Here is a 57,116-nt window from a genome sequence, read left to right on the forward strand (position 1 = left end):
TTCACCTTCCTGGCCGTGCTCGCGGCGCTCATGAGCACCTTCCTCACGGTTCGGCACAGCCGGGGTGACGAGGAGCAGGGCCGCACGGAACTCGTCGGCGGAACGCCGGTGAGCCGGTCGACCGCCCTCGGAGCCACGCTCGGCCTGGGGGCGCTCGCCAACCTCGCCGTCGCGATCGTCGTGACCGCCGGCTTCGCCGCGACCGGCCTGCCGCTCGGCGGATCCGTTCTCACCGGGCTCGCGACCGGCGGCACCGGTCTCGCGTTCTGCGGTATCGCGGCCGTCGCGGCCCAGGTCTGCCGCACCTCGCGCGCCGCCAATTCGCTGGCCGGGGCGCTCGTGGGCCTCGCCTTCGTGCTGCGGGCCTTCGGCGACGCGACCGGCACCGTCTCGGAGGGCGGGCTGCGGGTGACGAGCGCGTGGCCATCCTGGCTGTCCCCCGTCGGCTGGGGCCAGCAGGTGCACGCCTTCGGCCACGAGTCCGCCGCTCCACTGCTTCTCCAACTCGCCCTCTTCGTGGTCGCCGGCGCGGTGGCGCTCGCCTCGGTGCGCCGCCGCGACCTCGGTGCCGGCCTCGTCGGTGACCGGTCGGGCCGCGCCACGGCCGGCCCCGCGCTCACCGGCACGCTCGGGCTGGCCTGGCGCCTCCAGTTCAGTGCCGTCATCGGCTGGGCGGCGGGGGGCGCCCTCCTGGGTCTCTTCGCCGGAGGCCTCGCGGATGCCGCGGTGAAGGCAGTGCAGGAGGACCAGGCCCTCGCCGCCACGGTGCGCGGCCTCCTCAGCGGCAGCACGTCCAGCCTGCTCGACACCTTCGTCGCGGCGATCATGGCCTTTCTGGGCGTGCTCGCGGCCGGCGCGGCACTCCAGGCGGTGCTGCGCGTGCGCATCGAGGAGGCAGAGGGACGTGCCGAACTCCTGCTCTCCGGTGCGGTCTCGAAGGCCAGGCTCCTCGTCGACTGCCTGGCCGTGGCGGTCGTCTCGATCATCGTGGTGCTGCTCGCCGGCGGCGTGGTCGCCGGGCTCGCGTTCGTCGGTGCCGGGCATCCTGACCGCTTCGGCTCCTCGGTCGTCGCCGCGTTCGTGCAGCTGCCGGCTGCTCTCGTCTTCGTCTCGGTGGCCGCCCTCGTCTTCGCACTCCTGCCGCGGCTGACCATCGGCCTCGGCTGGGGCCTGCTCGCCGTCGGCTTCGTGCTCGGCCAGTTCGGTGGGGTCTTCAAGCTCCCGGAGTGGCTGCGCAACCTGAGCCCGTTCAGCCACACGCCGATCGTGCCCGGCGACTCCGTGGACCTCGCACCACTCGCGGCGATGGTGGTCTTGTCGATCGTGCTCGCCGCGGCAAGCGTGCTGCTCGCGCGGCGCAGGGACCTGGTCGCCTGATGCCGACGGACGAGGTCGAGGAGTTCGCCGAGCAGATGGCGGCGACGCTCGCCGCCGCCGGCTTCCCCCGGATGGCGGCCCGCGTGATGATGGCCCTCATGACGGCGGAGTCCGGGCGTGCCACCGCGGAGGAACTCTCTCGGCAACTGGGGGCGAGCGCCGCGGCAATCTCGGGCGCGACCCGCTACCTGCAGTCGATGGCGATCATCCGCCGTCTCTCCATCCCGGGAACCCGCCGGCATCGCTACGAGTTGCCCGATCACGCCTGGTACGACGCGACGAGCTCGCAGGGGCAGCTCTACACCCACCTGATCGACCTCGCCGAGCGCGGCCTCTCCGCCATGCGGCCCGACTCGAAGACGGCGCAGCGCACCGCGGAGATGGCGGACTACTTCCGCTTCATGCGCGAGCGCCTCCCACTGCTGCTCGAGGAGTGGAAGGCGACCCGCGGCTGACGCCTCGGATCAGGTGACGCGCACTCCGCGGTCGACGTAGATGCTGGTGCCGGAGATGCCGCGGTTGCGCAGCAGGAACTGGGTGGCATCCACGACATCGACCATGGTGGCGAGCTGGTGTCCGGGAGTGCGCGAGCGGTGTCCGTCGAGGACTGCCGCGGGCTTGCCTGCCCAAAACGGGCTGTCGCCGATGATCCCGGGGTGCAGGGCGTTGACCCGGATCGGGGCGAGTTCGAGGGCGAGAGTGGTCGTCATGCCCTCGACGCCGCCGTTGATCGTCGAGACGGTGGTGGACCCCGGGTACGGGATGTCCTTGGCGCGGCCGCCGAAGAGAACGATTCCCGTCTCGCCGCTCGGCTCGAGCCTGTCGATGAGGGTGTGGATCACCTCGGTGTAGCCCACGAGCTTGAGCACCACGAGCTGGGTTGCCCGCGCGATGTCGTAGTCACGCACCGTGTTGGCGTCGCGTTCGATCGCGACGAGCACCAGCCCGTTCACCGTCCCCACCGTGGCGAGGCCCGCGCGGATGCCCTCTGGCCGGGAGAGATCGATCGCGACGCCCGTCGCGCGCTCACCGAGGGAGGATGCGACCTCCTGCGCCCGGGCCAGGTCGCGCCCCGAGAGCACCACCCGGTCGCCACGCGCGACCACGTCCCTGGCGATCTCGAGGCCGATGCCGGAGGTGCCCCCGATGACGACGATCGTCCTGTCGCTCACAGGGCACGCGTCCCGAGAAGCAGATCGACGTTGGAGGGGTCGGCCGCGAGCGTGCCGGCCTCGATACGACGGGCGAGCATCACCGTGCGCTCGTTGGCCGGCGCCGATCCACCCTGTTTCTTCTGCAGTTCGACCACGAGTCCGTTGACTTCATCCACTTCGGCGCGCCTTCCTTTCATCCAGTCTTGTAGCACGGTCGTTCGGGTGTCCGGCAAGGAGAAATGGTTCCTCACCATGCCGAGCAGATCCTCGGCGTATTGGTCGGGCCCAGTGACGTCGTCCTGGGTCATCCCGAAGATGGGGACGAGGGTGATCCCGTTGGCGACGGCCACCCTGGCCGCCTCGCGGCCACACTCGATCATGAAGTCGAGAACCCCCGGCAGGTTCATCGCGTCCTCGAGCGGAAGGTTCAGGATGGCGGACGGCACGAGTTCGCCGGCATTGGCGATCAGCTTCATCCATTTGGCCGAACGGATGTCGTCCGAGACCTCGACGGTGCCCGCATGGCTGAGCACGCGCTGCACCTCCACGGCCCGACCCGCGTTGCTCGGATCGAAAGACCCGACGGCGAACCACGCCTTCGAGGGCGGAGTCTGGCGGTTGACGATCCCGGGCTCGAACATGTTGGAGGCCATCTCGATCACGCCGCCGATGGTGCGCTCCGGTCCGATGATCGAGGCCATGTCGTCGATGCTCATGCCGTTCTGCAGCCCGACGACGAGCCCGTCCGGCTTGACGAGAGGCTTGATGAGTTCACAGGCCCAACGCGTGTCGTATGCCTTCGTGAGGAGAAACACGATGTCGAACTGGTCGCGCAGGGTGGCGACCTCGCACAGGTGGTACACGGTGACGGGCGTGATCACCGTCTCGTCCGGCATCCGCACCTCGATGCCGCGTTCCCGCATCGCCTTGACGTGGGCCGGCCACTGCTCGATGAACGTGACGTCGAGTCCGGCCCGGATGAGATCTGCGCCGATGCCCGCGCCCTGCGCTCCGGTTCCGACGACCGCGATCTTCTGTGTCGGCATGAGGCCTCCTCGCCCATATGTGCAGTTATCCTACACGTTTCGTACAGTGACACAACACAAGCTAGGCCCTGTCCCGCTCGGAAATCAACTCCAGCAGAACGACGAGGTTGTCGAGTCCCGGCGCGAGTTCGCCTCGCTCGATCCGGTGGGCCACCTCTACCACGGAGCTGTTGACGGGGGTGGGTACACCCGTTCTGGACCCGGCGGCGACGATGTGGCCGTTCAGGTCGTCGACCTCGCTGTGCCGCCCCTTCGTCCAGTCCTGCAGAACGGTGGTGGTCGCCCCGGGAAGCACGAACCCCGCGTAGAGCCTGTCGAGTAGTGTCTCGACGACCGTCTCCGGTCGGCTGATCTCGGATGGCTGGAGACCGAAGATGGGCAGGATGGGGTGGCCGAGCGCCAGGCCGGTGGCGAGGGCCTCCTGGCCGGCGCGGATCATCAGTTCGCGCATGCCATCGACCGCGAGGGCATCGAGCATCGGCGCCCCCAGAATCGCCGTCGTGACCAGCACGGTCGAGTTACTCACGAGCTTCATCCATTTGGTGGCGAGGATGTCGTCGACGCGGGCGACGGTGCCGGAGTGGCCGAGGATGTCGGCGACACGCTCCTCGTGATGCGCGGCCTCGTCGGTGAGGGCGCCGACCGCGAACCACGACCTCGCCGGACCCGAGTGGCGGTGCACGAGGCCGGGCTCGTACATGGTGGAGGAGATCTCGATGACCGTTCCCATCGTGCGGTGCGCCCCGACCACCTCCGCGATGGTGTCGGTGGTCATGCCGTTCTGGACCCCGGCCACCACTCCGTCCGCGGCCAGGTACGGCTCGATCAGCTGGGTCGCCCACCGCGTGTCGTAGGCCTTCATCAGAAGCAGCACAACATCGAATGGGCGTTTGAGGGTGGCCACCTCGCACAGGTGCATGGTGCGCGGCTTCACGTGCAGCGTGGTCTCGGGCATCTCGATCGTGAGGCCGCCGGCACGCATCGCCTCGACGTGTGCCGGCCACTGCTCGATGAGGGTGACGTCGAGTCCGTCGCGGATCAGGTCCGCCCCGATGGAGGCCCCATTGGCCCCCGATCCGAGTATGGCGATCTTCGGTTCGGACACTGTCGTACCTCGTCTTCGTGGTCGGGAGCTGTGTGTCCACGCTAGAACTTGAACGGCGAGAAATACAGCTCGGATGAACGATTGGTGTCGCAATCCCGAACATCGACGGCTCCGCTGGCGAAGTCGGCGTCTATTCAGATCCCGGGTCGCGGTCGAAGAAATGCTGGACAGAGCCGCATTGACCGGCAGAACGATTCGCGTCGACTGAAAAGATCTGCGGGGGTGAACAGTTTTCGGACTGGACAAACCTCCCGGTGGACAATGTAAAGTGAGGCTGAAATTCTCAACGAGGAGGATCCATGGTCACCAGCCCCAACACAGTCCGTCCGGACGACTTCACCCCCGGTCGGCCCGTCGTGTTCCGAAACGCGACGGTCATCACGGTCGACGCGCAGGGAATCATCCCCGGCGGCGATGTCCTGATCGCCGACGACACGATCGTCGCCGTCGGCAAGTCCCTCCCGGTGCCCGAAGGCACGGTCGAGATCGATGCCTCCGGCGGAATCCTCATGCCGGGCATGGTCGACACGCACCGCCACATGTGGCAGACCGCCCTGCGCGGCTACGGCGGCGACTGGGCGCTCAGCCAGTACTTCGTCTTCTACTACCTTCAGCACGGACAGGTCTTCCGGCCGGAGGACATCTATGCCGGCAACCTGCTCTCCGCCCTCGAGTCCGTCGACACGGGAGTCACGACCACGCTCGACTGGTCGCACGCGCTGCGCACCCCCGAGTATGCGGATGCCGCCCTGCAGGCCTTCGAGGAGATCCCCGGTCGATTCGTGCTCGGCTACGGTAACTACCTCGGCGCCCCCTGGGAGTGGACTGCTGACCCGATCTTCCGCTCCTGGGTGAAGAAGTTCTCGGGCAGCGACATGCTCGGGCTCCAGATCGCGTTCGACGTGCCGGACTCCGAGGACTTCCCGGAGAAGGCCGCGTTCGACTTCGCCCGGGACAACGGCCTGCGCGCCACGACCCATGCCGGGGTGTGGGGGGCGACCACCGACGTCGGCCTCGACCACATGTACAAGGCCGGAGTCATGACCGACCAGATCACCTATGTGCACGCCGCGACACTCTCCTCCGACAGCTATCACAAGATCGCGGCGACCGGCGGGACCGTCTCCGTCTCCACCGAGAGCGAGCAGAGCGCCGGACAGGGCTACCCGTCGACGTGGGAACTGCGCAAGTACGGCATCCCCGCCTCGCTCTCCATGGACACGAGCGTGTGGTGGAGCGCTGACTACTTCTCGGCGATGCGCGCCACGCTCAGCGCCGACCGCTCACGCGACCACCTCGAGGCCCACGCCAAGGGGGAGACCGTCAACGTCAATCAGCTTCGCGCGGAGGATGTGATCTGGATGGCCACCATGGGGGGCGCCAAGTCGCTCGGCATGGAGGACAAGATCGGCTCGATCACCCCGGGCAAGAAGGCCGACCTGCTGCTGATCAAGAACGACCAGTCGCCGGCCATGACCCCCATCCTCAACCCCACGGTGCACGTCGTCTACCAGGCGGGCACCGCCGACATCCACACCGTGGTCGTCAACGGTCGAGTGCTCAAGTTCGACGGCAAGCGCATCGGACTCGACATCGCTCCGGCCCGCGACGCCGTGGCGAAGTCGGTGGAGTACGTGCGCTCCCAGCTTGGCGAGCAGGCGTGGGAAGAGGGCATGCATCCAGAGCTCACCCCCACCGAGCGCATCCCGAACCCCTACGGATACCAGGACGCCGAGTGACGGCGTCGCAATCGAGCACGGGGAGCGCACGATGATCGCCCATGTGGCAGTCTTCACCTTCGATTCGGAGATGACCGAGGAGCGAGCGGGCGCGCTCGCCGAGGAGTTGCGCGCCATGGCCGCGAGCCTTCCGTCGATCAAGCGCTACGCTGCCGGGCCGAACCTGCGGATGCGGCCGGGCGGCGCGGACTTCGCGGTGATCGCGCTCGTCGAGGACCAGGCGGGCATCGATGCCTACCTCGACTCGCCTGATCACGTCGATCTCGTGGCGAAGAGCATCGCACCGTTTCTGGTGCAACGTCAGGCCGTCCAGCTCGAGGTGCCGGAAGACTGGGCACCGCTCTGGGCCGAGGGTCAGCCATGAAGGCGGCGGTCTACCGCGGCATGCGCGACGTGCAGATCCAGGACTGGCCGGCGCCGGCCCCCGCGCCGGGAGAGGTGCTCATCCGCATCGGTGCCGCCGGCATCTGCGGATCCGACGCCGCCGAGTTCTCCCTGGGGCCGCAGCTCATCACGCAGGACGAATCGGGTCACGTCGACCCCGTCGTCCTGGGGCATGAGTTCGCGGGCACCATCGAGGCCATCGGCGAGGGAGTCACCGGCTTCGAGATCGGCGCCCGGGTCGTCTGCGGTGCCGGAATCTCGTGCGGCGAGTGCCTCATGTGCCGTCGTGGGCGCACCAACCTCTGCAGCAAGTACCACACCGTCGGTCTGCACAGGGATGGCGGCCTCGCGGGCTTCGTGGCGGTACCCGCCTCGATCGTGTACGACGCGACGGCCTCCGGGCTGCCGCTCGACACGCTTGCCCTCGCCCAGCCCATGGCCGTCGCCGTGCACGCCGTGGGCCGCAGCGGGCTGACCGCCGGACGGGATGCCGTGGTGGTCGGAGTGGGGGGCATCGGGGCCTTCATCACCTATGCCGCCGTCGCGACAGGCGCGCGGGTGCTCGTCGTCGACCTCGATCCGGCGCGACTGGAACTGGCCACGACCCTCGGCGCCTTCGCAACGCTCACGGCGGGGGAGGCGACGCTCTCGGATCGACTCGCCGAACTCGGCATGCACGCGGAGGTCTTCTTCGAGGTGAGCGGTTCGGCGCCCGGGCTCGACTCCGTGCTCGCCGCGGCCCAGCCCGGGGCGGTGATCGTGCCGGTGGGTATCCAGAAGCGGCCGCCCACCGAGCCGCTCGGCAAGTGGACCCTCCGGGAGTACACGATCGTGGGCACCGTGGCCCTCACCTTCGCGACCGACCTGCCGGAGGCCGTGCGCCTGCTCGGCCTGCGACCGGACTGGACGGATTTCACGCGCGAGGTCATCCCGCTGGAGTCCCTCGTCGACGACGGTCTAGAGCCGCTGGTCGCCGGGCACTCCCGGCAGATCAAGACGCTCGTCGATCCCTGGATCTCGGCCCCACGGCCGCCGGTACACCACAGCTAGGCAGAGGCGAAGGAGCGACGACATGCGCACCCTGATCAAGAACGCGGCCGTCGTCACGATGGACAAGACGCTCGGCGACTTCGAGCGGGCGGACATCCTGATCGACGAGGGCACCATCGTGAGGGTGGCGCCGGGCATCGAGGCGGACGCGGAGATCATCGACGCGTCCACGATGATCGCCATGCCCGGAATGGTCGACACGCACCGCCACACCTGGCAGACCGCCCTGCGCGGGATCCTCGCCGACGGCAACATCCCGGACTACCTCCGCGGCATCCGGCTGCAGATGGCGCCCCGCTACCGCCCGCAGGACATGTATGTGGGCAACTACCTGGGTGCCCTGGACGCCCTCAACAGCGGCGTGACGACCCTCGTGGACTACTGCCACAACATCCTCGACCCTGACTGCGCCCACGCGGCGGTGACCGGGCTCAAGGATGCGGGAATCCGCGGTCTCTACGGGCACGGTCTGACCCCGGTGACCGAGAACACCTGGTCCCAGGCCAGGGGCGGAATCGCCGGCTCGGCCGATCCGGCGAACTTCTCGACTCGCGAGAAGCTCGCCCGCGAGATTCGCGACCAGCACTTCTCGGACAACTCGATCCTGCGGTTCGGCATCGCGCCGCAGGAGCTGACGATCACCCCCGTCGCCGACGTCGCGATGGAGTTCCGCTTCGCCCGCGAACTCGGCGCCAGGATCACCACGCACGCCAACCAGGTGATGGTGCGCCAGCTCTTCCAGGATGTCGAGGTGTTCGCGGCGAACGACCTGCTCGGCGACGACCTCCTGCTCGTGCACTGCACGTTCAACACCGAGCACGAGTGGGAGCTGCTCCGAGACTCCGGCGTCATGGTCTCGGTGTGTGCCGAGACCGAGATGCAGATGGGCATGGGCTTCCCGGTGATCCGCGAGGTCACAGACAACACGCCGGGACCGAGCCTCGGGATCGACTGCGTGAGCGGATGCAGCGGAGACATGATCTCGCACAGCCGCTTCGTGCTGCAGGCGAGCCGCTGGCGCGCGGATGAACCGGGCTACCAGCGCATGGTCGCGCCGCAGGAGATGGCGTGGACGACTCACGACGCCCTCAGCTGGCTCACGGTCAACGGAGCGCGGGCGGCCGGCGTCTCGGACGTGGTCGGTTCCCTCACCCCGGGGAAGCGCGCCGACATCGTGCTTCTCGAGATGGGCGGAGTGAGCCAGGCGGGCTGGAACCGGCGCGAGCCGGGCGGAGCGATCATCGCGCAGGCGAACGCGGGAAACGTCGACACCGTGCTCGTCGACGGCCGCGTCGTCAAGCGTGGAGGCGCCCTCGTGCACGTGGATGTGCGGGCGGCGCTCGCCCAGCTTGAGGAGTCTCACAACTTCCTCTACGAGCAGATGGATGTTAACGGTGGCTTCATCCCCCAGCCTCCGATCGACATCCCGCTCTATCGAGAACGTGCTTAGTTCACTGTTACTAAACAGTAATGTAATCTGTACTTGACACTGTGCAGTGCCACTTCTAGCATGGCAAGAGCACGCCACCCACTGCAACGAGGCACTCTCGGGGCTGCTGATTCACTGAGGAGTCGACGACGACCATGACCGCGAAAACCCTGCTGCGTAACGGAACGGTCATCACCGCGGCGACCGCTGGTGAGTGTCTGGTCGGGGTCGACATCCTCATCGCCGATGGCAAGATCGCGGCGATCGGACACTCACTGGAGGCCGGCGACGCCGAGGTCATCGACGTCACGGGTCGCATCGTGCTCCCCGGATTCGTGGACACCCACCGCCACACCTGGCAGTCGGTCATCCGGGAGATCGCCTCGGACTGGTCGCTCACCGAGTACCTCGCCGGACTGCACACCGGGCTGAGCAAGCACTTCCGTCCAGAGGACACCTACGCGGGCAACTACCTCGGCGCCCTGGAGGCGCTGGACAGCGGAATCACGACCCTCGTCGACTGGTCCCACAATCTGGCCACGCCGGCCCATGCCGATGCCGCCATCCAGGCGCTCACCGACACCGGCATGCGCGCGGTCTTCGCGCACGGAGGCGGCTCAAAGCAGTGGGGGGCCCCATTGCCCTCCCCCAACAACCACCCGGAAGACGCGCGTCGCATTCGCGAGCAGTACTTCTCGGACAACACCGGCCTCGTCACGATGGCGATGGCCCTGCGCGGACCGCAGTTCACCACCCCCGAGGTCAACGTGCACGACTTCGCGCTGGCCAGGGACCTCGACCTGCGAGTGACGGTCCACGTCGGCGACGGGTACTGGGGCAAGTCGGGTCCGATCCTCAAACTCCAGCGGGACGGACTTCTCTTCGACACGACGACCTACGTGCACTGCAACACCCTCTCGGACGAGGAACTCACCCTCATCGCCGAGTCCGGGGGATCCGCTTCGGTGGCTCCGGACGTGGAGATGCAGATGGGCCACGGGTTCCCGGCCACCGGCCGCCTGCTCAAGGCGGGCATCCGTCCCAGCTTCTCGATCGATGTCTGCAGTTCGAACGGCGGCGACATGTTCGGCACCATGCGCACCGCGGTCGGCATGCAGCGAGCGCTCGACAACGCGCCGGCGGTCGAGACCGGAGAGGTGATCGAGCGCATCGGGCTGAGTTGCGCCGAGGTGATCCGCTTCGCCACGATAGACGGCGCCAACGCCGCGGGCCTCGGCCACGTCACGGGCTCCATCGAGATCGGCAAGGCGGCGGACATCGTCGTGCTCGACGACCGTTCGCTCGCCATCACTCCGATGAACAACCCGTTCGGGGCCGTTGTCTACGGCGCCCATCCCGGGCTCGTGCGGGATGTCTTCGTCGCTGGGCGAAGGGTCAAACGAGACGGCCGACTCGTCGGCGTCGACTACGACAAGGTGAAGGCGATGGCCATCGACGCCCGCGACCATCTCCTGAGCGAGATGCCCGAGGCACAGCTCGGTGGCACCTGGCACCCGGAACTGGGTTGACCATGACCACGACTCCCGCCGCGAAGCCCGAAGCGGCCGGGCGAGTTGCGCCGGCCAACCGGGGACCGCTGCCCTCGATGGTGCTCTCCTGGCCGGGCACGCGTGCCCTGATCGCCGTCGTTCTGCTCTTCGCCGTGAGCCCGCTGATCGCCCCGGCGAGCGTGGGCGGAACGGCCATCATCTCGATGCTGCCGTTCGCGGCACTCATCGCGATCGTGGCGATCGGCCAGACCTTCGTCATCCAGCAGGGCGGTCTCGACCTGTCGCTTCCGGGCGCGGTCACGCTCGGTGCGCTTCTGGTCTCGACCCTCGGATCCGACCCCCGGGTCGGGCTGACGATGGCCATCATCATCGCCATCGTCGCCACCTCCCTCTTCGGACTGCTCAGTGGCGTCGTCATCGCGTTCTTCGGACTTCCCCCGCTCGTCGTGACCATCGCCACCAATGCCCTCATGGTCGGGGCGGTGCAGTCCATCTCCGGCGGGTTCAGCGGGCAGAGCGATCCCGAACTGAGCGCCTTCGCCATCAGCAAGTTCCTCGGCATCCCGGTGCTCGCCGTCTTCGCCATAGTGATCGTGGTCGTGGTGCAGGCCGTGCTCAAGTTCACGCGGTTGGGCCGCCGATTCGAGCTCGTCGGCGAGAATCAGCGGAGCGCCGAAATCATCGGCATCCCCGTGCGGCGCTACGTGATCTCCGCCTACTGGCTCGCCGGCGCGCTCGCCGCCGGTGCCGGCGTGCTTCTGGCCGGTCTGCTTCGCACCCCCACGCTCACCGCCGGCAATGCCTACCTGCTGCCCTCCATCGCGGCCGTCGTGCTCGGCGGCACCGCCCTCACCGGCGGAAGGGGAAGCCTCGCCGGCACCGCGTTCGGTGCACTCTTCCTGGCCCAGCTGACCCAGCTGGTCCAGACCTTCACGACCCTCACGGCCGTGCAGAACATCGTCCAGGCGCTCATCATCGGCGTCGGGATTGTCGCCCAGCTCCAGCTGGGCGGGTCTTCGGCCAGGCTCAAACGTCTCGCTCGGAGAAGTACATCCACCCAACCCACCAAGAAGACTCAAAAAAGAGGAGTGTGAAATGAATCGCATCCCATCTGCGCGCGGTACGCGCGCAGCATTCGCGGTCCTGGCAATCGCCGGACTCGCTCTCACCGGCTGTTCATCGACGAACAGCACAGGCGTGAAGAGCAGTGGCAGCGCCACCGCGGATATCGCAGTAGGAAGCGTCGGTGACATCAGCAAGTTCAGCAACATCGCCGACATCTGCAATTCGAAGGGCAAGCCGGTGAGCGTCGGCTTCGTCGACGGCTACGGCACAAACACCTGGTCGAAGACGGTCAAGGCGGAGGCGCAGAGCGAGGCCGCCAAGTGCAAGCAGATCAAGAGCTTCGAGTACGCCGCCGGACGCGGTGACCTCGCCGCGACGACCTCGGCCATCACCAGCATGGCGGCCAAGGGCACGAACATCATCCTGGTCATCCCGGATGCCGGCCCGGGCGAGGCGCACCTTCCCGCGATGAAGACGGCGACCGATGCCGGATCGCTCGTCGTGGCGGTGGCATCCGATCCGGGTGCCAAGGCCGGGAGCGGATTCCTCGACTACACGGACCAGTCCCCCCAGTTCTCGGGTTCGTCCTGGGCGCAGTGGGTGGTCGACCGGCTCGGCAAGGGGGGCGGAAACGTCGTCTTCCTCGGCGGCCCGGCCGGCGCGGCCGTGTCCACCGGTGAGTTCGAGGGCGTGCAGTCGGTCATCAGCAAGAACCCGCAGATCAAGCTGCTGACCCCGCAGCCGGTCGCCACCAACTGGGACCCCGCCCAGGCGCAGACCGCGATGGCCGGACTGCTCGCGCAGTTCCCGAAGATCGACGCCGTGGTCACCGACTACGGTGCAACGGCCGCTGGCGCCATCCGTGCCTACCAGGCCGCGGGAATCTCGCTGCCGATCATGACGTCCACCGACGACAACTCGCTGAGCTGTGGCTACGCGGCGCTCAAGGCCGCCAACCCGGGCTATGAACTGGCAACCCACTCCTCGCGCACCTGGATCGGTCGCGTCGCGCTGCGCAAGGCCCTCGCGGCCTTCAACGGAAAGTCGGACACCGAGCCGTCGATCTACAACCTCGCGATCTACGAGGACTCGACGGGCTCGGCCAAGGGCTCCATCCTTCCGCAGGACGCGTGCCTCAAGGACGCCCCGGCAGACGCGACTCCGTCCACCCTGCTGACCACCGCCGAGATCAAGAAACTGTTCAGCTAACCATGAATGAATCGACCACTGTCGAGCCCGTGCTCGTCCTCTCCGACATCTCGAAGACCTACCCGGGCGTGCGCGCGCTCAGCAGTGTGAGCGTCAGCGCCGCCCCGGGAAAGGTTCACGCGATCCTCGGGGAGAACGGGGCGGGGAAGTCGACGCTGGTCGGAATCGCCGCGGGGTCGGTCGTGCCTGATTCGGGCACGATCGGCCTCGCCGGCGAGAGCGTGACCAGGATGCAGCCCCGGATGGCCCGCGAGCGCGGGCTGGCGATCGTCTACCAGGTGCCGGCCCTCGCCCCGTCCCTGACCGTGCTGGACGCCGTGCTGCTCCTGCTGCCCGACTCGAAGCGACCACCTCGCTCCGGTGCGGCCGCCTGGCTGACGGCGCACTTCGCCTCCCTGGGACTCACGATCGATCCCACCGCCACGATCTCCGCCCTCTCCCTGCGCGAGGCCCACCTCATCGAGATCGCGGCGGCCCTCGCCTCGGATCCCCGGGTGCTCGTGCTCGACGAACCCACCGAGGCGCTCGGCCCGGAGGAGACGACCTGGCTCTTCGCTCGGATCGCCGAGCTCCTCGCCAAGAACGTGGCCATCGTCTACATCACCCACCGCATCCCCGAGGTCGTTGAGATCGCCCACGACCTCACGGTGCTCCGCGACGGTCAGGTCGTCGGCCGCGGCAAGGTCGCCGACTTCTCGGCCGACCAGATCGTCGAGCTCATCGTCGGGCGATCTCTCGAGACCACCTTCCCCGACAAGCAGCAGGCGCCGGGGACCGCCCTCGAACCCGTGCTCCTCGTTTCCGACGCCTCGGGGGCGAGATTCTCCGACTGCTCGATGAGCGTGCTTCCCGGACAGATCGTCGGCCTCGCCGGAGTCGAGGGCAACGGGCAACGGGAGTTCCTGCGCGCGCTCTCCGGCAAGGGACTGGTGTCTGGCACTGTCTCCGTCGCGGGCACGGTCGTTCGCATGCGCTCGCACGGCTCTGCCACCCGCGCCGGGATCGCCTTCCTGCCCGGCGACCGGCTGGGCGAGGCGATGTTCGGCAAGATGTCGGTGCGCGAGAACGTCGTCGCCCCCTCGCTCGACAGCGCCATGCCCCGGGGGCTGGCCAACCGCTCGCTGGAGTATTCGCTCAGCCAGCAGGCGATCGCCGGACTCGCGGTCAAGACCCCGACCCTCGAGACTCCGGTCAGTTCGCTCTCCGGGGGAAGCCAGCAGAAGGTGCTTCTCGCCCGCGCCCGGTTGGGCGACCCCAGGGTGCTGCTGGTGGAGGACCCGACCCAGGGGGTGGATGCCGGCGCCCGCGTCGAGATCTACGCCTTCCTGCGGGCGATGGCCGACTCCGGAATCGCCGTCGTGGTGCTCTCGACGGATGCGGTCGAGCTCGAGGGGCTCTGCGACCAGGTTCTCGTCTTCTCCCGCGGCCGGGTGCAGGCCGTGCTGGACGGTTCGGATGTCACCGAGCGTTCCATCACGGGCGCCGCTGTAATGTCGACTGGGCACTCGGCGACCACCGTCTCGGCCCTGCCGACCCGGCGTCGGCGCGCATTCAGCCTCGGCAGGGAGGGGCAGGCCGGCGTCCTGGCGGCGCTCACCGTGCTCCTGGGCCTCGCGACGACGATCGTCTCTTCCGCCTTCGTCAGCTCGCTGAACATGAGTCAGCTGCTCGCCGCATCGGCCACCCTCATCCTCGTGGGACTGGCGCAGCTCATGGTGGTGATGACCGGGGGAATCGACCTGAGCATCGGGTCGGTCGTCGCCCTGTCCGGAGTCGTGATCTCCTACTTCGGCACCTCGGGACCGGCCTTCGCGCTCGGCGTCGTGCTCGCTCTCGGCGCCGGCCTGCTGGTCGGCCTGGTGAACGGCCTCCTCGTGACCCGACTGTCCATACCGCCCGTCATCGCCACCCTCGTGACGTCTATCGCCGTGGTGGGTGTGGCGCAGGTACTCCGGCCGAACCCCGGGGGGTCAGCGACCCCCGAGATCATGACGGCCCTCGGCACCACCGTCGGCGGGATTCCACTCGTGCTGGTGCTTGCGATCGTCATCACGATCGCGCTGTGGTTCCTCATCACTCGAACGGGCCTGGGGCGCGGCCTGCGGGCGGCGGGCTCCGATCCGGTGAAGGCCAATCGCATGGGCGTGAACGTGCCTTCGATGCGGCTGTTCGCCACCGTCTCCGCCGGCTTCCTGGCGGCGGTCGCGGGCTTCGTGCTCTACTCCAAGACGGGGATCGGGGACGCGAACACCGGCCAGTCCCTCACCCTGACGTCGGTCACCGCGATCGTGATCGCGGGGGCGAGCATCTTCGGAGGGTCCGGTTCCGCCATCGCGGTGGCCGTGGCGGGCATCCTGCTGCAGACGATCACCAACTCGCTGACGTTCCTGTCGCTCTCGCTGTCCTGGCAGTACTGGCTTCAGGGCGTGTTCGTGCTCTTCGCGGCCGTGTTGCCGATGATCGTGCGCCTGCGGCGGTCGCGTGCGGATCGGCGCTGATCGCCCATGCGCACCGGGGTGGAGCGATCAGGGACGGAGGTTGTCCATCGCCTGCAACACGTCCACGGCCGAGGTCAGGGGCGAGTCGCCGCCTCGAGAGAGCGACGGATCGGCGCCCATGGCGCTCGGCATGGCCTGGTTCTGCTGGCGGCGACCGACCACGAACCAGATGCCTCGGGCCACGACGTCGCCGTTGTTCGAGTACAGGTGCGGCCGAACGGAGTCGAACTGGAGCGAGTCTCCCTTGCGCAGCAGGTGCGTGTCGAACTCGAGCTGCAGCGTGATCTCGCCCTCGAGGATGTAGGCGTACTCCACGCCGGAGTGACGCATGAGGCGACCCTCGATGGAGCTGGAGGCCCCGGGGTCGTAGCTGACCAGGAGGGCATCGGCCGGGCCGCCCTCCCCGACGGCCAGGCGCTCCCAGTGCACGCCGTTCTCCATCTCGAGCACCGGATTCTCGGAGCCGCGCTGGACCGCGGGCTCGACGGCCCCGGAGCGGCCGAACGGGGCGGAGACCGGCGCGTCGGCGGCCGCGTGCGGGGTCGACACCCCCATCAGATCGTCCATCGAGACACCGAGGTGATTCACGAGGGCGTAGAGCGTGGATACCGACGGCTGCGTCTTGCCGGTCTCGACCTGGGAGATCAGGCTCGCCGACACCCCGACGGACTGGGCGACGCTGCGAAGGCTCATGCCGCGCTGCAGTCTGGCCTCTCGCAGGCGAACTCCGATTTCGGCGGTCATGCGGCGCTCCTTCACGGTGTGAGGCGAATGGCCTCTGGCGACAGCCTATCAAGCCAGAGCGCACACTGCGGGTCTTCGAAGCAAAACTTTCGTAGAGCCAGAGTGTACGGGGAGCGGGGCTCAGAGCCCCCAAATTCCGCTGAATTTGACGAGTTCTGGGGCCTCGAGGTCCTCGGGATGGCGCCCCGGGTCGCTCGGGGGCTGGACGACGATGTTAACCTATGCTAAACACTAATTCTATAAAACTGAACGCCAACGAAGTCGTTTTGGGAGGACTCCATGCGTAACACAGACACTACTGGCATCACGGCTGTCGACTGGGAGCAGCGGATCAACTTTGATCGCCTGCGCTCCGAGAGACTCGCCAAGCTGAAGGCCGAGCTGAACCGGTCAGAGCTCGGCGCTGTACTCGCCTTCGACTTCGCCAACATCCGCTACATGACCGCGACCCACATCGGCACCTGGGCCATGGACAAGCTGATCCGCTTCAGCCTGCTGACTCGGGAAACCGACCCCATCTCCTGGGACTTCGGCTCGGCCGCCAAGCACCACGCCCTGTACAACCCATGGTTGGACGTCACGACCGCCGAGGCCGACGCCGACCCGCACGCCCCGCACCACGGTGCCACCCGACCGCGACTCGAGTCTGGTGCCCGAGCCGGGATCTCCACCCTCCGCGGCGCCTTCACCCCGGACGCGGAGATCGCCCAGAAGCTCGCCGCAAAGATCAAGCGCGAGCTCGACAAGTTCGGCGTCGCCGACCAGCCGCTCGGGGTAGACGTGATCGAGCTGCCCGTCCTGTTCGCACTGCAGCAGCTGGGCATCCAGGTCGTGGACGGCCAGCAATTGTTCATGGAGGCCCGCCGAATCAAGACGGCCGACGAGATCGGACTGCTCACCCAGGCGGCGTCGATGGTGGATGCCGCCTACGACGAGCTCTATCGCTTCCTGCGCCCGGGAGTGCGGGAGAACGAGGCCGTGGGCCTCGTCGCCAAGACGCTCTACGACCTCGGCTCCGAGTACGTGGAGGGGGTCAACGCCATCTCGGGCGAGCGTTGCTCGCCGCATCCGCACGTGTTCTCCGACCGACTCATCCGACCGGGCGACCCGGCCTTCTTCGACATCCTGCACAGCTTCAACGGATACCGCACCTGCTACTACCGCACCTTCGCCGTGGGTTCGGCGAGTTCCGCCCAGAGGGATGCCTACAAGCGAGCACGCGAATACATGGACTGGGCGATCGCGCTCGTGAAGCCGGGCGCCACCACCGCAGACATCGTGAGCGTCTGGCCGACCGCGCAGGAGTTCGGCTTCGAGGACGAGGAGGCCGCGTTCGCCCTGCAATACGGTCACGGGGTCGGTCTTTCCATCTGGGAGAAGCCGATCTTCTCGCGCCTCGTCTCGCTCGACCACCCGGAGGTCCTCGAGGAGGGAATGGTCTTCGCCCTGGAGACGTACTGGCCCTCCGCCGACGGCTGGGGCGCCGCGCGCATCGAGGAGGAGGTGGTGGTGACGGCCGACGGATGCCAGGTCATCACCAAGTTCCCGGCGGAGGAGCTGCTCGTGGCCGGACAGCGCTACTTCACCGTGGGCGGAACGCTCAACTCGATCCGCGACTCGCAGTCGCACCTCAACACCACCGAGGGGCGTGGCGAGAACACGGCACCCGCGGCGCACTGAGCTTCGTGCTCAGTGGCCTCGGGTGACTTCGGCCATGGCTGACCAGTCGAGTCCGGCGAGGGACTCGGTGGCCAGGGCGGTCTCGAATCGGTCACGCAGGAGCGGGGCGCTCGGCAGCGTCACCCCGCCTTCTGCCGCGACCTCCTCGGCCAGTCCGAGATCCTTCAGGCCGAGGGCCATGGTGAAGCCGGGCGGGCTGTAGCGGCGCTCGGCGATGATCGAGCCATAGCCGGTGAACACCACGCCTCCGAAGAGGGTGCCGCCCAGCAGCTCGACGAAATCACTGGCGTCGATCTCGTGGGCCTCGACGAGGCTGATCGCCTCGCCCAGGGCCTGCATGGCGTGGATGATGGTGAAGTTCACGGCGATCTTGACGACGTTGGCGCGGCGGGGCCGGTCGCCGAAGCGCCAGATCCGCGTGCTGAGCACCTCCAGGAACGGCTCGACGGCCCCGATCGCCTCCTCCGGCCCGGCAACCAGGATGTTGAGCGCGCCGGCGGCCGCGACGGTGGGCCGACCGAGCACGGGCGACGCCACATAACGCAGGCCGGCGTCGAGGTGGATTCGCTCCAGCCGATCGGCGGCCGCGGCGCTGATCGACGCCATGTTGACATGGATCCGATTCTCCGTCCCGCGAAGATTGTCGGCCGTGAGCAGGGCCTCGGCGGCCTCGTCATTGGCGAGCATGGAGAAGGACACCGGAGCGGCCAGCGCCTCGGCCGGCGACGACGCCCGCGTGGCTCCGGCGGCGACGAGGGCCTCGATCGCCTCCTCTGACCTGTTCCAGACCGTGACGGTGTGTCCGGCATCCACGAGTCGCCTCGCTATCGCCGATCCCATTGTTCCCAGGCCGATGAATCCCAGTCGTGCCATCTCACGCCTCCCAGACGGTCTTGAGGTTGCAGAATTCGCGGATGCCCTCCGCGGCGAGTTCGCGCCCGAAGCCCGAGTTCTTGATGCCGCCGAACGGGAGCTCCGGGTAAGAGATCGTCATCCCGTTGAGGAAGACCGCCCCGGCCTCGATCTCCGACACGAACCGGGCCTTCTCCCGCTGGTCGGTGGTCCAGACGCTCGAACTGAGACCGAAGTCGGTGACGTTCGCCAGGGCGATCGCGGAGTCGACGTCGTCGACGCGGTAGAGCGTCGCGACGGGGCCGAATGCCTCCTCGCGGTGAAGCCGCATCGACGCGGTGACTCCCGAGATCACGGTCGGTGGGTAGTACCAACCCACGCCCTCCGGCACGGCTCCGCCGGTGAGCGCGGTGGCGCCCCCGGTCAGCGCATCGTCGACCAGTTGGGCGAGCTCGTCCCGGCCGGCCGCCGTGGCGAGGGGCCCCACCTGGGTCTCCTCCCGCAGCGGATCGCCGACCCGGAGCGCACCCATGGCGGCGGTGAACAGCTCGGCGAACCGGTCATAGACGTCCGTGTGCACGATGAAACGCTTGGCGCTGATGCAGGACTGGCCGTTGTTGATTGTTCGGGCGGTCACCGCGGTGGCGACAGCGGCGGAGAGGTCAGCGCTCGGCATCACGATGAACGGATCGGACCCGCCCAACTCGAGCACGGACTTCTTCACCTGGGCGCCCGCGATGGAGGCCACCGACCGCCCTGCCGGCTCCGAGCCGGTGAGGGTCACGGCCTTGACCCGCGGGTCCTCGAGCACCGCCCGCACCTCGCCCGAGCCGATGAGCAGCGTGGAAAACGATCCGGCGGGGAAGCCTCCGCGGGCGAAGAGCGTGTCGAGGTAGAGCGCCGACTGCGGCACGTTCGAGGCGTGCTTGAGCACCCCGACGTTGCCGGCCATGAGAGCCGGGGCGGCGAACCGGATCACCTGCCAGAGCGGATAGTTCCACGGCATGACGGCGAGCACGATGCCGAGCGGCTCGTAACGGGAGAATGCGCGACTCGCGCCGAGGCTGCCCGGGTCGCCGAACACCTCGTCGCGCAGGAATTCCTCGGCGTGGTCGGCGTAGAAGCGCATGCCCTTGGCGCACTTGGCCGCCTCCGCGCGCGCGGCGCCGATCGGCTTGCCCATCTCGCGGGTCATGATGGTCGCGATCCGCTCGTTGTCATCGTCCAGCAGGTCCGCGGCGGCTCGCATCCAGCCGGCGCGATCGGCGAACGAGGTCCCGCGCAGCGCGAAGACGGCGGACTGGGCTCGAGCGAGTCGATTCTCGATCTCCTGGGGTCCGTGGGGCTCGAAGGTCATTTCGACCTCACCGGTGGCGGGGTTGAGGGTGGCGATGGCCATGGGTCGTCCTTCTCGGTGCGTCGGGGATGTCGGGGTCAGTTGGTCACGGGATCGAGGAACACGTCGGGATGCCGGGCAAGCTCCAGTCGCGTTCGACGGATGTGGCCGTACAGCACTCGTTCGGCCTCGTCCAGGTCGGAGCGGCGAATCGCGTGCACGAGCAGTTGGTGATCGTGGTGCACGCTGCGGTCGCCCTCCGAGCGGAACACCCGGGTGAAGGCCCGACGGTAGTGCTGGGTGCGATTCCAGAGCTGTTCGACCATGTCGCCCAGCACGCTCGTGCGCGCCGCGGCGTAGCTGCCGAGGTGGAATTCCCGGTCCAGCGTGAGGAACTCCTCGATGTCGTCCGACCGCTCCATGGCATCCGCGAGGTACTGCAGGTGATCGATCTCCGGCTGCCCGAGGTCCGGAATCGAGTAGCGCAGAAGGAGGGGCTCGATTCTCTCCCGAATCTGATACATCTCCTCGCACTCCTCGAGGCCCAGCCGCGACACCCACGCTCCCGTGTTCGCCACGAGGGTGACGAGTCCCTCCGCCTCGAGGATGCGGAGCGCCTCGCGCACGGGGACGCGGCTCGCCCCGTGGCGGTCGGCGGCATCCTCTTGCCGGATGCGGGCGCCCGGCGCGTATTGGCCGGAGAGGATCGCCGTGCGCAGCTCGTTGGCGACCCGTTCACCGGCGCTGCCGGTGCGGGGGATGATGTCGGTCACGGTCCCCATCATTCCGCAGGACGCGCGGGGTGCCAGAGCTTCACGGGCGCGGTCGCCTCGTAGGCCTTGCCCTGCGGGTAGCTCACGAGTTCGAACTGCATTCCCCACGGGCTGCGAAAGTAGATCCAGCGTTGGCCGGTGCTGTGACTCGAACTGGCCGTGGGCTCCCCCATGACCTCCACGCCGCGACTCAGCAGGTAGGCCAGTGCCTCGTCGAAGTCGTCAACGTAGAAGGCGAGGTGGTGGCCGCCGATGTCGCTGTTGCGCGGCTCCGGCCGCTGGCCATCCGCCGCCTCGTACTGGAAGATCTCGAAGTTGGGTCCGAACCCGCAGCGGAAGAAGCGCAGTTCGCGCATCACGGTGCGGGGATGCACGCCCAGGTTGGTCTGCATCCAGTCGTCTGCGCGCTCGAACGGGCCGAGGGAGTAGACCAGTTCGCAGCCGATGACATCGACGAAGAAGCGCTCGGCCTCGTCGAGGTCGGGAACGGTGAACCCGATGTGCTCGGTTCCGCGCAGTCCTGGCAGACCCACCATCTCGACCTCCTCGCCGTTGATTGGATCCAGTATTGCCGAATACTGGCCAAAAAGCCACCCTTTCGACCAGTAATGCTTGTGATTGGATTCAATCGGCGCTAACGTACCCCCATGCCGAAACAACGACGTTTAGAGACCGGTGCGCCATGGGTTGAGTTGGCCACCACCGCGCAGGACTGGAAAGAGGCCGATCCCGCGCTGCTGGCGACCATGCTCGGCCAGCTCCACCTGATCCGCGCGTTCGAAGAGACGGTTCTCGACCTCGCCGCGGAATCCCTCGTCCACGGACCCGCCCATTCGAGCATCGGCCAGGAGGGCGGCGCGGTCGGATCCATCGTCGGGCTGAGTTCATCGGATGCCGTGAACGGTTCGCACCGTGGCCACCACCAGTTCCTCGCCAAGGCGATCAACCACGTCAGCGGCGGTTCCCTCGAGCTCGGCACTCTCGTCACCCCGGCCATCCAGACGGTGTTGCAGCGCACGCTGGCCGAGATTCTCGGCCTCGCGCAGGGCTACTGCCGGGGCCGAGGCGGCTCGATGCACCTGCAGTGGTTCGAGGCCGGCGCCCTGGGGACCAACGCGATCGTCGGCGGCGGCGCCCCGATGGCGGCCGGCAACGCCTGGGCCCAGAAGCACTCGGACACGCGTGATATCACCATCAACTACTTCGGCGATGGCGCGAGCCAGATCGGGTCGGTGCTCGAGTCGATGAACCTCGCGGCGGCCTGGAAGCTCCCGGTCTGTTTCTTCATCGAGAACAACATGTACGCCGTGGCCACCGAGATCAGCGAGAGCGTTGCCGACACCCGGCTGTCGGTGCGCGGGCAGGGCTTCGGGATTCCGAGTTGGCGGGTCGACGGCATGGACCCGCTCGCCGTGCACCTGGCCATGACCCAGGCCGGGGAGATCATGCGCAATGGTGGCGGTCCCGCCATCGTCGAGGCCGAGGTCTATCGCTTCTTCCACCAGAACGGCCCATACCCGGGAAGCGCCTTCGGCTATCGCAGCAAGGAGGAGGAGGCGCAGTGGCGTGCACGTGACCCGCTGCTGAAGATGGCCACCGAGATGACGAGACTCGGTCTGGCCGACGAGGCGCTCATCACCACCGTGCGCGAGCAGTCGCAGGCCGCCATGGCCGCCGCGGTCGCTCAGCTCATCGAGGCCGACCCGGAGAACACCGGAAAGCGTCGCATCCGTCCCGAGCTCTGGCCGGACACCTCCTTCGTGAACGTGGGTGTGCGTGGCGACGCCAGCGAGCTCGCCGCACTCGCCGTGCTCGAGCCGACCGGCTACGAGGGCGAATGGCGCGACGTGAAGTTCGTGGATGCCGTTGCCGCCGTCATGGATCGCCGCATGGAACAGGACCAGCGCATCGTCGTGCTCGGCGAAGACGTGCACCGGCTCAACGGCGGAACGAATGGCGCGACCAAGGGCCTCGCCAAGAAATACGGTCCCGACCGGGTGCTCGGCACTCCGATCAGCGAGAACGCCTTCACGGGCCTCGGCGGCGGACTCGCTCTCGACGGGCGATTCCGGCCGGTCATCGAGTTCATGTATCCGGACTTCATGTGGGTCGCCGCCGATCAGGTCTTCAACCAGATCGGCAAGGCCCGTCACATGTTCGGCGGCGACAACCCCGTTCCCCTCGTCTTGCGCACCAAGGTCGCGATGGGGTCCGGCTACGGTTCGCAGCACCTCATGGACCCAGCGGGCATCTTCGCGACGAGCCCCGGCTGGCGCATCGTCGCCCCGTCGACGGCCGCCGACTACGTCGGCCTGATGAATGCCGCCCTCGCGCTGCAGGACCCCGTTCTCGTGATCGAGCACGTCGATCTGTACGGCATGGCCGACCGGGTTCCGGTCGGCGATCTCGACTATCAGCTGCCGTTCGGCAAGGCCGCCCTGCGCCGGGTGGGCGCCGAGGCAACGATCATCAGCTACCTCTCGATGGTGGCTCACTGCCTCGAGGCCGTCGAACAGACCGGAATCGACGCGGATGTCATCGACCTGCGCTGGCTCGATCGCGCATCGATCGACTGGGACACGATCGGTGAGAGCGTCAAGAAGACCAACATCGTGCTCATCGTGGAGCAGGGCGCGCGCGGCACGTCCTACGGCGGCTGGCTCGCCGACGAGATCCAGCGCCGCTTCTTCGACTGGCTCGACCAGCCCGTCGAGAGAGTCACCGGCGGTGAGGCGAGCCCCAGCATCTCGAGGGTGCTCGAGCGAGCCGCGATCGCCGGCACCGAAGAGGTCGTCGCCGGCATCCAGACCATTCGCCGCGGAATGGGCGGTCGCTGATGGCCACCGTCGTGCGGATGCCGGAGGTGCTCGCGGGCAGCGCCGAGGCGGCCATCCAGACCTGGCTGATCGCCGTCGGCCAGGAGGTCGCCGTCGGAATGCCTCTCGCGGAGGTGGAGACCGAGAAGGCGATCGTGGAATACGCCGCGGAGATGGCCGGAACGGTGCTCCAACTTCTGGTACCAGAGGGCGTGTCGGTCAAGGTTGGAGACCCGATCGCCGTTCTGGGGGAGAAGGGGGAGATCGTCGAGGTGCCCGGTCCCGAGTCCGTCGCGGGCGGTGCCGCCCCCGCTCCAGCCCCGACGACCACTGCACCGACAGCCGCCGAACCCGTGCCGTCGGCCGCCCGAGCGTTCATCAGCCCGCTCGTGCGCCGGCTCGCGAAGGAGCGTTCCCTCGACCTCTCGGCCGTCACGGGAACCGGCCCCGGTGGCCGGATCGTGCGTCGCGACATCGAGGGCATGACGGCCTCCGCGGCCCCCGCGGCAGAGCAGGTGTCCGCCGTTTCCGCGCCGCGGACGACGGAAGCCACCCTGGAATCGCCCACCGTGGTACCGCCCGTCGCGGTGCCGCACACCGCGATGCGGCGGGCGATCGCGCGTCGTCTCACCGAGAGCAAGTCGACGGTGCCGCACTTCTATCTCGTCGCGGATTGCCGGGTCGACCGGCTGGTGGCACTGCGCCGGGAGGTCAACGAGACCGCCACCACGAAGGTGTCCATCAACGACTTCGTGATCAAGGCGGCGGCCGCCGCCTTCATCGATGTGCCAGAGGCCAATGCCACCTGGGACGAGAGCGCCATCATGCGCTATTCGACAGTTGACATGTCGGTCGCGGTGGCGATCGATGGCGGACTGGTGACCCCCGTGCTTCGCTCGGTCGAACGGATGACGCTCAGCACCGTTGCCCGCACCGTCGTCGACCTTGCCGAGCGTGCGCGGTCGGGTCGGCTCAGGCAGCACGAGCTCGAGGGCGGCAGCTTCGCCGTCTCGAACCTCGGCATGTACGGCGTGACGGAGTTCTCCGCCATCATCAACCCTCCCCAATCGGCGATCCTCGCGGTGGGTCTGGCCCGCCAGGAGGCGGTGGTCGTCGATGGGCAGATCGAGGTCGGCACCATCATGACCGTCACGCTCTCGGCGGACCACAGGGTGCTCGATGGGGCGCTCGCCGCGCGTTGGCTGGCCGCGTTCGTGCGACACGTCGAAAACCCGCTCGGCATGCTCGTGTAGTCCCGCCTCCCGCCCGGCTCGTCCACGGCGCCACCCTCAACCGGAGGTCATCTGCACGGCTTAAGCTGGTGCGCATGACCGTCGACTCCTCGTTCCCCTCCGGCATCCATCTCGACGAGCTGGACCCGACCGTGCGTCCCCAGGACGACCTCTTCCGGCACGTCAACGGCAAGTGGATCGAGCGCACGGAGATCCCCTCGGACAAGGCGCGCTTCGGCTCGTTCTACCTCCTCGCCGAGGAGGCCGAGAAGGCAGTGCGCGACATCATCGAGGAGGCCCAGTCGGCCGAGCCCGGTACCGAGGAGCGCAAGTTCGGCGACCTCTATGCGAGCTACATGGACGAGGCGCGCATCCAGGAGCTCGGCGCGACTCCCCTGCACGCGGCGCTGGCCGATGTCGACGCGATCGTGGACATCCCGTCGTTCCTCGTCGCCCTCGGTGTGCTCGAACGTCAGGGCGTGAGCGGATTCTTCCAGCTGTACGTCGACAACGACCCGGGCAACCCCGAGCGGTACATCGCCCTCTTCGAGCAGGGAGGCCTCGGCCTGCCGGACGAGAGCTACTACCGCGAGGAGAAGTTCGCGGACATCCGCACGGCCTACCGCGCCTACCTGGAGAAGATGTTCGGCCTGGCCGGGGTGCCGGATGCCGCGGCGCGCGCCGCCCGCGTCTTCGAGCTCGAGACGACCATCGCCGCCGCGCACTGGGACAACGTCGCCACGCGCGACAGCGAGAAGACCTACAACCTCACCACCTGGCACGACGTCGTGACCAGGGCCTCCTCCGTGGCCAACGGCCCGGACCTGGGCCGCTGGCTCGACGCCCTGGACGCGCCGACCGGTGTGTTCGACGAGCTCGTTCTGCGCCAGCCGTCGTTCCTCGACGGCATCGCGGCGGCGCTGACGGCCAGCAACCTCGAGCGCTGGACGGACTGGCTGCGCTGGCAGGTGATCCGCTCATCCGCGGCCTACCTCTCCGACGAGTTCGTCGAGGCGAACTTCGACTTCTACGGCCGTACCCTCACCGGCACTCCGGAGCTGCGCGCCCGCTGGAAGCGCGGCGTCTCGCTCGTCGAGGGCGCGATGGGTGAGGCGGTCGGCCGCATCTACGTCGACCGTCACTTCCCGGAGGCCGCGAAGACGAGCATGGACGTGCTCGTGGCGAACCTGGTCGAGGCCTACCGGCAGTCCATCGCGGCGCTCGGCTGGATGACGGACGACACCCGCGCGCGAGCCCTCGACAAGCTCGAGAAGTTCACGCCCAAGATCGGCTACCCGGTGAAGTGGCGCGACTACTCGACGCTCGAGATCAGGGCGGACGACCTCATCGCCAATGTGCGGGCGACGAGCGAGTTCGAATTCCAGCGCGAACTCGGCAAGATCGGCAAGCCGCTCGACCGCGACGAGTGGTTCATGACCCCGCAGACCATCAATGCCTACTACAACCCGGGTTTCAACGAGATCGTCTTTCCCGCGGCCATCCTGCAATTCCCGTTCTTCGACGAGGGTCGGGATGCCGCGGCCAACTACGGCGCGATCGGTGCCGTGATCGGGCACGAGATCGGCCACGGGTTCGACGACCAGGGCTCCAAGTACGACGGCGACGGTCGGCTCACCGACTGGTGGACCGCGGGCGACCGCGCGGCGTTCGAGAAGCTCACCGCGTCGCTCATCGAGCAATACAACGCCCTCGCCCCGCGCCAGGTGCCCGATCACCGCGTGAACGGCGCCCTCACGATCGGCGAGAACATCGGCGACCTCGGCGGGCTCTCCATCGCCTGGAAGGCCTACCTGATCAGCCTCGACGGCGCGGAGCCGCCCGTGGTCGACGGGCTGAGTGGCGCCGAGCGCTTCTTCCTGTCCTGGGCGCAGGCCTGGCAGCTCAAGTCGCGGGACGAGGAGGCGGTGCGGCTCATCGCGATCGACCCGCATTCACCCAATGAGTTCCGATGCAACCAGATAGTGCGCAACATCGACGCGTTCTATGAGACCTTTGGAGTGACAGAAGCCGATCGACTGTGGCTCGATCCAGAAGAGCGCGTGACTATTTGGTAGTTGGGACGAGCGACAACGTACGTCGAGAGCGAATCCGCACCCCCCGTGTCGGTCGCCATCGCGGAGCCGCGGGAGCCGAAAGCTTCTCCGGCAGCTTCACCGCGCTCGGACAGCTCGCCTACGCGGGCGCCCGCGTCTCCGCGCACGTCGTCGACCTGCGCAGCGGCGCCACTCTCGTGTCGATCGACGACCGGATCGTGCTGCCGGCGGCGGGCATCGGCCAGGTCCTGCTGCTGATCGAGGTCTCGGCGCGCATCACCTCCCGTGAGCTGGGCGGCTACGGGATCCTCGACAAGACGCCGGCGGATGCGATCGGTGCCCCCGGCATCTGGCACCGGCTTCAGGCGCCGGTCCTGCCCGTCGCCGACCTCGCCGCGCTGGTCGGTGCCACGAGCGACAGCCTCGCCACCAACGTGCTGTTGCGGCACATCGGGCTGGAGGCGGTGCGCACGCGCACCGAGTCGCTCGGGCTCGCCCGCACCGCGCTGCTCGACCTGGCCCGCACGACCCGGGGACCGGATGACGCCCCGCAACTGTCCGTGGCGTCCACCGCCGAACTCGCCTGGCTCTTCGGCGCCCTCTCCCGCGGAGAGATCGTCGACCATGTCACGAGCGACCGCGTGCTCGGCTGGCTCGCCCTCAACGCCGACCTCTCGCTCGTGGCGAGCGCGTTCGGCCTCGCTCCGCTCGCCCACCTCTCGACCGATCACGGCATCCGCGTGGTCAACAAGACCGGCGTCGACTTCGGCGTGCGCGCGGAGGCCGGGCTGCTGAGCGGATCGAGGACCGGGGTGGCGTACGCCGTCACCGTGCAGTTCGCAGATGCGGATCTCGCGACGAGGCTGCGCGTGATCGAGGCCATCCGCACTGTCGGTTACGACCTGCTCGAGTACGTGTACTGACCCCCACTTCGGGGTACACCGCCCCGCCCAGTCGGGGCAGATAGCCGGTTATTCCCATGACTGGCGGCGATTTTCGTCGCTTCGACGCCGTGAACCGACGGATTCCGTCGAGATTCGTTCGGCGAAGGTGGACAGAAACCATTGTCCGCCAAAGGGGGGACCCACTAGGCTCGCCCCAGGCACTTGAGCCAGTGGTAACCCGAGCCACCGACCGACCCGACTGTGCCTGCCAATTAAATAGGACGACCCATCCATGTCGCTTACCCGGCGGCCACGGCGATCCCCCGACGCCAGGCCTCATTCTGTTCTGCTCTTTTCCCCGAACACGAGCCCCCTTCGTCAGCGTCTGAGACGCGCGCTCGCCGCCTTCACCACGGCTGTGCTCGCCGTTGGATTGGTCGCCGTGGGCGTCGCCGCGCCGGCGTCGGCACAGCTGAACCAGCCATCCGACTGGGTTACCCTGCCGGGTGAGGCGTGCGTCAACGTGGGCTACTCGACGAATGATTCGGCGAGCAACCCCTACGTTCTCCCGGCAGCCATGCCGGTCGGCCTGCCCGCCGGTGGCACCTACTCCAAGGTCATCGTGAAGGCGGGGAATACCGGCACGAGCGTGGTGCACGAGAACACGGTCTACGCGCCCATCGAGGTCACCGGAACGACCGTGAAGTGGATCTACCGGGCCGCGCTGGCCGCCGGCGACACCTTCGTGCACGACGAGAAGCCGAGCATCAGCCATGTGATCGTCTGCGCGGTCCCCGCTCCGGTCCCGGTCGCGAAGTGCATCCCCGATTCCGCCATCAGCTACACCTACAACCCCGCCGACAACTCGGGCGTCGTGACGGTGGCCAACCCCAAGGGCTCGACGGGCGTGCTGTGCGCGCCGCTCTACATCACCGCCACGAGCTGGAAGTACAAGCAGAACGCGGTGTGGGGTCAGACCCTCGACGTGGTGAACAAGGTGGCCATCACCACCCCGGGAACCTACCCGTACTCGGCCGCGGTGTCCTGCGGCCAGGGCGACATCTATGCCTCCCGCTACGCCTTCATCGAGCCGACTCCCGAGCTGACCGGCCCCCAGCCCTGGGAGAAGTTCCTGAGTGGACTCGGATTCGCCACCAGCACCCCCGGAAATACCTACACGCAGCAGCCGACCAACTGCTACGGACTGGTCGTGCCGGTCGCACCGACACTCACCCTGGCCTCGGCCTGTGGAGTGTACGGAACCGTGACGCCCGCCGTGACGGATGGCGTGCTCTACACGACGGTGTTCACGAAGGCGACCGGCGACTACACGGTCACCGCCACCCCCACCGCGGGGCACCATTTCGCCGGCTGGGTGGGGTCGAAGGTGTGGTCGGGCAATGTCGGCGTCTATGTGGACTGCGTGCTCAAGCCCACGGTGACGATCACGACCGGCGAGTGCTACGCCGACGCCGGGTACTCGAGCAAAATGGTTTCTGCTGTTTTCAACAACGTCGGGTCTAACGTCGCTGTCACGTTCACCGGCGCTGGCGTCTCGGAGACTGTTCCGGCCGGTCAGAGCACGACGGTGCAGTTGAGCCCGGTCGGCAACGCCGGTGCGTCGCTCGTCTTCACCGCCGCCGGTCAGACCTTCACGCTTGCGGTGCCGGCGTTCGCCGACTGTGGCGCCGAGACCGACCCGAGCGCGAGCGTCGCCGTGGGTGCGTGTGTCTACGACGAGAACGGCACCGCCGGAGCACGGAGCGTCGAGTTCACCTTCGACAACTCCAAGAGCAACCGTGCGGTCGACTTCGTCGTCGCCTCTCTGCCGCAGCTCAACCGCACGGTCGCTGCGGGCGCCACGGTGAAGGTCAGCGCGGACGACGTGTCGGCCGCGGGTGGCAGTTACACGGTCACCGCGGACGGCCTGACGTTCACGTTGTCGGTGCCGGCCTGCCCGGAGCCGACCAGGCCGGAGCCGGTCACGACCCACAAGGTCGTCGAGAGCGCTCCGGACTGCTCCACCAGCTCGGTGACCATCACGACCACCGACACGACTACCTCCTGGGTGTTCGACGGCGCGAAAGCGGAGTGGGTGCGTGGTGACGACATCGTCACCGTCGCGACCTCCACTCGTGACCTGACCAAGGGCGAGGCGGCACACTGCATCACCATCCCGACCGACCCGACGTCTCACGACCAGGTCTGCCTCTCGAATGACGAGTCGGCGACCCTCGTGAGCGGCTACATCTCGGTCGTGCTTCAGGCCGGCGTCAGGTACACCATCCACAACACGGCGGACGCGGACGCGACGAACGATATCGTCGCGACGAAGGCAGACACCTCGCTCGAACCCGGCACGTACCGGGTGACCGCCGAGGCCCTGCCCGGATACACGCTCGCGCCATTCGACCCGTTCCCGCTCTTCACGATCGCGAGCGCCGGCGCCTGTGAGCAACTGCCGTCGCACGCCCTCGCCGACGGTTCGGCCACGGGCACGGACCAGGTCTGCAGCGCGAACACCCTGAAGAGCGGCTACATCACGGTGGCTCTCGACCAGGGCCTGTCGTACTTCATCGATGGCGTGGAGCTCACGTCGGCGGTGACCAACGAGAAGCCGGGAACGTACGTCGTGACCGGAGTCGCCCAGGACGGCTTCCAGTGGAACGGGGACCCGTGGACGATCGTGATCGCCGCGGCAAGCTCATCCTGCCTCACGGTGGTCACCGAACTGAAGACGCTGGCCTTCACCGGGTTCACCGGCGGGGCAGGGTACCTGGGCCTCGCGGGCCTGATGCTTCTGCTCGGTGGGGCACTGACCCTCTGGTCACGTCGCCGCAATGCGCGTCCGTAGCGTCTAACAGGTAGTGGGACGGAGGGTCCCGTTCCCGGTCGAGAGACCGGGGCGGGGCCCTCTTCCGTCTACCGGGTGCGGCGGACGCCCTCCGCCGCATGCCGGTCGCCGCGACGATGTTCGCCGGAGGCTGGACCATCTCGGCCCTCTGGTTGTGCCGCCTAGTTGTGCCGCCCGCGTCGGTCAGGCCGTGTTCTGCAGGACGGGCCCTGAGGCGTGGGTGCCTACCCCACAGACTCTGGTTATGCAGGACAGCTTGTGCAGGACACGGCAGGGGTATGGCGACTCGAACGGTTCCGGTCTGCAGGACGCTTCCGTCGGTTCTGCCCCGATCGTCCTCGCTGTCCGCCCGAGGCGTCCTGCACAACCCGTCCTGCCGTCCTTCACAACGCGTCCTGCACAACTGGAGTTTGTGGGGCGGGCACCCGTGGACGGCGGCGCCGTCCTGCACAACGCGTGCCAGGGCAAGGGAGTGCCGCACTGTGGCGGGGACACAGGCTCCACACCGCGATCGGAGCCCGCCCACCCATCAGCCGGTTAACCCAACATCCTGGGCAGTACAGCTAGGCGAGCTGGTCCAGCTGACCGTCGGAATTCGGCCGTTCGGCCGGGGTGGGAAGCTCGATGCCGAACAGGGCCACCACGGCCTCGTTGAACGACGCCGCCTCGCCGGCGCGGGCGAGCTCTCGAGCCCGGACGGATGGGGTGTGCAGCAGCACTCCGGCGAGATGACGCAGCGCCGCCTCGGTGCGGCCGTCACTGTCGCCGCGGGCGCGAGCCCGATCGATCTCGGCGTCGAGGACCCCGAAGACATGGGCACGCAGGGCGACGATGGCCGGGGTGAGCTGCTGCTCGGCGGTCTTCGCCGCATGCTCGGACACGGCCTCGCTCACGAGAGCGCGGGCGTCGCTCGCGGCAGTGAGCTCCTCGAGCGGGGCGTGCAGGCTCACGGTCTCGAGGTCGAGGAGCTCGATGCCCGGGATGGCGGCGATCGCCGGATCGACGTTGCGGGGGAGGCCGAGATCGATCACGATTCTGCGGCGCCCCTGAGCGACGATCGCCGTCGTGATGACCGGCGTGCTCGTGCTGGTGCAGGTGATGACGACGTCGGCATCGGCGATGGCGGACCGCAGATCGTCAGTGGCGGCCATCCCGTGACGCAGCGCGAAACGCGCGGCGCGCCCGGAGGCCGAGAACACGGTCAGATCGGCTGCACCTCGGTCTCGAAGCGCGGCGATCGTGGTGCCGGCGTACTGGCCGGTGCCCACGATGAGAACTCGAGTGGCGGCCCAGTCGGCGATGCGGCTGGAGGTGAGCTCGAGCGCGAGGCGAACGAGCGAGCGTCCGGCGCCGCCGAGCGCCGTGCGGTTCTTCACGCCTCGGGAGGTGTGGGCGGCCCGCTGGAAGAGGCGTTCGAGGCCGGACGAAGTGGTGCCCGCCACGCGAGCCTCCTCGAGGGCCCGGCGCACCTGGCCGGAGATCTCGTCTTCGCCGAGGATCACGGATTCGAGACCCGCGGACACGGCGAAGAGATGGCTGGCCACATCGTCTCCCTGCAGCACGCGTACCGAGGCGGTGAGTTCGTCCGCCTCGATCCCGCTCGCTTCGCTGATCACCCGAACGGTCCTCGCCACCGAATCGCTTGAGGTGGTCAGCGGTTCCGCGATCTCGAGGTACGCCTCGAAGCGGTTGCAGGTGGCGAGCACGACCGCGCCCGTGACGAAGTCCCCGTTCTGCACCAGGATGCCGGCCGCCCGCGGCGCACCGATCGAGAGCTTCTCGAGAAGGTCGAAGCTCGCGTTTTGGTGGTTGGCGGTGAGGCAGAGAAGCACGTCGATAGCATACGCCCGCTCGCCGTCGAGCAGGCTGGGCGACGGCCCGGCGCCGCTCGCCCATACTTAAGGACGTGAACCTGCCTGCACACCACCCCCTCGTCGACGGCGGAACGGCCGCCTCCCCCCTGATCAGGGCCTACCGCGGCGACCGCCCGGAGACCACGCCCGTCTGGTTCATGCGCCAGGCCGGCCGGTCGCTTCCCGAGTACCGCGCACTGCGGGTGGGCATGGCCATGCTCGACGCCTGCCTCGATCCCGAGCTCTCGAGCGAGATCACGCTCCAGCCCGTGCGCCGCCACGGCGTCGATGCGGCGATCTTCTTCAGCGACATCGTCGTTCCGCTCCGGCTCGCCGGCGTCGACGTGGACATCGTGCCGGGGCGCGGCCCGGTGCTCGGCACGACCATCCGCACGGCGCGGGATGTCGCCGCCCTCCGCCCCCTGGATCCGGCCGCCCTCTCCCCGATCGCTGAGGGCGTGGCCCGCACCGTGGCCGAACTCGGGTCCACCCCCCTCATCGGGTTCGCCGGCGCACCGTTCACCCTCGCCGCTTACCTCGTCGAGGGCGGCCCGTCCAAGGATCACCTTCGCGCGCGCACCCTCATGCACTCCGACCCCGCGGCCTGGGATGCCCTGCTCGGCTGGGCGGCGGACGTCACCGGTGCCTTCCTGCGCGCCCAGGTGCTCGCCGGGGCCAGCGCCGTGCAACTCTTCGACTCGTGGGTCGGATCGCTCTCCGTCGTCGACTACGAGTCGCGCGTCTCGCAATTCTCGGCACAGGCGATCGCGCACGTGAAGGACCTCGGCGTGCCGGTCGTGCACTTCGGCGTCGGCACCGGGGAGCTTCTCCGGTCGATGCACGCGATCGGCGCCGACGTGATGGGAGTCGACGACCGCATCCCGCTCGACGAGGCGTCTCGGCGGCTCGGGGCGGAGGTGCCGCTGCAGGGCAACATCAACCCCGCGTTCCTCGCCGCGCCGTGGCCGGTGCTGGAGCGGCACGTGCTCGACGTGATCGAGCGCGGTCGCGCCGCGAGCGCCCACGTGCTCAATTTGGGACACGGAGTGCCTCCGGAGACGGACCCGGGCGTGCTCACCCGCATCGTGGAGCTCGCCCATGCCTGATGTCGTGGTCGTCGGCGCCGGGATCGCGGGGCTCGTGGCTGCGCGCGATCTCGCAGCCGGAGGCCTGTCCGTGACCCTGCTCGAGGCGACCGACCGGCTCGGCGGCAAGGTGGCGAGGCACACGGTCGGCGGCCTCGAACTGGACGCCGGGGCCGAGAGCTTCGCCACCCGTCGGGGAACCGTCACCGCGCTCGCCGCCGAACTCGGGCTCGAGCCGGCGATCGTGCAGCCGAACCCGGCGGGCGCGTGGCTGCAGCCCCTGGCCGGACCGGCGCTCCCCCTGCCCAAGACGGCGCTCCTCGGCATCCCGGGCACCCCGCTCGCGGCCGATGTGATCGCGGTGGTCGGGATGCGGGCCGCCCTTCGGGCCCAGCTCGACGAACTCATGCCGAGCGCGGTGGGCGCGAAGGAACGCACCCTCGGCGGCCTCGTGCGGCGCCGGATGGGGGACGGCGTGGTCGACAGACTGGTCGCCCCGGTCGTGATCGGTATCCATTCCCGGCACCCGGACGAACTCGACGTCGATGTGGTGGCCCCCGGCCTCCGCGGCGCCCTGCGCGGCGCGGGCTCCCTCGCCCATGCGGTGCTTCGGCTGCGGGATGCCGCGCCGGCCGGCACGGCCGTGTCCGGGTTCGAGGGCGGCATCGCCGAGCTCGTCGAGGCGTTGGCCGCCGACCTGCGCCGCCTCGGGGTCGTCATCCGCACCGGGGCGGTCGTCTCCTCGGTCGATGCCAGGGGCGTCACCCTCGCCGCCCGCGCCGACGCCGCCGACGCCGACGACGGCGAGCGGATCGACGCCCGACGGGTGGTGCTCGCCGCGCCACTCGGAGCGGCGACCGCCCCCTCGATCCTGCTCACCACTCTCGTGCTGGAGAGCGCGGCGCTCGATGCCGCGCCCCGGGGCACCGGGGTGCTCGTCGCACCCGGCGCCCCCGGCATCCGCGCGAAGGCGCTCACTCACGGGACGGCGAAGTGGTCGTGGCTGGCCGCCCTGGCCGGCGAACACCGGCACGTGGTCCGCCTCTCCTACGACGCGCGGCTCGTCGACGGCCTCGCCGCCGACGCCCTCGAGCGTCAGGCCGTCGCGGATGCCTCCGCCCTGCTCGACGTGCGAATCCCCGCGGGATCCGTCGTCGGTTTCTCGGCGGTGGGGTGGCCCGCCGTGCCGCCGGCGCCGCGCCCGATCGAGGGCGTGACGGTCGTCGGCGAGGGCGTGGCCGGCACCGGTTTGGCGGCAGTCATCGCCCACGCGCGGGCCCAAGCTGAACATTTGCTGCAAGGAATGGAGCCCTAGCCCCCGGGGTCTACTGTGGAGGGCGTACCCCTATGGAGCGCCTCGGCGCTGGCGCACAACGGAACGGAGCATTCATGCGAGGCAAACTACTCTTCCTCGTCGGACTGGCCGCGGGATACGTGCTCGGCACCCGGGCCGGTCGCGAGCGTTACGAGCAGATCAAGAGGGCTGCCAACCGACTGTGGAATGACCCCCGCGTGCAGCGCCAGGTCAAGCAGGCCGAAGACTTCGCCAAGGATAAGGCACCCGAGGTGGCCGACTTTCTCGCCGAAGGCGCGAAGAAGGTCGTCAGCCAGGTGAGCGGCAGGCCCGCGACTGCGAAGGCCCCGAAGTCGCGTCCGGCCGCCGCGAAGAAGTCGCCCGCGACTAGCACCGCGACCAGCACCGACACCGCGAAGTAGACGATCATGAGTGACGACCGCACCAGACGGTCCCTCTTCGCGCTCATCGCGGACCTGCCGCGGCTGCTCGCCGAACTCGTCAAGGACGAGTTTGAGCAGCTCAAGCGGGAGATGCTCGACAAGCTCAAGCACGCGGGCATCGGTGTCGGGCTCTTCGTCGCCGCCGGCCTTTTCGCGTTCTTCCTGATGGCCGTGCTCATTGCGGCGGCGATCCTGGGGCTGGCCGTCGTGCTCCCCGGCTGGGCGGCGGCCTTGATCGTCGCGGGCCTGCTCCTGGTGATCGTGGCCATCCTGGCCGGCATCGGCGTCGCCCAGGTGAAGCAGGGCATGCCTCCCGCCCCGACCGAGACCATCGCGAGCGTGAAGAAAGACGTGAACGCCATCAAGGGCATAGGAATGCGAGAGAAGCCATGAGTGAGCCCATCGAAACCCGCATCTCGACGGCTCGCGCCGAGCTCGAGAGCGCGCTCAATGAGATCGAGGATCGGCTCAACGTGCCCAAGCAGCTGAACCGGCTGTCGCGGCGTGCGAGGGCCGCGTACCAGGCCAACCCGCTGCCCTGGATAGCGGGTGCCACCGGCGCGATAATCGTGATCGGCGGGCTCGTCGCCTGGGCGATATTCTCTGACGATTAGTCGCGGTCAGCACCCCGCTCCCAGCACCAGCACAGAAAAGCAGCGCCGCTTTTTGATCTCGCCCACCGGCGAGGGAGGATAGACGGTATGAGCAACACCCCAACGCCCAGCGGGTACACGCTGTGGGCCGTCTACCGTCGTGATCCAGCACACCCGGCGGGGACCGATCTCGACTCGCTCCGAGACTCGGTGAAGGCCGTGGAGGCTCGCGGCGTGACCGTGCGCGGCTTCTATGACGTCTCCTCGCTGCGCGCGGACGCCGACCTCATGGTCTGGCTGCACGGCGGAGAGCCCGAGACCATCCAGTGGGCCCTGCGCGAACTGCGTCGCAGTGACGTGATGCGAAACCTCCTCCCCACCTGGAACGCGATGGGCGTGCATCGCGACGCCGAATTCAGCGCGAACCACCTGCCGGCATTCATGCGCGGCAAGGAGCCGGAGGCCTGGCTCACCGTGTACCCGTTCGTGCGCTCCTACGACTGGTACATCCTGCCGGACGAGGAGCGCCGAACCATGCTCGCGGACCACGGCCGCAAGGGGGCAGAGTTCCGCCAGGTGCTCGCCAACACCGTGGCCTCGTTCGCCCTCGGCGACTACGAGTGGATCCTCGCGCTCGAAGCCCCGCAGCTCGTCGACCTCGTCGACCTGATGCGCGCCCTGCGCCAGACCGAGGCCCGCCGCCACGTTCGCGAAGAGGTGCCCTTCTACAGCGGGCGCCGCATCCGGCTCGAGGAGATCGCCGAGGTGCTCGAGTGACGGTGGTGCGCAACGCGACACCCGCCGCGGCCTCCGGGCCGGAGCACGTGACTGAGCCGACCGCCTACGACGCCATCCTGCTCGCGAGCTTCGGCGGACCGGAGGGACAGGATGACGTGATCCCGTTCCTGCGGAATGTGACCCGTGGACGCGGCATCCCGGAGGAGAGGCTCGAGGAGGTCGCCCACCACTACCGGGCGTTCGGCGGCGTGAGTCCCATCAACGCGCAGAACCGCGAGCTGAAGGCAGCCCTCGAGGCCGAGCTGGCGCGGCGCGGCGTCGACCTGCCGGTGCTCTGGGGCAACCGCAACTGGGCGCCCTACATCAAGGACGCCTTCGTCGAGGCCAACGAGCGCGGGTTCACCCGGCTCATCGCGATCGGCACCAGCGCGTACAGTTCGTACTCGAGCTGCCGCCAGTACCGCGAGGATTACGCCGCGGCCCTGGCCGACACCGGCCTCGAAGACGTGATCCAGATCGACAAGGTGCGCCAGTTCTTCGACCACCCGGGGTTCGTCCAGCCCTTCATCGATGGCGTGCGCGGTGCGCTCGCCTCGATCGCGGCAGAGGGCATCCCGCTCGAGCAGACGCACGTGCTGTTCTCCACCCACTCGATCCCCGAGGCCGACGCCGCGAAGAGCGGGCCGGCGTTCCGCGGCTTCGGTGACGGTGGCTCGTACGTGGCGCAGCACCGGGCGGTCGCCGAAGTCGTGATCGCCGCCGCGGGGGATGCGCCCGCCTGGGACCTGGTGTTCCAGAGCCGCTCCGGCCCGCCGAGCGTGCCGTGGCTCGAGCCGGACGTGAACGATGCGATCCGCGACCTCGCCGCCACGGGCATCCGTGCCGTGGTGATCGTGCCGCTCGGATTCGTCAGCGACCACATGGAGGTGAAGTGGGACCTCGACACCGAGGCGATGGAGACCGCGCAGAGCCTCGGCGTGCTCGCGATCCGCGTGCCGACCCCCGGCGTCCACCCCGCCTACGTTTCGGGGCTCGTCGACCTCGTGCTCGAACGGCGTGACGCTGTCCCGGTCGCCGACCGACCGGCCCTCACCGAACTCGGGCCCTGGTACGACGTGTGCCGGTCCGGATGCTGCGAAAACGCGCGACTCGGATTCAAGCCGGCGGTTGCGGGGCTGCAGCCGTGAGTTCCCCATCGTCCGCCGGCGACACCATCCGCATCGGAACCAGGGGCAGCGCCCTCGCGCTCGCCCAGACCGGAGTGGTGGCCGCCGCCGTGGCCAAGGCCTCCGGGAGTGGGGTGGAGATCGTCACGGTGGCGACCGAGGGCGACCACTCCACCGAGTCCCTCGCCAGCCTCGGCGGCACCGGTGTCTTCGCGAGCGCCCTGCGCGAGGCGCTCGCCGGCGGGGCGTGCGACCTCGTCGTGCACTCGCTGAAGGACCTGCCGACCGCCGGCTACCCCGGCCTGCGGATCGGCGCGGTGCCCAGGCGAGCGGATGCCCGGGACGCCCTGTGCGGGCGTGACGGTCTCACGCTCGAGGCCCTCCCCGCCGGTTCGCGGATCGGCACCGGCTCGCCTCGCCGCGCCGCCCAGTTGCGCGGCTGGCGGCCGGACCTCACCGTGGTCGACATCCGCGGCAACGTCGACACGAGACTGCGCAAGGTCGAGTCCGGCGAGCTGGACGCCGTCGTGCTGGCCGCTGCTGGACTCACCAGGCTCGGCAGGCTCGACGCCGTGACCGAGTTCTTCGAGCTCGGTCGCTGGGCCACCGCCCCCGGGCAGGGTGCGCTCGCCCTCGAGGTGCGCGAGGACCACTCCGCCCCGTTCGCGGCGATGCTCAAGACGATCGACCACCCGACCACGCGCCTCGCGGTGTTCGCCGAGCGGGCGGTGCTCGCCCGGCTCGAGGCCGGGTGCGCGGCTCCGATCGGGGCGTCTGCCGTGATCGACGGCGAGTTGCTCTTCCTCACGGCCACCGTGTACGCGCCGGACGGGTCGAGTTCGCTCACCAGTTCTCACGCGCTCGTCCTCGAGGGGTCCGCCGCAGAACGCGCCGGCCTGCCCTGGGAGCTGGGCGACCGGGTGGCCGATGAGCTGCTCGAGTTGGGGGCGGCCGCCATTGCACCGCTCGGGACGGCATCGTGACCGTGCAACGCGCGGGAAAGCCGCTCGACGGGTGGCGGGTGCTCGTGCCCCGCGGCGGCAAGTGGGGCGACAGCGTGGCCGCCACCCTACGCTCGTATGGAGCCGTGCCCGTGATCGCGCCGATGATCAACTTCGCGAGCGCCGAGAATCCGCGCACTCTCTCCGACTCGCTCAAGCGGCTCGAACGCGGCGACTTCGACTGGCTCGTGATCACCAGCGCCACGACCGTAGACGTGCTGATGAGCCAGCAGGTGACGGTGCCGTCGACCACGCGCATCGCGGCCGTCGGCGAGACGACGAGCGCGGCCCTCGCCCTCGCCGGCTACCAGGTGGACTTCGTGCCGGAGAGCGACAATTCCGCGCGCGGCCTCGTCAAGGAATGGCCGGCGTCGGCGATCGGCGGCCGGGTGTTGATCCCCCAGTCCGACATCGCCGAGCCGACCCTCGTCGCCGGACTCACGGCACTGGGCCTCGAGGCGGAGTTCGTTGCCGCCTACCGCACCGTGGGCGTGCCGGTCTCCGAGCACGTCGCCGCGGACGTCGCCTCCGGTCGCATCCGGGCCGTGCTGATCACCTCCGGCTCCGTCGCCCGCCAGGTGCAGGCCCAGCTCGCCCCCCTGCCCGACGACACGATCGTGGCCGCGATCGGACCGCGCACCGCCTTCGACGCCCGAGCGGCCGGGATCACGGTTCACCTCATCGCCGAGTCGAGGTCCGCGCTCTCGCTGGTCGAGACGCTCGTGGAACACGCTCTCGCCGAAAGGACCGCTACCCATGAGTGATGGCCCGACCATCCGTCCGCGCCGATTGCGCAGCACCCCGGCGATGCGCCGCCTCGTCGCCGAGACCCGTCTGCACGCCGCCGAACTCGTGCTGCCGATGTTCGTGCGCGAGGGCGTGAGCGAACCGGTTCCGATCACCTCGATGCCGGGTGTCATGAACCACTCGCTCGACAGCCTGCGCCGGGCCGTCACCGAGGCCGCCGAGGCGGGAATCGGCGGAGTGATGCTCTTCGGCATCCCCAGCCACAAGGACGCGATCGGCTCCGGTGCGACCGACGACGACGGCATCCTCAACGTGGCGACCCGCGCGGTGATCGAGGAGGTCGGCACCAGCCTCGTCGTGCAGACCGACCTCTGCCTCGACGAGTTCACCGACCACGGGCACTGCGGTGTGCTGGATGCCCGCGGCCGCGTCGACAACGACGCGTCGCTCGAACGCTACCGGGACATGGCCATCGCGCAGGCCTCCGCCGGCTCGCACCTGCTCGGCCTGAGCGGCATGATGGACGGCCAGGTCGCCGCCGTGCGCGATGTTCTCGACCGGAATGGCTTCACGGATACCGCGATTCTCGGCTATGCGGCCAAATACGCCTCGGCCTTCTACGGCCCGTTCCGCGAGGCGGTGCAGTCCTCCCTCGAGGGCGACCGCCGCAGCTACCAGCTCGACCCGGGCAATCGGCGCGAGGGTCTGCGCGAGGTGATGCTCGACGTCGAGGAGGGTGCAGACGTGGTGATGGTCAAGCCGGCCATGAGCTACCTCGACGTGCTCGCCGACGCGGCGGCCGTGAGTCCCGTGCCGGTCTGGGCCTACCAGGTGTCCGGCGAGTATTCGATGATCGAGGCCGCGGCGGCGAACGGCTGGATCGACCGCCGCCGGGCGATCGAGGAGTCCGTCGTCGGCATCAAGCGCGCCGGCGCGGACGCCGTGCTCACCTACTGGGCCACCGAGCTTGCCGGCTGGCTGCGTCGACCATGATTCTGGAGCCTTGATGGGCACGAACGAGCACTACTTCACCCGGGCCAAGCTCTCGATCCCCGGAGGCGTCAACTCGCCGGTCCGGGCGTACGGATCGGTAGGCGGCACGCCGCGCTTCCTGGTGTCCGCGCGGGGAGCCTACGTCACGGATGCCGAGGGGCGCGAATACGTGGACCTCGTGAGCTCGTGGGGTCCCGCGATTCTCGGGCACGCGTATCCGTCGGTCGTCAAGGCGGTACAGGATGCCGCGGCGAAGGGTCTCTCGTTCGGGGCATCCACTCCCGGCGAGACCGAGCTTGCCGAGCTCGTTCGGGAGCGGGTGCGCGTGGGCGACCAGTGCGCGGTCGAGAAGTTGCGGCTCGTCTCCACCGGCACCGAGGCCACCATGACCGCCATCCGGCTCGCCCGAGGCGCGACCGGTCGCGACCTCCTGGTGAAGTTCGCCGGCCACTACCACGGGCACTCCGATGCCCTGCTCGCCGAGGCCGGCTCCGGACTCGCGACCCTGGCCATGCCCGGTTCGGCCGGGGTCACGGCCGCCACAGCCGCGCAGACCCTCGTGATCCCGTACAACGACCTCGCCGCCGTGCGCGCGGTCTTCGCCGAGCACGGCCCGAACATCGCCGCGGTCATCGTGGAGGCCGCCGCCGCCAACATGGGTGTCGTCGCGCCGGAGCGCGGATTCAACCGGGCGCTCGCGGCCATCGCCCGTGAGAACGGCGCGCTCACGATCTTCGACGAGGTGCTCACCGGGTTCCGAGTCGGCCCGGCCGGCTGGTGGGGCCTCGAGGCCGCCCGAGTGGTGCCGGATGGCGCCGGCTGGCAACCGGACCTCTTCACCTTCGGCAAGGTCATCGGCGGGGGCATGCCGCTCGCCGCACTCGGCGGCCGCGCCGACATCATGGACCGGCTCGCCCCCCTCGGCCCGGTCTATCAGGCCGGAACGCTCAGCGGCAACCCGGTCGCGGTGGCCGCGGGAATCGCCACGCTCCGGGCCGCGGATGCCGCCGTCTACGCGAAGCTGGACGCCGTGGCAGACCGGCTCTCCGCCGCGGTCTCCGCCGCTCTCGCCGCGCAGGGGGTCGAGCACACCGTGCAGCGCGCGGGCAACCTGTTCTCATTCGCCTTCGCCGCGACCGCGCCGCGCAACTACGCCGACGTGAAGGCCCAGCAGGCGTTCCGCTACGCCCCGTTCTTCCACGCCATGCTCGACGCGGGGGTCTCGCTCCCGCCCTCGGTGTTCGAGGCCTGGTTCGTCTCGGCCGCGCACGACGACGCTGCGGTCTCCCGCATCCTCGACGCCCTGCCCGCCGCGGCTCGGGCCGCGGCCGCCCCCGTGCCTCCCGCCTGATTCGACCCGGCGACCTGCGCGCTCACGCGCTCACGCGCCTGCGCGCCTGCGCGCCTGCGTCCGCAGGGCGCCGCGTTTCCTCGAGGTGCCCACTTTTGCCGCGACGGCGGTCGCCTTACCGGCCGAAGTGGGCACCTCGGCGAGTCGGGGACGGGATTCGGGGACGGGGTTCCGGGCACGTCAAGACCCGGGGGTGCCGGGCACGACAAGACCCGGGGGCGCCGGGCACGAGGTGTGGGCATCCTCCCGCCGCGGTTCCGGCGTCGTCCACAGGTGCGCGTTGACCCGCCGGACCGCCGCTTCGTAGTCATCGGCGATCGCCTCCAGGGGAACGCCGGCCAGCCGAAGAAGGAGTTTAGCCTCCGCACCTCCCACTGGGGTGCCCACTTCTGCCGACTCATCGGCGGAGGAACCGGCAGAAATGGGCACCTCGCTGGCGGGGACTACAGCAGCGACAGCAGCAGGAACACGATCCCCAGGAGGGGCAACACTCCCTGGATCGCGGCCGAGCGGGCGTTTGCGCGCCCGGTCGAGATCAACACGAGGGCGGCGAGCACCATGCTTCCGGTGCCCATGAAGATCAGCGCGAGACCGGCCGGGCGGCTGGAGGCGAGCAGCAGCATCCCGACGACGATGCCGATCGTGAGGAACAGGTTGTAGAAGCCCTGGTTGTACGCCATCGGCCTGAGCGTGTCGGCGTCGGCCTGGCTCGCGATGCCGAAGATCTTCCAGGTGCGCGGCTTCGTCCAGTTGAGGCTCTCCAGCGTGAAGATGTAGACGTGGACGACGGCGGCGAGCCCGGCGAAGACGAGCCCGATCACGAAAAGTGCAGTCATGCTCGCAAGTATGGCGGATGCCGTGGCCGAGTCTGCGGTCGGCGTCAGCCGAAGAGGATGGCGGCCTCGTCGTAGCGGGACTGGGGCACCGTATTGAGCTTGCCGAGGGCATCCTCGAAAGCCACATGGGTGATCGTCGTGCCGCTGAGCGCGACCATCCTGCCCCAGCGGGAGTGCATGATCATGTCCACGGCGGCCATGCCGTAGCGGGTGGCGAGCACCCGGTCGTAGGCCGTGGGGGTGCCGCCCCGCTGGATGTGGCCCAGGGTCGTCGCCCGGGTCTCCATTCCCGTGCGCTCCTCGATGATCGGGGCGATGAGCTCGCCGATGCCGCCGAGCCGGGGACGGCCGAACGCGTCGAGGCCACGCTCGGAGTGGGCGTCGTCCATGGAGTCGAGGTGGAAGCCCTCGGCGACGACGACGAGCGGGGCCCGCCCCCGGTCGCGAACGGACGTCACCCACGCCACGATCTGGTCGATGCTGGTCTTCTGCTCCGGGATGAGGATGGCGTGCGCACCGGCCGCCATGCCGGAGTGCAGGGCGATCCAGCCGACGTGGCGGCCCATCACCTCGGCGACCATGCAGCGGCCGTGAGAGTCCCCGGTGGTGCGCAGGCGGTCCATGGCGTCGGTCGCGATCTGCACCGCGGTGTCGAAGCCGAAGGTGTAGTCGGTGGCGGAGAGGTCGTTGTCCACCGTCTTCGGCACGCCCACGATCTTGATCCCGGCATCCGTGAGGCGCTTGGCCGCCGCGAGGGTGCCTTCGCCGCCGATCGCGATGAGCGAGTCGACCCCGAGTCGGTCCATGTTCTCTTTGATGCGGTCGGCGCCGCCCTCACCCTCGAACGGGTTCGTGCGCGAGGTGCCGAGGATGGTCCCGCCCTGCTTGGCGATGCCCTGGATGTCCTTGCGCTCGAGGGTGACGATGTCGCCCTCGACCACTCCGCGCCAGCCGTCGCGGAAGCCGACGAACTCCTGACCGTAGATCTGGGTGCCCTTCAAGACGGCGCCCCGAATCACCGCGTTGAGGCCCGGGCAGTCTCCGCCGCTGGTGAGAATTCCAATGCTCATGGCACCATCATTCCGCAAGTTCGGGGTCACTCCGTTCACCAGCGCCTCGAGACCCCGCCCGGCGTCCCGTCAGGACAGCGGATGCCGCGAGCACGCGGTCGTCGCGGCGTGGTCCGTGCACACGACGAGCTGCTCGCGGCAGGACAGTTCGCCGCAGTTCTGCATGTGGCTCGTCGGTTCGCCGCACCGATAGCAGCGCCCGATGGTGAGAGCGTCCGCCGAGAAGTCGATCGACATCCGATTGTCGAAGACGTAGAGCGAGCCCTGCCAGAGCCCGGAGTCGCCGTAGGTCTCGCCGTAGCGGGCGATCCCCCCGTCGAGCTGGTAGACCTTCTCGAACCCGCGGCTCACCATGAGGGAGGAGAGGACCTCGCACCGGATGCCGCCCGTGCAGTAGGTGACGACAGGCTTGTCCTTGAGGTGGTCGTACTTGCCGCTGTCGAGCTCGGCGACGAACTCCCGGGTGGTGGCGACGTCGGGCACGACGGCCCCGGCGAACCGGCCGATCTCGGCCTCGAAGGAGTTGCGGCCGTCGAAGAAGACCACCTCCTCGCGCTCTACGAGCTCGTGCAGCTGCTCGGGGCTCAGCCGCTCTCCACCACCGATCACGCCGTTCTCGTCGACGCGCAGCTCGCCCGGGGCGCCGAAGCTCACGATCTCGTCGCGCACCCGCACGCTCAGTCTCGGGAAGTCGTCTCCGCGACCCTCGCTCCACTTGGCATCCAACCCGGCGAACGGCGCATACTCCCGCGTCTTGCGCAGGTAGCGCTTCACGTTCTTCAGCTCGCCGCCGACGGTGCCGTTGATGCCGTCCTTCGAGACGAGGATGCGGCCGCGCAGGCCGAGAGACTCGCACAGGTCGCGCTGCCAGAGGCGGATCGCGTCCGGGTCGGCGAGTGGCGTGAAGCGGTAGAACAGCAGGATCTTGGGGACGGCCACCGACCGATTCTACGTTTTCCGCGCTGAGTGGCCCCCGCCGTGTGGTTTCGAGAGGGGTGGGGACGTAGTCTGCTGTGCATGGGAACGCCGATCGCGACGGGCGCCGAGACCGCCGCCTCGGCGGACTCCGCGCCTCTGCGCTCGACTTACGCGCCGCGCCATCCCGTCAGCCTGAGTCTCACCCTCCGGCCGCTCAGCCGTGGCAGCCAGGACCCGACCATGGTGTGGGACGGCTCCGGCGTCTGGCGAACCCTGCCGACCCCGGCCGGACCGGCCACCCTGCACCTCGCCCAGCGCGGCGGCGAAATCCGGGCCACCGCGTGGGGGGACGGCGCGGAGTGGGCGATCGCCGGGGTGCCGGAGCTGCTCGGCGGCGGCGACGACCCGGGCGATTTCGACGTGTCGCAGAACCCGTTTCTCGCTGACTCCCGGCGCCGCAATCCGGGGCTGCGGCTGCTTCGCACCGGCCTCGTCTTCGAGATGCTGCTCGCCGCGGTTCTCGAGCAGAAGGTCACCGGCCTGGAGGCGCGCCGGGCCTGGAGCCAGCTCATCCGCGCGCACGGCGAGCCGGCACCCGGTCCAGCCCCGACCGGCATGAGAGTCTTCCCGTCGCCGCGGGTCTGGCGGATGATCCCCTCCTGGGAGTGGCACAGGGCGGGCGTCGGCCCCCAGCGCTCACGCACGGCGCTCGCCGCGGCCGCCGTCGCCGCGGGCCTCGAGCGCACGCTTGCCGTCGGTCGGGGCGGGCCCGATGTCGTGGCGCGGCTGAGGTCGGTGCCCGGGGTCGGCGCCTGGACCGCGGCCGAGACGAGCCAGCGCTCGCACGGCGATCCGGACTCCGTGAGCGTCGGCGACTACCACCTGCCGGCGGTGGTCGGCTGGGCGCTCATCGGCAAGCCGGTCGACGACGACGGAATGCTCGAGCTCCTCGCCCCGTGGACCGGCCATCGGCAGCGGGTCATGCGGCTCATCGAGGCGAGCGGGTTCGCCAAGCCACGATTCGGGCCGCGGATGACCGTCCAGGATCACCGCTCGCACTGAGCTAGCGTGAAGCGGTGCACCTTCTCTTCAGGACCTTTCTCGTCTGGCTTCGCCGCAACCGCCGGGGACTCGACGTGCACGACGTCGGTCGGATCAGCTTCCGGGTACTGCCCACCGACCTGGACGTTCTCGGGCACATGAACAACGGCGTCTACCTCTCGATCATGGATCTCGGGAGAATGGACCTCATGCAGCGTTCCGGGGTGCTGCCCCGGCTGATGAAGGCGGGCTTCTATCCGGTGATGGCGGATGAGACCATCAGCTTCCGGCGATCCCTGCAGCCCTGGCAACGATTCAGCATTGAAACCCGCATTGTCGGTTACGACGAGAAGGCGGTCTACGTCGAGCAGCGCGCTGTGGCCGGGGGAGAGATCTACGCGCGGGCGACGATGCGCTCGCGCTTCGTGCGGAAGACCGGCGGCACGGTGTCGACGGCCGAACTCGCCTCGGTGGCGGGAATCGACATCTCCGGCAGCACACTGCCGGCGTGGGTCACCCGCTGGGCGGCGGACGTCGCCCTTCCGCCCGCACGCGGATCGGCGCCGAGCGAGTGGGACTGACCCGCGCTACTCGGCCGGCTGGTCCTTCGCCGACGGCTCGTCGAGCTCGCCGAGCGGACCTCCGCCGAAGTCGGCGGCTCCCGCGGCGTCCGCCGTCTGCTTGAGGAGTTCGTCCGCCGAGGCCTGAGCGGCCGCCGCTTCCGCTGCGTCCCCGGCCGCCGCACCGCCTTGGTTCGCAAACTGGTCGAATGTTGCCATCGCTTGCTCCCTGTTCGAGTACTGCTTCGAGAGAGCCTAGCCAGCCGCGGGCCGGTAGGTAAAGAGGCGGGCTGCATCCCACCGCCCGGGTCAGCGGCTCTCGAGCACCGCCATCGCCGCGTTGTGGCCCCCGATACCACTCACGCCGCCGCCGCGCCTTGCGCCGGCCCCGCAGAGCAGGATGCGCTCGTGAGTCGTCGCGACGCCCCAGCGCTCGGCCGGAGTCGCCGGCGCATCCGAATCGTCGGCGAACGGCCAGGACAGGGGGCCGTGGAAGATGTTGCCGCCCGGCAGGTGCAGGGCATCGTCGAGGTCGAGGGTGGTCTTCGTCTCGAGGCAGGGCCGGCCGGCCGCATCGGTCATCAGCAGGGGCTCCACCGGTTCGGCGAGCACCGAGTCCAGCGAGTCGAGCACCGCGCGGGTGAGAGAGGCACGCATCGCATCGTTGTTCTCCGGAGTAATCAGCCGATCGGGCGTGTGTAGACCGAAAACCGTGAGCGTATGGGCGCCGGATGCCGAAAGCTCCGGAGAAAGGATGCTGGGGTCGGTGAGGGAGTGGCAGTAGATCTCGGCGGGCAGCGGGCTCGGCAGTTCGCCGGCGGTCGCCGATCGGTATGCCCCCTCCAGCTGCGAGTAGCCCTCGTTGATGTGGAAGGTGCCCCCGAACGCGGCGGCCGGATCCACGCCGGAGTCACGCAGGCGGGGAAGCCGTTCGAGCAAGAGGTTGACCTTCACTTGCGCGCCCTCCGGGCGCTCGGTCGGTCGGTCGCCGAGCAGCCGCGCGAGCACGTGGGGCGCGACGTTCGCGAGGATCGTGGTTGCCGCGATCGTCCGCTCGGCACCGAGATGACGGTAGCTCACCTCGCCGTCGGGGGTGAGGGCGGTGACCTCCGCGCCGGAGACGAGCGTGGCGCCGGCGTCGCGGGCGGCGTTCTCGAGGGCGCCGGTGACGGCGCCCATGCCGCCGGCCGGCACGTCCCAGTCTCCGGTTTCGCCGCCGATCACGTGGTAGAGGAAGCAGCGGTTGGCCGCGAGGGTCGCGTCGTGGGCCGGCGCGAAGGTGCCGATGAGCGCGTCCGTGAGCACGACCCCGCGCACGAGGTCGTTCGCGAAGGTGCGTTCGATCACCTCGCCGATGGGTCGCTCGATGAAGTCGTGCCACGCGCGGTCGTCGTCGACCGCCCTTCGTGCTTCTGCCCGGGTCATCAGCGGCTCGCACACGCTCGGGAAGAGCCTGCGTGCGAGATGCGCCGTCCGCCCGTAGAACTCGTGCCAGGCGGTCGCGTCAGCCGCGGCGCCGACCGCCGCGAAGGACAGCGCCGTGGCCTCGGCGTCGCCGTTGTCGACGAGCAGGCCGCGGCTCGTGCCCGGCTCGGGCGTGTAGGAGGAGTAACGCCGGCGGAGCAGACGGATGTCGAGGCCGAGTTCCCGGATGATCCGAGCCGGCAGCAGGCTCACCAGGTAGGAGTACCGGGAGAGCCGGGCGTCGACATCCTCGAACGTCTGGGTGGAGACCGCGGCGCCGCCGAAGTCGTCGAGCCGCTCGAGCACGGTCACGGACTTGCCCGCCTGCGCGAGGTAGGTCGCGGCGACGAGGCCATTATGCCCGCCGCCGACGATCACGACGTCCCGGCCGCTCACGCGGCGTCGCCGTGCAGTGCGGTGTCGCCCGCGGGCGCGTCCTCGTCGGCGGCGCAACCGATGGCGTCGACCACCCGGCCGGAGAGTCTGAGCAGCCGCTCGGCATCCTCCGGTTCGAGCGCGTCGAAGAAATACCGCCGCACCGCGGCGAGGTGGCCGCCAATCGCCCGCAGCACCGCGCGCCGCCCGTCGGGGGTGAGGCCGATCCAGGATCCGCGAGCGTCGGTCTCGCATTCGGCCCTCGCCACCAGCCCGCGTCTCTCCATGCGGGAGACGAGGTGCGACACGCGGCTCTTCTCCCAGCCGATGCCGGCGGCGATGTCCCGGCTTCTCAATTGGCGGTTCGGCGCGTCGTTGAGGGCGAAGAGCACCTCGTACTCGGAGGCCGAGAGGCCGGAGTCCCTCTGGAACTGCAGGTCGAGGGCACGGTCGAGCCGCCGGCGCATCACGTAGAAGGCGCGCCAGACCTCCAGTTCGCTGTCGCTCAGGGCGTCGGACTCGCTCATTGCACCATTCTACTCAGTAGTTGATACATCAACCAATGGGGGATGACGTCGACGCATCACCACCCTGTCGAGAGAGGCTCTTCGTGTCGGGGAAGATCGGCAGCATCATCGGATCGGGGAACCTCCACAACACCCACGTCGCGGGGAACGCCGTGTTCGACCAGACGGTGGCCCGGGCGGGCGCGCTCAAGCCCCTCCGGGGGACCGCGAGCGAGCTCGCCGCGGGCCTGATCCAGACGCCGGATTGCGCCGAGGCGGCCGGAATCGGCTCAACTGCACCGCCGCGGGTGCTCGGAATGGCGAACTTTTGCTTGCGGGGCCGCTGCACGCACGTGCCGTGCGCCCCGCGGCGGAACGCGCCGGTCGTCCCGCAAGTAGTCTCGTACCATGTCGACGTACGCGCCCGATTCGCCTCTGAGCCTCGACCCGTTGGCGGTGGAGGCCATCGCCACCGTCCGCCGCTGGCTCGCCGAGAGCACGGATGTCGCCCCCGACAAGTCCGCGGAACGCCTCGCCGGCGTGCTCAAGGACCCCCGGGGACTTGACTTCACGATCGGTTTCGTCGACCGGGTGGTGCGCCCGGAGGACCTGCGGGTCGCCGGCCGCAACCTCGAGCGGCTCTCCCGAGCGGTGCCGGCCTTCCTGCCCTGGTACATGCGATTCGTGATCCAGCTCGGCGGCGGCTTCGCCCCGCTCATCCCGTGGCCGATCGTGCCGATGGCCCGCGCCGTGCTGCGCCGGATGGTGGGCCACCTCATCGTGGACGCGACGCCCAAGCGCCTCGACAAGAGCATGTCCGCGCTGCGCGGATCCGGCATCCGGCTCAATCTCAATCTGCTCGGCGAGGCGGTGCTCGGCGACGAGGAGTCCGACCGCCGCCTGCAGGGCACGCGCGAGCTGCTCGAGCGCGACGACGTCGACTATGTCTCGATCAAGGTGTCTTCGGTCTCCGCCCAGCTCTCGATGTGGTCGTTCGACGAGACCGTCGAGCGAGTCGTGGACCGGCTCACCCCGCTCTACGAACTCGCCGCGGTGTCCGCCACGCGCAAGTTCATCAACCTCGACATGGAGGAATTCCGCGACCTCGACCTCACGATCGCGGTGTTCAAGCGCATCCTGGAGCAGGGGCGACTGAAGAACCTCGAGGCGGGAATCGTGCTGCAGGCCTACCTGCCGGACGCCCTCGCGGCGATGCAGGACCTCACCGCGTGGGCGACCGCCCGGCGCTCCGCCGGGGGTGCCGGCATCAAGGTGCGCCTGGTCAAGGGTGCGAACCTCGCCATGGAGCACGTCGACTCCGTGATCCACGGCTGGCCGCTCGCCACCTACTCGACCAAGCAGGACACCGACACGAACTACAAGCGAGTGCTCGACTGGTCGCTGACCCCGGAGCGCACGGACGCGGTTCGACTCGGCATCGCCGGTCACAACCTCTTCGATGTGGCGCACGCGTGGCTTCTCGCCAAGGAGCGCCAGGTGGAGTCCCGGGTCGAGTTCGAGATGCTGCTCGGCATGGCCACCGGCCAGGCGGATGCGGTGAAGCGCGACGTGGGTGGCCTTCTGCTCTACACGCCGGTCGTGCACCCGGGCGAGTTCGACTCGGCGATCTCGTACCTCATCCGCCGCCTGGAAGAGAACGCGTCGAGCGAGAACTTCATGTCCGGGGTGTTCGAGCTCGCCCAGAACGAGACGGTGTTCGCCAGGGAGGCCGAGCGGTTCCTCGCGTCGGTGCGCGCCCTGGATCGTGCCGTCCCCCGCTCCAACCGGCGACAGGATCGCACCCTGCCGGTGCCGGCCAGGCCCATCGACGGCGCGCCGCGCGAGTTCTCGAACGAACCGGACACCGATCCCGCGGTCGCCGCGAATCGCGCGTGGGGGCGCGGCATCCTCGCCCGGGTCGCCGATTCCCGCCTCGGCATCGACGGGATCGCCGCGGCCAGGATCACGGACCCCGCCGCGCTCGAGCGCCTGATCGCCGAGGCCGTGGCAGCCGGCACCGAGTGGGGCCAGCGCCGGGCGGACACCCGGGCCACCGTGCTGCACAGCGCGGGGGAGGCGCTCGCCGCGGCGCGGGCCGACCTCATCGAGGTCATGGCGACCGAGACGGGCAAGACCATCGCCGAGGGCGATGTCGAGGTGAGCGAGGCGGTGGACTTCGCGCACTTCTACGCCGAGCGGGCCCGAGAGCTCGAGCGGGTGGAGCACGCGCAGTTCGTTCCGTCGAGACTCATCGTGGTGACGCCGCCGTGGAACTTCCCCGTGGCGATACCGGCCGGCTCCGTGCTCTCGGCCCTCGCCTCCGGAGCGGCGGTCGTCATCAAGCCCGCCCCGCAGGCGCGGCGCAGCGCTGCCGTTCTCGTGGAGGCACTCTGGGCGGGAGGCGTGCCGCGCGACGTGCTCCGGCTCGTGGACATCGAGGAGGGCGAGCTCGGCAGGCAGCTCGTGTCGGATCCCGCCGTCGACCGGGTGATCCTCACCGGGGCGTGGGAGACCGCACAGCTGTTCCGCTCCTGGCGCCCCGACCTGCCCCTCCTCGCCGAGACGAGCGGCAAGAACGCCATCATCGTGACGCCGAGCGCCGACCTCGACCTCGCGGTGGCGGACATCGTGAAGAGCGCCTTCGGCCACGCCGGCCAGAAGTGCTCGGCGGCGAGCCTTGTGATCCTCGTCGGGTCGGTGGCCAGGTCCGAGCGCTTCCGGCGCCAGCTCGTCGACTCGGTGACGACCCTCCGGGTGGGCTACCCGCAGGATCCGACCACGATCATGGGCCCCATCATCGAGCCGGCTCACGGCAAGCTCGACAAGGCACTCACGACCCTCGAGGAGGGCGAATCCTGGCTCGTGAAGCCGCGCTCGCTCGACGAGTCGAACCGGCTCTGGTCCCCGGGCGTGCGCGACGGCGTCGCCGCCGGCAGCGAGTTCCACCTCACCGAGTACTTCGGACCGGTGCTCGGGATCATGCACGCCGATTCGCTCGCCGAGGCGATCGAGCTGCAGAACGCGCCGGCCTACGGACTCACCGCGGGCATCCACTCGCTCGACGCCGACGAGATCGCGACCTGGCTCGACTCGGTCGAGGCGGGCAACCTCTACGTGAACCGCGGCATCACCGGGGCGATCGTGCGCCGACAGCCGTTCGGCGGCTGGAAGAGGTCGACGGTCGGCGCGAGCGCGAAGGCGGGCGGCCCCAACTACCTGCTCACCCTCGGCGACTGGCAGCCGGTCTTCCCCGAGCCGGGCACGAGCGTCGTGCTCGAGGGCCTGAGCGACCGCGTGGCGGCCGTGATCGCGGCCGCCCAGCCGGGCATGGAGTTTCTCGAATTCGACCTCGTGCGGTCCGGCGCGGTCAGCGACCAGCAGGCCTGGGCTGCCGAGTACGGCGGCGCGCGAGACGTCTCGGGGCTCGTCGTCGAGCGGAACGTCTTCCGCTACCGACCGGTGCCGGTCACCGTTCGCCTGGCGGAGGGCGCCTCTCCGGCGCAGCTCGTGCGCGTGATCGCGGCGGCCAGCCTCGCCGGCTCCCCGCTGACGATCAGCTCGTCGGTGCCGCTTGCGGCCGGGCTCGTGCGTCTCTTCGGCGGTCCGGCCTCGCCGGTCGATGTCGGCGAGGTCGTCGTGGAGTCGGACACGCGCTGGCACGCGCGACTGCAGTCCGGCGAGGCGGCCGTCGGCAACGGCACCCCCGGCCGCATCCGGCTCATCGGCGGGGACAGGCTCGCCCTCGCTCTCGCGCTCGGCGGGGATCCGGATGTGGCGATCTTCGCCGGACCGGTCACCGTCTCCGGCCGGCTCGAGCTGCTCCCGTTCCTGCACGAGCAGGCGGTGAGCATCACCGCGCACCGCTTCGGCAACCCGGACCCGTCGACCGTCGTCGTGATCTGAACGGGGCGGGCACCCGCGGCCCTAGCGACCGACCAGGTCGGGATGGTGGATCGCCGCGACATCAGGATGGGCTCGGAGCCTGCTCTTGAGTCCGTTCTCTCCGTAGGTGGCGAAGATCGGGTTTGTCGGGTCGACGCTGATGCCCGCCGCCTCCGCCCGGAGTTCGGCGGGCAGATCGAGCACCGGGATCGACGCGTCGAGGGCCGGGTTGAAGAAGAACGGGATCGATAGGCGATCCGAGCCGATCAACGGCGAGATCACGCGGTGCACCGTCGCCTTGAGGTAGCCGTTGGTCGCCACCTCCAGCAGTTCGCCGATGTTGACGACGAACGCCCCCGGCATGGGTGGGGCGTCGATCCACTCGCCATCCTTTTCCACCTGCAGGCCGGCCTTGCCCGGTTCGACGAAGAGGAGCGTGAGCACGCCGGAGTCCTTGTGGGCACCCACTCCCTGGCGCGGGGTGGGGTCCGACTTGCCCGGATATCGCACGATCTTGATGAGCGTGGCCGGGTCGGCCGCGAATCCCGCGTCGAACACGTGCTCGTCGGCCCCGAGGGCGACGGCCCAGGCCCGCAGAAGTCGAAGGCCGATCGCGGACAGCTCGTCGTCCCATAGCGTGATCACGGATTCGAGCTCGGGCAGGGCTGCCGGCCATTGGTTGGGACCCTGCAGCCGCCAGTAGTCGGCGATCCCGTCTCCGGTCGCCACCGCCGGCCGTTCCGGTCCGATGTCGACCTGCTCGCGCCAATCGACGGTGCCCCGGGTGAGTTCGCCGCCGACTCGGGTGTAGCCGCGGAAGTGCGGGCTCTTCAGGTTCTCGATAGCGAGCTTGTCGGCGTCCGGCAGGTCGAAGAATGCGCGGGCGGTGCGGATGACCGACTCCTGCAGCTCGACCGGAACGCCGTGCCCCACGAGGTAGAAGAAGCCGAAGTCGTGGGTGGCCTGCCGGAGCTCGGCCCGGAAGGCCTCCGCCTCCGGCCCGCCGGCATCCAGTCTCGAGAGGTCCAGAATCGGCAGGGTCGGCGCGGCGCTCATCGCCCCATTCTCGCCGCTGCGCTCGCGGCGGAGGTGAGTGTTACGCCCGGTTCCGGCCGGGCGGTGTCGGCGCTAGCCGCGAAGGGCGGCCGCGACGATCGCCAGCGCCTCCGCCTCGTCGACGCCGAGCTTGTGGACGCGGGAGGCGTAGTCGCGCGCGGCGACCTGCGCCTCCCGGTGCGCCGCATCCCCGTGCGCGCTCACGAACGTGCCGTTGCGGCCACGGGTCTCGATGATCTGGTCCCGCTCGAGCTCGCGGTAGCAGCGCGCGACCGTGTTCGGGGCGAGCCCCAGGTCGTCGGCCAGCCGCCGCACGGTCGGCAGTTTGGCGCCGGGCGCGAACTCGCCGGTGCCCACCTTCTCGAGCAGCTGCACGCGCAACTGCTCGAACGGGGGAACGCTCGACTTCGGGTTGATGACGAGGGTCATGAGGCCGCCACCGGCGCGTGCGTCTCGAGAAATTGGAACACCTCCGTGCTGTCCACGCCGGGGAACGTGCCGGAGGGCATCGCGGCGAGCAGGCTCGAGTTCAGCCGCGCGCTCGGCCAGGAGAACTGCTCCCACTTGGCCGAGAGGTCGGCGGGGGCGCGGCGGCAGCAGGCCTCGTCGGGGCAGGTCGAGACGCGCCGGTTGACGGTGTCCCTGCCTCGGAACCACTTCGCGGTGGCGAACGGAGTGCCAACGCTCAGCGAGAAGTCGCCCTGGGGGGTCGACTGGATCGCCGAGGTGCACCAGTAGGTGCCGGCCGGCTTGTCGGTGTACTGGTGGTACGGGCTGAACCGGTCCTCCACGTCGAACACCTGCCGGGCGCTCCACTGGCGGCAGACCAACTGGCCCTCCACCGCGCCGAGCGCGTCGGTGGGGAAGGCGGCGCTGTCGTTCTCGTAGGCCTTGAGAATCGTGCCGCTCTCGTGCACCTTGAGGAAGTGCACCGGGATGCCCAGGTGCTCGGTGGCGAGGTTGGTGAACCGGTGTGCCGCGGTCTCGTAGCTCACCGCGAAGGCGTCGCGCAGATCCTCCACCGAGAGCTGTTTGAGCTCCTTCGCCTCGCGCAGGAAGGTCACGGCGCCCGCCTCGGGGATCAGCAGCGCGGCGGCGAGGTAGTTGGTCTCCACGCGTTGGGCGAGAAACTCGCCGTAGTCCTTCGGCTCCGGGTTGCCGAGCACGAAGCTCGCGAGGGCCTGGAGCAGCGCGGACCGGGGGTCGCGCGACACCGAGGCGCCGAGCGGGAGGTAGATGCGGCCGTTCTTGAGGTCGGTGACGGATCGGGTGGTCTGCGGAAGGTCCTTCACGTAGTGCAGGGAGAAGCCGAGGTGCGCGGCGAGGTCGGAGGCCACTCGCTGGGAGAGCGGGCCGCCCGCGTGCCCGACCGCGGCGAGCAGCGTCTTCGCGTGCACCTCGAGCTCCGGGAAGTAATTGTTCTTCGCCCGCATCACCGTGCGCAGTCGGGTGTTCGCCCGCCGGGCCTCCTCGGGCGTCGCCGCCCGCTCACGGTGGAGGCGCTCGAGTTCACGCTGCAGGCCGAGGATGGTCTCGAGGGCCTCGTCACTGATCGACTTGCCCACCCGAAACGAGGGAAGGCCGAGCGAACGGAACAGCGGACCGCGCTGCGCCCGCTCGAGGGCGATCTCCTGCGCGGCGCGTCCGGTGGGCGCCTCGGTGGAAAGCAACTCATCCAGGGGCACCTCGAGCGCCCGCGCCACCGACTGCAGCACGCCGAGCTTCGCCTCGCGCTTGCCGTTCTCGAGCATCGACACCTGCGACGGGGCACGGCCGACCGCCGAGGCGAGGTCGTCGAGGGTCATGCCCCGCTCGGTGCGGAGGTGGCGGATGCGGCGGCCGAGGGTGAGGGTGTCGAGCATCTCTTCATCGTCCGCTCCGCGGAGCTCGGTCGTCGTCATCCCTCCATGGTGGCATGCGAGCTTCTTCCGCGAAACAGAAGAATTGAGAATCTTCTGCAAGTTTTCTCGGTGAAGACCCCTCCCGCAGGCCCAATAGTCGAAGAGAAGCAATCATTTCCACGACCGGGAGCACGCAATGACCTACTCAGCCCGTCGCCCAGGCGACCAGATCCAGACCGCGGCCGAACTCGAGACCGAGTGGCAGCTCGACCCTCGCTGGGACGGCGTCCGCCGCGACTACACCGCCCAGGACGTGATCGACCTGCGCGGTCCGGTGCGCGAGGAGCAGACCATCGCCCGACGCGGGGCGGAGAAGCTGTGGGAGCTCATCCGGTCGAACGGCTCGGAAGACAGCCCCGAGTGGGTCGCGGCGCTCGGCGCGCTCACCGGCAATCAGGCCGTGCAGCAGGTGCGGGCCGGCCTCAAGGCCATCTACCTCTCCGGCTGGCAGGTGGCGGCCGACGCCAACCTCTCCGGCCAGACCTACCCCGACCAGAGCCTCTACCCGGCCAACTCGGTTCCGGCCGTGGTGCGGCGCATCAACAATGCGCTGCTGCGGGCCGGCCAGATCGAGTTCAGCGAGCGCGGCGAGGCCGCGGACTGGATGGCTCCCATCGTCGCGGATGCCGAGGCCGGCTTCGGCGGTCCCCTCAACGCCTACGAGCTCATGCATTCGATGATCGAGGCCGGGGCCGCCGGCGTGCACTGGGAGGACCAGCTGGCGTCGGAGAAGAAGTGCGGGCACATGGGAGGCAAGGTTCTCGTGCCGACCAGCCAGCACATCCGCACCCTCAGTGCCGCCCGACTCGCGGCCGACGTCGCCGGGGTCCCGACGATCATCATCGGCCGCACCGACTCTCTCGCCGCGAACCTCATCACGAGCGACGTCGACGAGCGCGACCAGCCGTTCCTCGACGGCACGCGCACGCCGGAGGGGTTCTACGGAACGAAGCCGGGAATCGAGACGGTTCTCGCCCGCGGCATGGCCTACGCGCCCTACGCCGACCTGCTCTGGGTGGAGAGCTCGGAGCCCGACCTCGAGCTCGCCAGGACCTTCGCGGAGCACATCCACTCCGTGTACCCGGACAAGAAGCTGGCCTACAACTGCTCACCGTCGTTCAACTGGAAGTCGCACCTCGACGACGAGACGATCGAGCGGTTCCAGCGGGAGCTCGCCTCGATGGGGTACACGTTCCAGTTCATCACCCTCGCGGGCTTCCACGCCCTCAACCACTCCATGTTCACGCTCGCGAAGGACTACGCCGAGCGGCACATGAGCGCCTACGTCGAACTGCAGGAGGCCGAATTCGCCTCGGAGGCAGACGGCTACACGGCAACGCGCCACCAGCGCGAGGTCGGCACCGGGTATTTCGACCGCGTGGCCACCGCCCTCAACCCCACGAGCGCCACACTCGCGCTCGCCGGCTCCACCGAGACGGCCCAGTTCCACT

General features: G+C 69.2%; 49 protein-coding genes (2 of these 49 cut by a window edge). 31 read left to right on the plus strand and 18 right to left on the minus strand.

The annotated features are described in order from the left end of the window. Both FVP33_RS14435 and FVP33_RS14440 read left to right on the plus strand, forming a co-directional pair. Positions 1–1,377 carry the 3' portion of an ABC transporter permease gene (locus FVP33_RS14435; protein ID WP_147784383.1) on the plus strand. It extends 231 nt beyond the left edge of the window, so the window shows 1,377 of its 1,608 coding nt (coding positions 232–1,608); its start codon lies beyond the left edge, outside the window; the stop codon is at positions 1,375–1,377. Beyond that, a complete protein-coding gene (locus FVP33_RS14440) occupies positions 1,377–1,832 on the plus strand; it encodes a GbsR/MarR family transcriptional regulator (protein WP_147784384.1) in 456 nt (151 codons plus the stop codon). Before FVP33_RS14435 ends, FVP33_RS14440 begins: the two co-directional genes overlap by 1 nt. Positions 1,833–1,841: 9 nt before the next feature. Here FVP33_RS14440 and FVP33_RS14445 read toward each other — a convergent pair whose 3' ends face one another. The 3 genes from FVP33_RS14445 to FVP33_RS14455 form a co-directional block, all read right to left on the minus strand. Continuing rightward, positions 1,842–2,549 carry an SDR family NAD(P)-dependent oxidoreductase gene (locus FVP33_RS14445; protein WP_147784385.1) on the minus strand — a complete coding sequence of 236 codons (708 nt, stop codon included), beginning with the start codon at positions 2,547–2,549 and terminating at the stop codon, positions 1,842–1,844. After that, complete coding sequence (locus FVP33_RS14450) at positions 2,546–3,577, minus strand: ketopantoate reductase family protein (RefSeq protein WP_147784386.1); 1,032 nt, start codon at positions 3,575–3,577, stop codon at positions 2,546–2,548. Before FVP33_RS14450 ends, FVP33_RS14445 begins: the two co-directional genes overlap by 4 nt. A 61-nt stretch (positions 3,578–3,638) precedes the next feature. After that, positions 3,639–4,682 carry a ketopantoate reductase family protein gene (locus tag FVP33_RS14455; protein ID WP_147784387.1) on the minus strand — a complete coding sequence of 348 codons (1,044 nt, stop codon included), beginning with the start codon at positions 4,680–4,682 and terminating at the stop codon, positions 3,639–3,641. 299 nt (positions 4,683–4,981) lie between these two features. On the opposite strand from FVP33_RS14455, the gene FVP33_RS14460 reads away from it, so the two are divergent. The 8 genes from FVP33_RS14460 to FVP33_RS14495 all read left to right on the plus strand — a co-directional run bounded on the left by FVP33_RS14460 (position 4,982) and on the right by FVP33_RS14495 (position 15,567). Next, positions 4,982–6,421: an amidohydrolase family protein gene (locus tag FVP33_RS14460; protein ID WP_147784388.1), complete on the plus strand. Its 1,440-nt coding sequence runs from the start codon at positions 4,982–4,984 to the stop codon at positions 6,419–6,421. Between the two features lie 31 nt (positions 6,422–6,452). Then, positions 6,453–6,785, plus strand: coding sequence for a Dabb family protein (locus tag FVP33_RS14465; protein ID WP_147784389.1), 333 nt, complete (start codon positions 6,453–6,455; stop codon positions 6,783–6,785). Beyond that, positions 6,782–7,855 (plus strand): zinc-dependent alcohol dehydrogenase, encoded by a 1,074-nt coding sequence (locus FVP33_RS14470; protein WP_147784390.1) that lies wholly within the window; start codon positions 6,782–6,784, stop codon positions 7,853–7,855. Before FVP33_RS14465 ends, FVP33_RS14470 begins: the two co-directional genes overlap by 4 nt. Before the next feature lie 22 nt (positions 7,856–7,877). After that, a complete protein-coding gene (locus tag FVP33_RS14475) occupies positions 7,878–9,305 on the plus strand; it encodes an amidohydrolase family protein (RefSeq protein ID WP_147784391.1) in 1,428 nt (475 codons plus the stop codon). A gap of 134 nt (positions 9,306–9,439) precedes the next feature. Continuing rightward, positions 9,440–10,813: an amidohydrolase family protein gene (locus tag FVP33_RS14480; protein WP_147784392.1), complete on the plus strand. Its 1,374-nt coding sequence runs from the start codon at positions 9,440–9,442 to the stop codon at positions 10,811–10,813. A gap of 2 nt (positions 10,814–10,815) precedes the next feature. Continuing rightward, a complete protein-coding gene (locus FVP33_RS14485) occupies positions 10,816–11,889 on the plus strand; it encodes an ABC transporter permease (protein ID WP_147784393.1) in 1,074 nt (357 codons plus the stop codon). 1 nt (position 11,890) lies between these two features. Beyond that, complete coding sequence (locus FVP33_RS14490; RefSeq protein ID WP_147784394.1) at positions 11,891–13,069, plus strand: substrate-binding domain-containing protein; 1,179 nt, start codon at positions 11,891–11,893, stop codon at positions 13,067–13,069. A 2-nt stretch (positions 13,070–13,071) separates the two neighbouring features. Next, a complete protein-coding gene (locus tag FVP33_RS14495) occupies positions 13,072–15,567 on the plus strand; it encodes an ATP-binding cassette domain-containing protein (RefSeq protein WP_147784395.1) in 2,496 nt (831 codons plus the stop codon). Between the two features lie 27 nt (positions 15,568–15,594). On the opposite strand, the gene FVP33_RS14500 is transcribed toward FVP33_RS14495, so the two are convergent. Then, positions 15,595–16,311, minus strand: a complete 717-nt coding sequence (locus FVP33_RS14500) for a helix-turn-helix domain-containing protein (protein ID WP_147784396.1) — start codon at positions 16,309–16,311, stop codon at positions 15,595–15,597. Between the two features lie 279 nt (positions 16,312–16,590). Between FVP33_RS14500 and FVP33_RS14505 the strand changes: the two genes are divergently transcribed. After that, a complete protein-coding gene (locus FVP33_RS14505; RefSeq protein ID WP_147784397.1) occupies positions 16,591–17,991 on the plus strand; it encodes a M24 family metallopeptidase in 1,401 nt (466 codons plus the stop codon). A 9-nt stretch (positions 17,992–18,000) separates the two neighbouring features. Here the strand turns inward: FVP33_RS14505 and FVP33_RS14510 are convergent, their stop codons facing one another. The 4 genes from FVP33_RS14510 to FVP33_RS14525 are packed head-to-tail and all read right to left on the minus strand — an operon-like array spanning position 18,001 to position 21,488. After that, positions 18,001–18,864, minus strand: coding sequence for an NAD(P)-dependent oxidoreductase (locus tag FVP33_RS14510; protein WP_147784398.1), 864 nt, complete (start codon positions 18,862–18,864; stop codon positions 18,001–18,003). Between the two features lies 1 nt (position 18,865). Next, entirely contained in the window at positions 18,866–20,242 is a 1,377-nt protein-coding gene (locus tag FVP33_RS14515) for an NADP-dependent succinic semialdehyde dehydrogenase (RefSeq protein ID WP_147784399.1), read from the minus strand. A 35-nt stretch (positions 20,243–20,277) separates the two neighbouring features. Then, the gene (locus FVP33_RS14520) at positions 20,278–20,961 is read right to left on the minus strand and encodes a GntR family transcriptional regulator (RefSeq protein ID WP_147784542.1); all 684 of its coding nucleotides are present in this window, start codon (positions 20,959–20,961) and stop codon (positions 20,278–20,280) included. After that, positions 20,961–21,488, minus strand: a complete 528-nt coding sequence (locus tag FVP33_RS14525; protein ID WP_147784400.1) for a VOC family protein — start codon at positions 21,486–21,488, stop codon at positions 20,961–20,963. The genes FVP33_RS14520 and FVP33_RS14525 overlap by 1 nt, the downstream gene beginning before the upstream one ends. 111 nt (positions 21,489–21,599) lie before the next feature. On the opposite strand from FVP33_RS14525, the gene FVP33_RS14530 reads away from it, so the two are divergent. The 5 genes from FVP33_RS14530 to FVP33_RS14550 all read left to right on the plus strand — a co-directional run bounded on the left by FVP33_RS14530 (position 21,600) and on the right by FVP33_RS14550 (position 30,792). Further along, positions 21,600–23,789: an alpha-ketoacid dehydrogenase subunit alpha/beta gene (locus tag FVP33_RS14530; protein ID WP_147784401.1), complete on the plus strand. Its 2,190-nt coding sequence runs from the start codon at positions 21,600–21,602 to the stop codon at positions 23,787–23,789. Next, positions 23,789–25,021: a dihydrolipoamide acetyltransferase family protein gene (locus FVP33_RS14535; RefSeq protein ID WP_147784402.1), complete on the plus strand. Its 1,233-nt coding sequence runs from the start codon at positions 23,789–23,791 to the stop codon at positions 25,019–25,021. Before FVP33_RS14530 ends, FVP33_RS14535 begins: the two co-directional genes overlap by 1 nt. A gap of 74 nt (positions 25,022–25,095) precedes the next feature. After that, positions 25,096–27,075 (plus strand): M13 family metallopeptidase, encoded by a 1,980-nt coding sequence (locus tag FVP33_RS14540; RefSeq protein WP_147784403.1) that lies wholly within the window; start codon positions 25,096–25,098, stop codon positions 27,073–27,075. Beyond that, positions 27,069–27,977, plus strand: coding sequence for a serine hydrolase (locus FVP33_RS14545; RefSeq protein ID WP_147784404.1), 909 nt, complete (start codon positions 27,069–27,071; stop codon positions 27,975–27,977). The genes FVP33_RS14540 and FVP33_RS14545 overlap by 7 nt, the downstream gene beginning before the upstream one ends. Positions 27,978–28,230: 253 nt before the next feature. Next, the gene (locus FVP33_RS14550; RefSeq protein WP_187270733.1) at positions 28,231–30,792 is read left to right on the plus strand and encodes a hypothetical protein; all 2,562 of its coding nucleotides are present in this window, start codon (positions 28,231–28,233) and stop codon (positions 30,790–30,792) included. 563 nt (positions 30,793–31,355) lie between these two features. Here FVP33_RS14550 and FVP33_RS14555 read toward each other — a convergent pair. Beyond that, positions 31,356–32,624 carry a glutamyl-tRNA reductase gene (locus FVP33_RS14555; RefSeq protein ID WP_147784406.1) on the minus strand — a complete coding sequence of 423 codons (1,269 nt, stop codon included), beginning with the start codon at positions 32,622–32,624 and terminating at the stop codon, positions 31,356–31,358. 74 nt (positions 32,625–32,698) lie between these two features. Here FVP33_RS14555 and hemE point away from each other — a divergent pair, with 74 nt between their 5' ends. The 11 genes from hemE (at position 32,699) to hemL (ending at position 42,056) form a co-directional block, all read left to right on the plus strand. Further along, entirely contained in the window at positions 32,699–33,751 is a 1,053-nt protein-coding gene (hemE, locus tag FVP33_RS14560) for a uroporphyrinogen decarboxylase (protein ID WP_147784407.1), read from the plus strand. Continuing rightward, complete coding sequence (locus FVP33_RS14565; protein WP_147784408.1) at positions 33,744–35,045, plus strand: protoporphyrinogen/coproporphyrinogen oxidase; 1,302 nt, start codon at positions 33,744–33,746, stop codon at positions 35,043–35,045. Before hemE ends, FVP33_RS14565 begins: the two co-directional genes overlap by 8 nt. A 74-nt stretch (positions 35,046–35,119) precedes the next feature. Further along, positions 35,120–35,446, plus strand: a complete 327-nt coding sequence (locus tag FVP33_RS14570) for a YtxH domain-containing protein (RefSeq protein WP_147784409.1) — start codon at positions 35,120–35,122, stop codon at positions 35,444–35,446. A gap of 6 nt (positions 35,447–35,452) precedes the next feature. After that, on the plus strand, positions 35,453–35,860 hold the full coding sequence (locus FVP33_RS14575; RefSeq protein ID WP_147784410.1) for a phage holin family protein: 408 nt from the start codon (positions 35,453–35,455) through the stop codon (positions 35,858–35,860). Then, a complete protein-coding gene (locus FVP33_RS14580) occupies positions 35,857–36,081 on the plus strand; it encodes a DUF3618 domain-containing protein (RefSeq protein ID WP_147784411.1) in 225 nt (74 codons plus the stop codon). The genes FVP33_RS14575 and FVP33_RS14580 overlap by 4 nt, the downstream gene beginning before the upstream one ends. 87 nt (positions 36,082–36,168) lie before the next feature. Next, a complete protein-coding gene (gene hemQ, locus FVP33_RS14585) occupies positions 36,169–36,837 on the plus strand; it encodes a hydrogen peroxide-dependent heme synthase (protein WP_147784412.1) in 669 nt (222 codons plus the stop codon). Beyond that, positions 36,834–37,985 (plus strand): ferrochelatase, encoded by a 1,152-nt coding sequence (locus FVP33_RS14590; RefSeq protein ID WP_147784413.1) that lies wholly within the window; start codon positions 36,834–36,836, stop codon positions 37,983–37,985. The genes hemQ and FVP33_RS14590 overlap by 4 nt, the downstream gene beginning before the upstream one ends. After that, complete coding sequence (gene hemC, locus FVP33_RS14595; RefSeq protein WP_246142351.1) at positions 37,982–38,947, plus strand: hydroxymethylbilane synthase; 966 nt, start codon at positions 37,982–37,984, stop codon at positions 38,945–38,947. Before FVP33_RS14590 ends, hemC begins: the two co-directional genes overlap by 4 nt. Further along, on the plus strand, positions 38,944–39,729 hold the full coding sequence (locus tag FVP33_RS14600; protein ID WP_222706733.1) for a uroporphyrinogen-III synthase: 786 nt from the start codon (positions 38,944–38,946) through the stop codon (positions 39,727–39,729). The genes hemC and FVP33_RS14600 overlap by 4 nt, the downstream gene beginning before the upstream one ends. Beyond that, a complete protein-coding gene (gene hemB, locus FVP33_RS14605; protein WP_147784415.1) occupies positions 39,722–40,705 on the plus strand; it encodes a porphobilinogen synthase in 984 nt (327 codons plus the stop codon). Before FVP33_RS14600 ends, hemB begins: the two co-directional genes overlap by 8 nt. 13 nt (positions 40,706–40,718) lie before the next feature. Beyond that, a complete protein-coding gene (hemL, locus tag FVP33_RS14610) occupies positions 40,719–42,056 on the plus strand; it encodes a glutamate-1-semialdehyde 2,1-aminomutase (RefSeq protein WP_147784544.1) in 1,338 nt (445 codons plus the stop codon). 443 nt (positions 42,057–42,499) lie between these two features. Here hemL and FVP33_RS14615 read toward each other — a convergent pair whose 3' ends face one another. The 3 genes from FVP33_RS14615 to trhO all read right to left on the minus strand — a co-directional run bounded on the left by FVP33_RS14615 (position 42,500) and on the right by trhO (position 44,901). After that, on the minus strand, positions 42,500–42,892 hold the full coding sequence (locus FVP33_RS14615) for a DUF1304 domain-containing protein (RefSeq protein WP_147784416.1): 393 nt from the start codon (positions 42,890–42,892) through the stop codon (positions 42,500–42,502). Between the two features lie 44 nt (positions 42,893–42,936). Continuing rightward, positions 42,937–43,962, minus strand: coding sequence for a 6-phosphofructokinase (locus FVP33_RS14620; protein WP_147784417.1), 1,026 nt, complete (start codon positions 43,960–43,962; stop codon positions 42,937–42,939). A gap of 69 nt (positions 43,963–44,031) precedes the next feature. Beyond that, the gene (gene trhO, locus FVP33_RS14625; RefSeq protein WP_147784418.1) at positions 44,032–44,901 is read right to left on the minus strand and encodes an oxygen-dependent tRNA uridine(34) hydroxylase TrhO; all 870 of its coding nucleotides are present in this window, start codon (positions 44,899–44,901) and stop codon (positions 44,032–44,034) included. Between the two features lie 78 nt (positions 44,902–44,979). Between trhO and FVP33_RS14630 the strand changes: the two genes are divergently transcribed. Next, positions 44,980–45,942 (plus strand): DNA-3-methyladenine glycosylase family protein, encoded by a 963-nt coding sequence (locus FVP33_RS14630; RefSeq protein WP_147784419.1) that lies wholly within the window; start codon positions 44,980–44,982, stop codon positions 45,940–45,942. A 14-nt stretch (positions 45,943–45,956) separates the two neighbouring features. Further along, positions 45,957–46,502 carry an acyl-CoA thioesterase gene (locus FVP33_RS14635; RefSeq protein WP_147784420.1) on the plus strand — a complete coding sequence of 182 codons (546 nt, stop codon included), beginning with the start codon at positions 45,957–45,959 and terminating at the stop codon, positions 46,500–46,502. A 6-nt stretch (positions 46,503–46,508) separates the two neighbouring features. On the opposite strand, the gene FVP33_RS14640 is transcribed toward FVP33_RS14635, so the two are convergent. The 3 genes from FVP33_RS14640 to FVP33_RS20015 form a co-directional block, all read right to left on the minus strand. After that, the gene (locus FVP33_RS14640; protein ID WP_147784421.1) at positions 46,509–46,700 is read right to left on the minus strand and encodes a hypothetical protein; all 192 of its coding nucleotides are present in this window, start codon (positions 46,698–46,700) and stop codon (positions 46,509–46,511) included. A gap of 90 nt (positions 46,701–46,790) precedes the next feature. Then, positions 46,791–48,341, minus strand: coding sequence for a phytoene desaturase family protein (locus FVP33_RS14645; RefSeq protein ID WP_246142352.1), 1,551 nt, complete (start codon positions 48,339–48,341; stop codon positions 46,791–46,793). Further along, entirely contained in the window at positions 48,338–48,847 is a 510-nt protein-coding gene (locus tag FVP33_RS20015) for a MarR family winged helix-turn-helix transcriptional regulator (protein ID WP_147784423.1), read from the minus strand. Before FVP33_RS20015 ends, FVP33_RS14645 begins: the two co-directional genes overlap by 4 nt. A gap of 387 nt (positions 48,848–49,234) precedes the next feature. On the opposite strand from FVP33_RS20015, the gene FVP33_RS14655 reads away from it, so the two are divergent. Further along, a complete protein-coding gene (locus tag FVP33_RS14655) occupies positions 49,235–52,729 on the plus strand; it encodes a proline dehydrogenase family protein (RefSeq protein ID WP_147784424.1) in 3,495 nt (1,164 codons plus the stop codon). Between the two features lie 21 nt (positions 52,730–52,750). Here the strand turns inward: FVP33_RS14655 and FVP33_RS14660 are convergent, their stop codons facing one another. From FVP33_RS14660 to FVP33_RS14670, 3 genes are all read right to left on the minus strand, one after another. After that, entirely contained in the window at positions 52,751–53,764 is a 1,014-nt protein-coding gene (locus FVP33_RS14660) for an isopenicillin N synthase family dioxygenase (protein ID WP_147784425.1), read from the minus strand. A gap of 72 nt (positions 53,765–53,836) precedes the next feature. After that, complete coding sequence (locus tag FVP33_RS14665; RefSeq protein ID WP_147784426.1) at positions 53,837–54,193, minus strand: GntR family transcriptional regulator; 357 nt, start codon at positions 54,191–54,193, stop codon at positions 53,837–53,839. Then, the gene (locus FVP33_RS14670) at positions 54,190–55,665 is read right to left on the minus strand and encodes a helix-turn-helix transcriptional regulator (protein ID WP_147784427.1); all 1,476 of its coding nucleotides are present in this window, start codon (positions 55,663–55,665) and stop codon (positions 54,190–54,192) included. The genes FVP33_RS14665 and FVP33_RS14670 overlap by 4 nt, the downstream gene beginning before the upstream one ends. A 136-nt stretch (positions 55,666–55,801) precedes the next feature. On the opposite strand from FVP33_RS14670, the gene aceA reads away from it, so the two are divergent. Further along, positions 55,802–57,116 carry the 5' portion of an isocitrate lyase gene (gene aceA / locus FVP33_RS14675; protein WP_147784428.1) on the plus strand. 2 nt of this gene lie beyond the right edge of the window, so 1,315 of the gene's 1,317 nt are visible here — the first part of the coding sequence; its start codon is at positions 55,802–55,804; its stop codon straddles the right edge of the window (only 1 of its three bases is visible, at position 57,116).

The organism is Lacisediminihabitans profunda, assembly GCF_008040105.1.
Lineage (GTDB): Bacteria > Actinomycetota > Actinomycetes > Actinomycetales > Microbacteriaceae > Lacisediminihabitans > Lacisediminihabitans profunda.

Excerpts from the sequence above, each read along its gene's own strand:
- FVP33_RS14440 (WP_147784384.1), top strand. The coding sequence starts at position 1,377 with ATGCCGACGGACGAGGTCGAGGAGTTCGCCGAGCAGATGGCGGCGACG.
- FVP33_RS14450 (WP_147784386.1), bottom strand. The coding sequence starts at position 3,577 with ATGCCGACACAGAAGATCGCGGTCGTCGGAACCGGAGCGCAGGGCGCG.
- FVP33_RS14460 (WP_147784388.1), top strand. The coding sequence starts at position 4,982 with ATGGTCACCAGCCCCAACACAGTCCGTCCGGACGACTTCACCCCCGGT.
- FVP33_RS14465 (WP_147784389.1), top strand. The coding sequence starts at position 6,453 with ATGATCGCCCATGTGGCAGTCTTCACCTTCGATTCGGAGATGACCGAG.
- FVP33_RS14470 (WP_147784390.1), top strand. The coding sequence starts at position 6,782 with ATGAAGGCGGCGGTCTACCGCGGCATGCGCGACGTGCAGATCCAGGAC.
- FVP33_RS14475 (WP_147784391.1), top strand. The coding sequence starts at position 7,878 with ATGCGCACCCTGATCAAGAACGCGGCCGTCGTCACGATGGACAAGACG.
- FVP33_RS14480 (WP_147784392.1), top strand. The coding sequence starts at position 9,440 with ATGACCGCGAAAACCCTGCTGCGTAACGGAACGGTCATCACCGCGGCG.
- FVP33_RS14485 (WP_147784393.1), top strand. The coding sequence starts at position 10,816 with ATGACCACGACTCCCGCCGCGAAGCCCGAAGCGGCCGGGCGAGTTGCG.
- FVP33_RS14490 (WP_147784394.1), top strand. The coding sequence starts at position 11,891 with ATGAATCGCATCCCATCTGCGCGCGGTACGCGCGCAGCATTCGCGGTC.
- FVP33_RS14495 (WP_147784395.1), top strand. The coding sequence starts at position 13,072 with ATGAATGAATCGACCACTGTCGAGCCCGTGCTCGTCCTCTCCGACATC.
- FVP33_RS14500 (WP_147784396.1), bottom strand. The coding sequence starts at position 16,311 with ATGACCGCCGAAATCGGAGTTCGCCTGCGAGAGGCCAGACTGCAGCGC.
- FVP33_RS14505 (WP_147784397.1), top strand. The coding sequence starts at position 16,591 with ATGCGTAACACAGACACTACTGGCATCACGGCTGTCGACTGGGAGCAG.
- FVP33_RS14510 (WP_147784398.1), bottom strand. The coding sequence starts at position 18,864 with ATGGCACGACTGGGATTCATCGGCCTGGGAACAATGGGATCGGCGATA.
- FVP33_RS14515 (WP_147784399.1), bottom strand. The coding sequence starts at position 20,242 with ATGGCCATCGCCACCCTCAACCCCGCCACCGGTGAGGTCGAAATGACC.
- FVP33_RS14520 (WP_147784542.1), bottom strand. The coding sequence starts at position 20,961 with ATGGGGACCGTGACCGACATCATCCCCCGCACCGGCAGCGCCGGTGAA.
- FVP33_RS14525 (WP_147784400.1), bottom strand. The coding sequence starts at position 21,488 with ATGGTGGGTCTGCCAGGACTGCGCGGAACCGAGCACATCGGGTTCACC.
- FVP33_RS14530 (WP_147784401.1), top strand. The coding sequence starts at position 21,600 with ATGCCGAAACAACGACGTTTAGAGACCGGTGCGCCATGGGTTGAGTTG.
- FVP33_RS14535 (WP_147784402.1), top strand. The coding sequence starts at position 23,789 with ATGGCCACCGTCGTGCGGATGCCGGAGGTGCTCGCGGGCAGCGCCGAG.
- FVP33_RS14540 (WP_147784403.1), top strand. The coding sequence starts at position 25,096 with ATGACCGTCGACTCCTCGTTCCCCTCCGGCATCCATCTCGACGAGCTG.
- FVP33_RS14550 (WP_187270733.1), top strand. The coding sequence starts at position 28,231 with ATGTCGCTTACCCGGCGGCCACGGCGATCCCCCGACGCCAGGCCTCAT.
- FVP33_RS14565 (WP_147784408.1), top strand. The coding sequence starts at position 33,744 with ATGCCTGATGTCGTGGTCGTCGGCGCCGGGATCGCGGGGCTCGTGGCT.
- FVP33_RS14570 (WP_147784409.1), top strand. The coding sequence starts at position 35,120 with ATGCGAGGCAAACTACTCTTCCTCGTCGGACTGGCCGCGGGATACGTG.
- FVP33_RS14575 (WP_147784410.1), top strand. The coding sequence starts at position 35,453 with ATGAGTGACGACCGCACCAGACGGTCCCTCTTCGCGCTCATCGCGGAC.
- FVP33_RS14580 (WP_147784411.1), top strand. The coding sequence starts at position 35,857 with ATGAGTGAGCCCATCGAAACCCGCATCTCGACGGCTCGCGCCGAGCTC.
- hemQ (WP_147784412.1), top strand. The coding sequence starts at position 36,169 with ATGAGCAACACCCCAACGCCCAGCGGGTACACGCTGTGGGCCGTCTAC.
- hemB (WP_147784415.1), top strand. The coding sequence starts at position 39,722 with ATGAGTGATGGCCCGACCATCCGTCCGCGCCGATTGCGCAGCACCCCG.
- hemL (WP_147784544.1), top strand. The coding sequence starts at position 40,719 with ATGGGCACGAACGAGCACTACTTCACCCGGGCCAAGCTCTCGATCCCC.
- FVP33_RS14615 (WP_147784416.1), bottom strand. The coding sequence starts at position 42,892 with ATGACTGCACTTTTCGTGATCGGGCTCGTCTTCGCCGGGCTCGCCGCC.
- FVP33_RS14620 (WP_147784417.1), bottom strand. The coding sequence starts at position 43,962 with ATGAGCATTGGAATTCTCACCAGCGGCGGAGACTGCCCGGGCCTCAAC.
- FVP33_RS14630 (WP_147784419.1), top strand. The coding sequence starts at position 44,980 with ATGGGAACGCCGATCGCGACGGGCGCCGAGACCGCCGCCTCGGCGGAC.
- FVP33_RS14640 (WP_147784421.1), bottom strand. The coding sequence starts at position 46,700 with ATGGCAACATTCGACCAGTTTGCGAACCAAGGCGGTGCGGCGGCCGGG.
- FVP33_RS20015 (WP_147784423.1), bottom strand. The coding sequence starts at position 48,847 with ATGAGCGAGTCCGACGCCCTGAGCGACAGCGAACTGGAGGTCTGGCGC.
- FVP33_RS14655 (WP_147784424.1), top strand. The coding sequence starts at position 49,235 with ATGTCGACGTACGCGCCCGATTCGCCTCTGAGCCTCGACCCGTTGGCG.
- FVP33_RS14660 (WP_147784425.1), bottom strand. The coding sequence starts at position 53,764 with ATGAGCGCCGCGCCGACCCTGCCGATTCTGGACCTCTCGAGACTGGAT.
- FVP33_RS14665 (WP_147784426.1), bottom strand. The coding sequence starts at position 54,193 with ATGACCCTCGTCATCAACCCGAAGTCGAGCGTTCCCCCGTTCGAGCAG.
- FVP33_RS14670 (WP_147784427.1), bottom strand. The coding sequence starts at position 55,665 with ATGACGACGACCGAGCTCCGCGGAGCGGACGATGAAGAGATGCTCGAC.